Source organism: Bacillus sp. 105MF (assembly GCF_000374885.1).
GTDB lineage: Bacteria > Bacillota > Bacilli > Bacillales > Bacillaceae_G > Bacillus_A > Bacillus_A pseudomycoides.
The window spans coordinates 1-57,430 of the sequence record NZ_KB895583.1 but is presented as its reverse complement, the minus strand read 5'-3'; the positions used below and the strand labels follow the sequence as shown (position 1 = coordinate 57,430).

The following is a 57,430-nucleotide window of genomic DNA, read 5'->3' as shown; positions in this document are numbered from 1 at the left end:
GTAATTGCGACGGCAATGAAAGCTAAGCTAAAGGTAATGGATTTACCAGATTTAGAATTAGCATACGCACCGCCGTATTCTTCTGCAAAAGACCCAGTAAACATGGTGGGGTATGTTGCAAGTAATATGATTGAAGGGCTTGTAGATACAGTGCAGTGGCATGAATTTAATCATATTGCCCAAAAAGGTGGATATTTAATTGATGTTCGTGAACCAAATGAATTGAAACAAGGGATGATTAAGGGATCAGTTAATATTCCATTAGATGAATTACGTGAAAGATTGGATGAAATTCCAGTAAATGAAGAAATATATATTACATGCCAGCTAGGTATGAGAGGCTATGTTGCTGCACGTATGTTAATGGAAAAAGGATATAAGGTGAAGAATGTAGATGGTGGTTTTAAATTATATGCAACTGCTTTACCAAACTGCATTGTATATTAATATATTAGGGGCTGTGGCTAATAATATAAGGTAATATAGTAGGAATTAATTTTAAATATAAAAATATGGCTTTACAAAATACCCTGAAGGGTATATGATGAGGTTGTAAATTCAAATAAGAATTTTACTACAATCTGGTGCAGTAGACATTTTTTTTAGATAAAGCATGTCTATTAAAGTATTGAGGTGATAGCACGTTGGAATATAATCAAGATATTAAAAATAGGTTGAAGCGAATTGAAGGACAAATTCGCGGTGTACTTCGAATGATTGAAGAAGAAAAAGATTGTAAAGAGGTTATTACACAATTAACAGCATCTCGCTCTGCTATGGATCGCACAATTGGATTAATTGTAGGAACGAATTTGGAAAACTGTTTGCGAGAACAATTTGAAAAAGGCGATACATCAAATGAAGATTTAATTAAAGAGGCTGTACAACTGCTTGTGAAAAGCAGATAATCTGTCAAACGAATGTGTTGACAGATTTTAAAAAGCATTTTAACATACCCGTACAGGTATATGTATATTGAGTGATGTAGTGGTAAGCTACTACAGAAAAAGAATAAGAAAAAATTTGAGTAGGGCAGTTAACTTTTAATTTTTTTAACAAAATTTATACCATAGGGGGTAAGGTAGTGGGTGCTATAGGATTACAAGCGAAAGATATTGCTGAGAAAGTTTTATTTGGAGAATTATTTATTTTAGATGTTCGTAATGAAGTGGATTATGTGGATTGGAAAATTGAAGGGAAACAAGTTTCTTCTATTAATAAACCATACTTTGATTTGTTAGAAGGCGTAGAAAGCATCTTGGAAGAGTTGCCAAAGGAAAAAGATATTCTTGTTGTATGTGCGAAAGAAGGATCTTCCAAGTTTGTTGCTGAGCAACTTATAGAGGCTGGTTTGAAAAATGTTTATTATTTAGCTGGTGGTATGAAAGCTTGGAGTGAATATGTGAAGCCGATTAAAGTAGGGGATTTAAAAGATGGTGGCAGCGTGTATCAATTTAACCGTCTTGGAAAAGGATGTTTGTCCTATATGGTTATTTCAAATGGGGAAGCTGTAGTCATTGATTCTATACGAACAATTGAAGCATATGAGGAGTTTGCAAAAGAACAAAGTGCTATGATTACAAACGTTATGGATACACATTTACATGCCGATCATATTTCTGGTGGTCGTAAGTTAGCACAGAAGGTGAAAGGTACGTATTGGTTACCGCCAAAAGATGCTGAAGAAGTTGTTTTTTCTTATGAGCCACTTGTTGAAGGGATTGTCATTCAGGTGGGAGAAACAAAAATTGCTATTGAGACGATCTATTCACCAGGTCATACAATTGGAAGTACATCATTCATTGTAGATGATGTTTATCTTCTATCAGGTGACATTTTATTTGTAGATTCTATTGGTCGTCCGGATCTTGCGGGCAAAGCGGAAGACTGGGTAAGTGATTTGCGTAACACTTTATATAAACGTTATAAAACATTATCTCAAGATTTGATTGTTTTACCAGCGCATTATTCGAAAGTAAGCGAATTGGATGAGCAAGGGCGGGTTCGTGCAAAATTGAAAGATCTATTTAAACGAAATGCAGGATTAAATATTGAAGATGAGTTGGAGTTTCGAAAAACAGTTACAGAAAATTTACCGCCCCAGCCGAATGCATATCAAGATATTCGTCAGACGAATATGGGGAAAATCAATCCAAGTGTAGAAGAAGAGCGCGAAATGGAAATTGGCCCAAACCGCTGTGCGGTGCACGATTAATAATAAAAAAATATGTTGGAGGTATAGAATATGAATGCAAAACAAGTATTAGATGTGAAAGGCTTAGCATGCCCAATGCCAATCGTAAGAACAAAAAAAGCTATGGAAGCTTTACAATCTGGAGAAGTGCTAGAGGTTCATTTAACAGATAAAGGTGCAATAAAGGATATTCCAGCTTGGTCAAAAACAGGTGGACACGAAGTACTACAGCATATGGAAGAAAATGGTGTACTGAAGTTCTGGATTAAAAAGGCGTAAAATAAAAAGACCTGCTCTACGGATACGAATTGTATAGAGAAAGATTGGAGGAGATGGTGTATGAGTGCAAATGTAGTATTCAATATTGTTTTAACTATACTTGATGCTTGGTTTATCATTTCTCGCTTTTTACCGGTTAAGGGAGTTAAAAATATAAACGGGAAAGAACTAAAGACGGAGATGAATAAAAAAAATAAACAATTTATTGATGTTCGTACACCTGGTGAATTTAGAGGGAATCATATTCAAGGGTTTCAGAATATCCCATTAAATGAGTTAGCACAAAAAGCGAGTCATTTAGATAAAAACAAAGAAGTAATTGTAATTTGTCAAAGTGGAATGAGAAGTAAACAAGCAACAAAAATGTTAAAAAAATTAGGCTTTCAACATATTACGAATGTCTCAGGTGGTATGAATGCTTGGAATTAAGGAGGAAATGAAAAATGAAGGAAATAACAGCAAAAGAATTAGAAAATAAATTGATGAATCATGAAGTATTACACGTTATTGATGTTCGTGAAGTGGAAGAGGTGATGGAAGGGAAAATTCCGGGAGCTATTCATATTCCACTTGGTCTGTTGGAATTTCGCATGCATGAATTAGATAAAAACAAAGAATATATTATGGTGTGTCGCTCTGGTGGGAGAAGTTCACGAGCTGTTCAGTTTTTAGAAAGCTATGGTTTTGGGGTTATAAATATGACTGGTGGTATGTTAGATTGGGAAGGTAAAATAGAATAATACGGAGTACGACGCAGGGTTCTTTTATAAATAAAGGCTTTTGTATATTTCGTAAAATACCCATATAGGTATATTGAGGTGGGGAGTTAACATGGAGAAAAAGAAAAAAACAACGATTGTTTTGTTTAGTGGAGATTACGATAAGGTGATGGCAGCTTATATTATTGCCAATGGTGCAGCGGCGTATGATCAAGAGGTGACTATTTTCCATACGTTTTGGGGATTAAATGCACTTCGAAAAGATGAATATGTAAAAGTAAAGAAAAACTTCTTAGAGAAAATGTTTGGAAAGATGATGCCTCGCGGTGCAAATAAGATGGGCTTATCTAAAATGAATTTTGCCGGTATGGGCCCTCAAATGATTAAGCATGTTATGAAAAAGCACAATGCTATGCCGCTTCCAGATTTAATTGATATGGCAAAAGAGCAAGGTGTTAGGCTTGTAGCTTGTCAAATGACAGTTGATTTATTAGGACTAAAAGAAGAAGAGATTATGGAAGATGTTGAATTTGCTGGTGTGGCAGCTTATCTAGCAGATGCTTCTGATGGAAATGTGAATCTATTTATTTAAAGGTAATTCATTAAAGAACGCCTTCTTTCTAGAAGGGAGAAAAATAAAGATGAGCTTCAGTTTTATGATTGTAATCTTTCTTATTGGTTTTGTTGGTTCATTTATATCAGGAATGGTTGGTATTGGCGGTGCTATTATTAATTATCCGATGATTTTATATATTCCTGTGCTATTAGGGTTTACTGGTTATACGGCACATGAAGTAAGTGGTATTACAGCTATTCAAGTGTTTTTCGCAACATTTGCAGGTGTATGGGTTTATCGGAAAAGCGGTTATATAAATGAAACATTGGTGCTATATATGGGAACGAGTATTTTAGTGGGAAGTTTTGTCGGGAGTCTAGGTTCAAGAGTATTAGATGCAGGGCAAGTTAATATTGTATATGCTATTTTAGCTACGATAGCAGCTATTATGATGTTTATTCCGAAAAAAAATCGCAGCGAGCTTCCTTTAGAAGCATTGACGTATAATAAAGGATTAGCTAGTGTTTTAGCATTTATCGTAGGTACTTCTTCTGGTATTGTTGGAGCAGGCGGTGCATTTCTACTTGTGCCAATTATGCTTGTCATTCTTAAAATCCCTACACATATGACAATTGCAACTTCATTGGCAATTACTTTTATTTCATCTATCGGGATTACAATTGGAAAAGTAACTACAGGACAAGTGGTAGTACTGCCGTCTATAATGATCGCGATTGCAAGTTTAATTGCTTCACCGCTTGGAGCAAGTATAGGGAAGAGGTTAAATCAAAAAATATTGCAGTGGATATTAGCGATATTGATTGTTTCAACATCTATTAAAATTTGGATGGATATCGCATTGTAATATGATTTTTGGGAAGTGTATTACCAGATATTACTGGATAGATATTTTAAGAAGAAGGTTAGTATAGAAAGAATGTAAGAACGCCACTAGAGAACCAGTGGCATTCAAGTTATTAAGCCCAAATAAGTTTCATTAATCTTTCATATTCATCATTTGCAGCTTTATATAATAGTCTAGTATGCTCAAATACAAGGGCAGGGTTAAAGTATGGTTCTGTAAATACAAGGGAAGTTGAAATATCAATGGAGTCGCTGTTACTAATTGTGAATTTTGCGAATCTATATGCTGTATTTAGTTCGTTGATTAAATGTAATATTTCGCTTTTCTTGGCTGAATCAGGAACTTGAGCGACATTGAAGCAATATATATCGACAGTAGGATGCTCGTTATGAAAGGCAGCGATAAGACGAATTTTTGCACCACTCTCTGTTTCTAAGTTTACTGAAAAAAATACAGAGCCATCATTCTCATCTATGTTTTCTTCCATATGTATTTCATTGGATTGTAGATAATCTTTAAAGTCTGAAACGTTATGCTTTACTGCGGCTTTCATATGTTTGTGCCTCCTGTTAATTAGAATATAATTCTACCTTTTATTATAATTTAAAGATATTGAAATTGATAGTTAAAAAAATTAGAATTTTTGTTGTTTTCAAAATTATATTAGGGTGTATAAAAACCCAGCTCTATCTCTATAGAGCTGGGTTTTTTATTAATTTTTATTCGATGTTGTCTCTGTGTCTTCATCGTTATTGTTATTTTTTTGGTTAGTAGAATTTTGACGATTATCGTTATCGTGATTTGTATCTTTTGTTTTCTCATTCGATGATGTTTTGGTCTCTACGTTTTCATCGTTATTGTTACTTTTTTGGTTAGTAGAATTTTGACGATTATCGCTATCGTGATTTGTATCTTTTGTTTTCTCATTCGATGATGTTTTGGTCTTTACGTTTTCATCGTCATTGTTACTTTTTTGGTTAGTAGAATTTTGACGATTATCGTTATCTTGTTTCGTATCTTTTGTTTTCTCAGAGCTTGTTTTTTTCTTGTTCTCTTTATCATCAGAATCAACTTTCTTATACTCAGATAGTCCAAGATGAGTACGAAGTTGTTTTGTTAAATCGTCTAAATCTTTTTCTACTGGCACATAATAATACGTACCACCATCACTTGCACGACCGCATTCTTTATCACCAGCTGACATATAACAATCTTTACCATTAATTTGTAATTTTTCAAGTGAAGAATCTGAACCGTATTTATAGAATGATAACATATCATCGAATGTTAAGTTTGTAACGAACTGTCCATTAATGTGATCAATAATATTTCCTACTTTTGTTACAGAATCAATGTTTGTTAGTTTTTTCAGAATGGCTTCGATAACAAGTTGTTGACGTTGACCACGCATTGCATCACTATCAATATGGCGTGTTCTAGCAAGAGCAAGAGCTTCTTCACCGTTTAATTTTTGAACGCCTTTTTTCAAGTGGATTGCACCTGCATTATCGTTACTATCTTGTTCAGTAAATTCAACAGGAACGTCTACTTCAATACCACCTAAATCATCCACAATTTTTATAAATGATTTAAAGTTGAATTTTACAAAGTAATCAACAGGAACGTGGAGTAAATCTTCTACCGCATCAATACTAGCTTGCGGGCCACCAGCTTTTCCATTTTTAGCCGAACCAAATGCATGTGCATGCGTAATTTTATCCATTTTCTTTTCTATTGGGATATAAGTATATGTGTCTCGTGGAATACTTAAAAGTTTTACAGTTTTACTATCTTTATTAAAAGTTGCAAGTAACATTGCATCTGTTCTTATAGCAGCACCGTATTCTTTGCCACGGACATCGCTTTCATCAACGCCCATGATTAATACAGATACATTGTTAGAAATAGGTTTAACTGCTTTATCACGTAAATCTGATTTATCACCGCGTGCTAAATCGTGGGCGGCATTAAAAACAGCAGAGGATGCTTTATTTACTAAAAACCAAGTATAACCGCCTCCTACTATTAAAAATAATAAGAGAGCACTTAGAATGATTTTTGTTTTTTTCTTTCCTTTTTTCTTATTATTTCGTGTATTTTCTTGCAAAGATGGGTTTTGATCCATTTCATATACTCCTTCATTTGGATTGAAATACGATACTCATATCACCTAATTATAATGAATGTTAGCGAAAAAGAACATTACAAATCATTTACATTTCGCTAAAATCTGATTTATTTTACGAAAAGTCAGATTTTTCCGCCTTTCGTAAAGTGAATTTTAGGAGAATAAGCAATAGAACAATTATAATTTGTCGTATTAGAAATAGAAATACATATTATGAAAAAATAATAAAGAAGTAAGATTTGTTGAAATATGTTCAAGAGGAAGATTATATTACATTCTTCTATAGGCCTTATATAATGAAGTGAAAAAACTGTTTGTTAGGAGTGAAGGAGATAGACATAATGAATCATACATCATTTCGAGCAATTCTTATAAATGAAAAGGAAAAAAATCAATTATAAAGTGATAGAAGACATGGGATTGCCATGTCTTCTATTCGATTAAATCCATTTTGATTTGTTGGCATATAAGTCGCTGCTATGAAAACAAAAGGAGACCTGCACTCGTTTTCTCTCTTTGTTTTCACTCGTCATGGGGCTAAAAAAGACCCTGACCGCTTCTATGCAAGGACGGACGCTCTTTCTCACCAAAAAAGAAAGATTTTATATCAGTTTTTTCAATTTGTATTATAGTGTTTGTTTTAATGCAACTTTCCCTTGTTCCCCTAAAACTCCATCTGCAATATTTACAGCGTGATCACCGATACGCTCTAAATTACTTACCATATCAATAAAGATGATGCTTGCATCACCTGAGCAACTACGTTCATTCAGGCGTAGCACGTGGCGCTTACGTAATACACGTTCCATTTGGTCAATTTTACGTTCTTTCGTAATGACCGTTTGTGCAAGTTCAGTGTCGAAGTTTGTTAAAGCTCCAATTGCATCTTGTAATGTTGAAATTGTTAGTTCAAGCATTTCATTTAGTTCCGCCATTGCTTCATCTGATAGTGTGACACGGTTAGAAATTTGGGAGTCCACAAGTTCTACAACGTTTTCTACATGGTCGCCAACGCGTTCAATATCTCCGACAACAGACGCTAAGACAGAATGTTTTTCGGAATCCATTGGTGAAAGTGGTTTTTCAGAAAGTAGCACTAAATACTCCGTAATTTTTCTATCTAAGTTGTTAATAGCACCCTCTAGTTGAGTTGCCATATCAGCATGTTTCTTTTCTTTTGTATTTAAAAATTGAGTTGCTTCTTTTAGGCCGTGTAATGAGAACTCTGCCATACGAATAATCTCTTTTTGTGCCTCTGTTAAGGCGATAGCAGGAGATTGTTCAATAAAGATTGGATTTAAATGCTGCGGTTTAAAGTCAATAGCGGCATCTTCTCCGCGAATAATTTTTGTTACAATCCACGCTAACACTGCAATGAATGGAAACTGAATAATCGCATTCGTTACGTTGAATGTTCCATGCGCAACAGCAATTGTCATTTCTGGATTTAAGTTTAACGATGTTTGGAAATATTGAATTAAGTTTGTAAATGGTACTAATAAAATTGTAAAGATGATGGTACCAACTATGTTAAAGATAACGTGTACTAATGCTGCGCGCCTTGCTGCAATAGAAGTACCAATCGCTGCTAATACAGCGGTAATTGTTGTTCCGATATTATCACCAAACAGTACAGGTAGAGCAGCTTTTAAATCGATTGCACCTTGGCCGAATAATTCTTGTAAGATTCCAATTGTTGCACTTGAGCTTTGTACAATTAATGTAAAGATTGTACCTACGATAACTCCTAGGACTGGGCTGTTACTCATACTAACAGTTAATTCTTGGAATGATTCTAAAGAGCGTAGTGGCTTCATACCTGTGCTCATTAATTCTAAACCGAAGAATAACATACCAAATCCGAAGACGACTTGTCCAAGAGATTGTACTTTTTTATTTTTAAAGAAGAATAGTAAGATTGCTCCAACTGCCATAATTGGAAGAGCATATTCTCCGATTTTAATTCCGATAATAAATGCTGTAACAGTTGTACCAATGTTAGCACCCATAATAACGCCAATTGCTTGTCTGAGCGTCATAAATCCAGCACTTACAAGTCCAACTGTTAAAGCGGTTGTTCCTGAGCTAGATTGAATCAGTACGGTAACTAACATACCTGCTAGTACGCCCATAAGTGGGTTAGTTGTAAAACGATCGAGAATGTCACGTAGGCGATCACCAGCTGCTTGTTGCAGACCGTCTCCCATGTACTTAATCCCAAATAAGAAAATACCTAATCCACCAATAAACTGGAAGATCATGTCTTGAACATTAAATTCCACGCATTTCACTCCTTAAATTTCATGTACGGTGTAATTATTAACTAAAATTTGAGGTGGTGTAAATGATATCAATGTAAACTTTACATTAAATTTACAAAGGGATAAAAAGTTTACATTTATTTAAAGAAACCCCTGGATTTAATTGGTTTTAATGCGTTATATAGGGTTGTATTGTAAAGAAATAACATTTAATTTGGAAGTTCTTTGTATACTTTTTGTTTAACGTAAAAAAATATGCGAAGTAAATAGTGTCTTAGAACTATACAATTTGAATATTTATATGTAAATATTCAAATTGTTATAATATGAGAGGATAATATATATCCAAATAAAGAGGATATAATCAAATTCAGAATTAAGTATAGGCGTGGAGAAAATAATGAAATATGCATCTACTGTGTTAATGATAATATTCGTTTTATGTGGAGCTATTGTTACGTTTGATAATAATGGTGTTGGGACTTTTACATTTACAAATATAAGAAGTAATGTATTGCAAAAGGCAACCATTCAATTAGCTGGAAATAAAGTGTTGTTAACAACTAAAATAGTTGCTTCTGGAGAGTATGGATCTGAGACTTATTTTGGAGACAATGTAACAACAAATTTAAAGTATCATCGAGATAGATAAGGGTTAGAAAAAGCTGCTGGGTTATCCAGCAGCTTTTTCATTCTTTTTATCCATCTGTTTTTGTTTTCGTATATTTGTAATGTAAATAAAGAGAAACGCGATAAGTAATACAGAAGAATAACGATATACAGTTGCATAGTCTGTAAAGTGTGCGATGAATCCGAAAATAATTGCACCTGCCCCAATGCCGAGGTCAAATGCCGAGAAGAATGTTGCGGTAGCAACGCCGCGGCGATGCGGAGCTACACGGTCAATCATCCATGCTTGTAAGGCCGGCTGAATAGCGCCGAATCCACTTCCGTAACAGCTTGCTGCAATGATTAAACTTGGTATTGTTGTTGTATACGATAACAGAATAATTCCTGTAAATGTTAAGATAACACCGGGAATAATAACAAATGCATGGCCTTTTACATCGTATAGTCTTCCTGAGAAGGGACGTGTTACAGCGATGGCAAGGGCGTTAAATAAGAAGAAAAGGCTAATATCAGCGATACCGACTTGCGTAGCAAATAACGTGATAAAGCTCCCAATTCCTCCGTACATTAATGTAATACACAATATTAATAATGAAGGAAGTAAAGCTTTCTTTTCGATAAACCCATCTAAAAATGATTCATGTGCTTGGTGAATTGGTTTTTCAGTTGCTTGAATTTTGAGTAGCTTTGTTAATATTAATGAAACGACTGTGCAAGATAGTGCACATAAAAAAAGAATCGTAAAGCTATAAGTCTGCATGAGCCAGAGGCCGATAAGAGGACCAAGTGCCATAGCGATCGTTCCAGAGAGGCCGAAATATCCCATACCTTCACCACGACGTGCTGCAGGAATTAAGTAAGAGACTACAGTCCCATATGTGGTCGTTGTAATACCAAAACCAGCTCCGTGTAAAATGCGAACAGCAAGAAGAAGAAAGACAGTGGAGGCAAATAGGTAGCTGCCCATCGCTAGTAGGCAAATTGCAGTACCAGTCATTAAAATCAGTTTTTCACTAAATTTTTGCAGTGCATTTCCAGTGAGAGGCCGAATAATTAAAGCTGCCACAGTAAACATTCCAACAACAAATCCGATGTTTGAACTTGTGCCACCAATTTCTTTCACGTAAACAGGTAATGTTGGAATTAACATTTGAAAGCCTAAAAACATACATAAGTTTGCTAAAATGAGCGCAATAAATTCTTTTGTCCATAATGGTTCTCGTTTTACGAGTGCTGCTTCTCCCATATATTCATCCCCTAAATATTTTTCTCTGTTCTTTCGAGTATATGTAGTGGTCAATGTACCAGTCAAGAAAGGTGAACTGAAATGATGTAACAATTTTTTGGGGCGAAAAAATTTGCGAATTTGTGTAAATGCTACACAAATGCTCTTAAAAAAGGTAAAGTATAGATGTATAGTCTGCTAGTTGTTAAGATTGATAGAGATGTTTTTTTGAAAAGAAAGCGGATTCAAACGGATAGTAAAGTAGAAGGGGATTTCTACTACTTTACTATATATATTTGAAAGGGTTTACAAAATGATGATGAAGAAAGAGGCGTATATGCATGAGACGATTAGGTATTTCTATTTATCCAGAACATTCTACAGTAGAGAAAGATAAGGAATATTTAACATTAGCACATCAATATGGTTTTACACGTGTATTCACATGTTTATTATCAGTGGATGGAGAAAAAGAGAACATTGTTAAAGAATTTAAGGAAACGATTTCGCATGCGAATGAATTAGGTTTCCAAGTACTTGTTGATATTAGTCCAGCTGTTTTTGAACAGCTTGGTATTTCTTATAACGATCTCTCATTCTTCCACGAATTAGGTGCATATGGTATTCGTCTAGATGTTGGTTTTTCAGGATTAGAAGAATCCATTATGACATATAACCCATATGGATTAAAAATTGAGATTAATATGAGTAACGGTACGAAATATGTTGATAATATTATGAGTCATCGTCCGAACTGTGAAAATTTAATTGGTTGTCATAACTTCTATCCACATCGTTATTCTGGTCTTTCTTATGATCATTTTATGAAATGATCATAACAATTTAAAGATTATGGCATGAGAACTGCTGCCTTTATTACATCATTTGATGCGACATATGGTCCATGGCCAGTAACCGAAGGGTTATGTACAATCGAACAACATCGTGAATTGCCAATGACAACGCAGGCGAAACATTTATTTGCAACAGGATTGATTGATGATGTAATCATTGCGAATGCATATGCATCAGAAGAAGAATTAAAGGCGCTCGGAGAAGTAAATAAAGAAAAGCAAACGTTTGATGTAGAGATTTATGAAACAACAACAGAATTAGAAAGAAAGATTGTAGTAGAAGAACCGCATTTTTATCGCGGGGATGTGTCTGAATATATGATTCGTTCAACACAAAGCCGTGTGAAATATAAAAAAGAAGAGTTTAAACCTCATAATACAAGACCGATTAAACGTGGCGATATTCTCATTGATAATGAACAGTATGGCCAGTATAAAGGAGAATTACAGATTGCTTTAAAAGATATGGTTAACACAGGAAAAACAAACGTAGTTGGCCGTGTTGTAGAAGAAGAGATTTTCTTATTGGACTATTTACAGGCTTGGGACAAGTTTGGATTTGTGCTAAAGAAATAATATGTTTATATAAGAAGCCATCATGAATATGGTGGCTTTTTTGTCGAGAAAAATCTAGGGGACTATAAATGTATAGATGATACAATAAAAGGAACTTTTAGTAGGAAATGGGTGAAGAAATGCAAATAGAATATACGTTAACAAAACAAGATTTTATTGCATTTAATCTACATTATGCAAGGCATTCTAAAACAGTAAAGCGCTCTTTAGTTCTTCAGCATTATATTGTAGCTATTATTCTGTTTGCTGTTCCACTTAGTGTTTTTTTATTTGGACCACCAGATTATAAATCGATGGATTTACCTTTTATTTTTTTACTAGCAGGGGTTATATGGATCGTGTTTTATCCTAAGTGTTTCTATAAACTTATTGAGAGAAATATTAAGAAAATGCTTCGGGAAGGAAGCTATGACAATTTAATAGGTAAGCACAATGTACAAATAACGGATGAGGGAATTATTGAAACAAATAATGGTGGAGAGACAAAGCTAAATTGGACAGGAATCAAGAAGGTAGAAGAAAATGAGGCATATATTTTTATTTATGTAAGCTCGATGAGTGCAAATATTTTTCCTAAACATGCTTTTGCCCACGAGAATAGTAAGAATAAGTTTATGAGAAGCTTGCAAGCTGGTATGGAATCTTCAAGAATATAAAAAAGGTTGCCTTATGATAGGCAACCTTTCGTTTATTCATATCGTAAGCACTCAATCGGATCAAGCTTCGCAGCTTTATTAGCGGGTAGTAAACCGAATAGGATACCGATTAGCATAGAAAGTGCGACAGAAATCAGACCTAGTTTTATTGAAACAACAAGTGGCCATCCTGCAAATATTGCGACAATCCAAGCGAAGAAAATACCGAGCATAAATCCGATGAATCCGCCTAATGCTGTTAAAATACAAGATTCAATAAGGAACTGTACCAATACTTTTCCGCGCGTTGCACCAAGTGCTTTACGAATACCAATTTCACGCGTACGTTCTGTTACAGAAACGAGCATGATATTCATAACGCCAATACCACCAACTAAAAGTGAAATTGCGGCAATGCCACCGAATACGCTTTTTAATATACCTGTAAAGCTATCAATCTCTTTTAATGCTTCCTGTGGATCTGGTACTTTAAATTTTCCTGTGTGCTCTGGTTTTTTCGCATCATTTAATGATTTTACAACTGCATCTTGCACAGCTTTCTTATCTTGACCTGGAGCGATTTTTACTGTTAAGCCGTCATAATTATTTTTCCCAAATAGAACAGGCCAGTTGTCAGCAGAGATAGCACCTTCTTTAAACTCCATGCCACCCATCATTGCTTTGATAGAATATACACCCACTACTTTATAAGGAGTACCTTTTATATCAACATATAAACCTTCCTCCCAAGAAGGGAACAATTTATCAAATGCATCTTTGTGTAATACGATTGTATGTTCAGGTTTATCTAAATCAGCGGCAGTGAACAACCTGCCGTGCTCAAGTTTGAAGCGAGATGTATCTTCAAAGTAATCGCCTTTTACACCAGTTATATCAATATCTAATTCTTTTTTTCCGGCATATACTTTCTCTTTTCCTCTAACATCAGGATATACATCTTGAACACCAGAAATTTTTGAGACATTGTCATACATGCTTGCAGATATTTTTCCATCCATATCAGAATAATCTTCTGTTGTATAGTTTACTGAAAATTGATCCTTTTTTTCTTTGCCAATTTGTTCACGGAACTTTGCGTTTGTTCCATCTCCGATTGAGATGATTGTAATAATCGCACTAACCCCGATAATAATCCCCAACATCGTTAAAATAGAACGCATTTTATGCGCAAATATAGAGGAAAGGGCCATGCGTATATTTTCGTTTGTGTTCAAAATTAACCTCTCCAATCTTGGACGATATTTCCGTCACGAATTACAATTTGGCGTGCTGCCGCTTCCCCAATTTCACGATCATGGGTAATCATAATGATTGTTGAGCCTTGTTTGTTTAATTCGTAAAAGAGATCCATAATTTGTTTACTTGTCTTTGTATCAAGCGCGCCAGTTGGTTCATCAGCTAAAATGAACTTTGGATTATTTACAATTGCACGAGCAACGGCAACACGCTGTTTTTGTCCACCAGATAATTCATTTGGCAAATGCGTGGCACGATCTGCTAGACCTACTTTTGTTAGTGCAGCTAATGCACGTTCACGTCGTTCTTTTTTATCTACTCCAGCGTAGATAAGAGGTAATTCTACGTTTTGTAGTGCATTGAGACGTGGGAGAAGCATGAAGTTTTGGAATACAAATCCGATTTCTTTATTACGAATATGAGCTAACTCCGTTTCAGACATGTTTGAAATGTTCTGTCCAGCTAACGAATAAGTTCCACTTGTCGGCTTATCTAAGCAGCCGATAATATTCATTAATGTTGATTTACCAGAACCAGACGGCCCCATGATAGAAGTAAATTCGCCTTGATTAAGTGTTACATCAATACCATGTAAGATTTGAACTGTTTCTTCACCGTTTTGAAAGGCTTTCGTGATGCCTCTTAAATCAATCATTGGGCGTTAACCTCCATACCATCTTTTAAGTCTTTTTCTGGTTTAGAGATGATTTGGTCACCTTTTTTTACGCCAGAAACTTTCGCTTCGCCATCTGTTTCAAATTCAACAGTAACAGCTTGTTCCTTTGCCTTACCGTCTTTCACGATAAATACAACATTTTTATCACCTTTTTTCACAATGCTGCTTTTTGGAACAACTGTACCAGTTGCTTCACCAGACTTGCTTGTTACGTATACGTGGAATCCAGTTTGTAGCTCTTCATTATTATCTAATGTAACGATAAATTGATAGTTAGATACTGTCTTGTTTTCATCCATGCTCTTTACTGGTGTTGTACCGATTTCAGTGACTTTTCCAGTCCATTTTTTTCCTGGTACCGTTTTGGATGTAACAGTTACTTCTTGCCCAACTTTTACTTGGGCTAATTCATATTCTGATAGCTGACCTTTTACTTTAAGAGGACCGGCAGTGCGAAGGGTAATGCCGCTCATACCTGTTTTTTCATTCGCATTTTTTGCAATTTCTTCAATTACGCCATCAGCTGGGCTTGTTACAGAAAGTGTAGTGAGTTTTTCTTTGTTTGTTTGAATCATTTGATCAGCTTTTTCAACTTCAAATTTTTTCATTTCAAGTTGTGATTCAAGTTGTGTGATTTCAGTTTCTGTTGCTTTTAGCATCTCCCCAGGTGAACCGGCATTTTTATCTTTTTGTAATTTTTGTTTTGCTGCATTTAGTTGTTTGTTTAATAATTCTACTTCTTTATTAGCAAGTTTTTTTTGCATTTCGGCTTCTGTTACACCTAACTTCATGGAAGGATCATTATATTTAAAAAGTAGCTGTCCTTTTTTTACTTCATCGCCTTTTTTAACAGATAGCTCATATGTCCCTTTTGATGGATCAAATGCGATTGTTTCAATACCATTTGGAATGACTTCGCCACCAAATTTTTGTGCATTTTCAATTTGCTTTTCTGATACTTTATAGCTGCTGTAAGCTTTCGCTACATCGCCACCGCCAGCAAAAGCAAAATATGAACCTGCTGCGATTCCAATTGTTATTAAACCAGTAATGATTACTTTATTTTTCTTTTTCATTTATTTATCACCTTTTCGCTCGTTTTTGTATCTGTTTTCAGTATAGAAGAGAGAGAAAATATGACAAATCGTTTTAGCTTACAATAACATTACAGTTTTGTAAGGTTAGCGTATGGAGAGAAATAAGGTTGAGAATTTGTATATCTGGAGCCTTTTCATTTAGGGGGAGAGCAGATTGGTTGACGAGCCTTTTCTTTCTTACAATAATATTTATGAAGGAAAGGAGTGAGGAATATGGAAACGTACTTTGGAGCATTTCCGGTAGAGCCATTTGTTCCGTATTCAAAACAACATGTCATTATACTACTTCTTATCGGTATAGGAGTGTATTTTCTATATCATTTTCAGGATATACTTCGTCAAGAACAATGGAATATGATGGTTCGATATGCGATTGCTTTTTTATTTGTTGGAAGTGAAATCGGACTTGATGTGTGGCAAGTGAAAGCTGGAATTTTTCAGTTGAGTACATCATTACCATTTGAGTTATGTACCATTAGTTTAGTATTAGCAACAATAATGGTTATTACAAAAAGTTATAAAATATACGAGATTGTCTTTTTTACTGGGATAATCGGGGCATCACAAGCAATCTTAACCCCAAACTTACAGTATGCATTTCCGCATTTTCGCTTCATAGAATATTTCATCGCACATGTATTACTCATTTTAGCACCGCTCTTTATGACATGGGTAGAAGGGTATAGGCCGACTTTTCAATCAATCAAGCGTACGATGATTTTTTTAAACATATTGATTCCAATTGTTTCGTTTGTGAATTATAAAACCGGTGGTAATTATATGTTTTTGGCGTATAAACCAGAAACGGCTTCATTACTTGATATGTTAGGTCCGCATCCATACTATATTATTTCATTAGAAATCGCTGCGTTTATAGGGTGCTTATTATTGTATATGCCATTTGTTAGAAATGAAAAACGCGTGCATAAAGAATCACTAGGATCATAATCTAGTGATTCTTTTTTGCAGAAAATATTTACAATTCTGAAAATTGTTTATAAAATAAAGTGAAACTCTAATCACTGGGGGGCATCCCACACCTAACTTCTTTGCTTTTGCTGAATTTTGAGGTGGGGGTTTTACTGCCCGTTAATGCGGGGTAAAGCGGAGTATCAATAGAATGGAAATTTGTATAGAGAGAAGGGGGAAAATGACAAGAAAGGTGATTTCAAATGGAATAGAGATTACAGTGCAATTTATTCTTTCTGTTATTGGTATTATTTGTTTAGGTGCTCTTCCAAAACTATTCGAAGGCTTACATATTAATTTTTCACAGTATGTACAGGCTTTAAAGATGTCAGTTATGAAACTGATAGATGTTCCAAACTTAACGTATGGGATGAATCGGCCGTTATTTCCACAGCTATTTATTCATTATAAAGAAACGATGATTCTTTTTTTAGCTTCATTTTTTATTTCATTATGTATAGCTTTCTGCATTGTATATATGATGATGAGAAGTCGTTCGCATATACAGCGGCGCATTAAAACATTTCTGCTTTTTCTTGAGTCCATCCCAGACATTCTTCTTATTATCGGATCGCAAATTCTTGTTGTATGGTTTTTTCAAAAGACAGGTTTTTTACCTATTAAAATTGCTGCGCTGAGAGGAGAGTCCATTCGGGGTTTACCTATTATTTGTTTAAGTATTCCCACTACGATTATGTTTGTAAAGTTATTACTCCTTCGTTTTGAAACAGAATTAGAAAAAGATTATGTATTATTTGCACGGGCGAAAGGGTTTGATCGTTTCTATATTTTAAATCGTCATGTATTGCGGAATGTGTTGCTTAGTACATTGTTTTTTGCGAAAACAAATATTTGGTTTATGTTATCAAATTTGTATATTATAGAATGGCTTTTTAACACACATGGTATTTTTGTATTCATTAAAAATTATCAACCGATTGAAGTTTTTACAATGAGCATCTTACTTATTTATATCCCGATCTTTGTTCTATTTAAGTCATTTCATTATTTCGTTCCAGATGCGATGAAAGAGAGGGCGTAAGAGATGTGGAAATATATAAAGCGCGATAAAAAGTTTTGGTTTAGTATTTTATTTCTTGTCGTGTTAGTTGGACTTAGCATTGGGAATACATTGTGGAATGGAGGGCATATTCGCCAAGTTTCGCTGCAATATGACGCGCAAGGAAATGTAGAAGCTCCACCATTTTCGCCTTCATCAAAATTTTTATTAGGAACAGATCGAAAAGGTTATGATCTTTTACATTTAGTCATTGAAGGGGCGAAGTGGACTATTGGTATATCCGCTTTTATTGCGATGATGCGGGTGGTTTTAGGTCTCTTTTTTGGTGTTATATTAGGAACCTATGTAAAAAGAGGGTTTTCAAAAATTGAAGCGTTTTTTGATAGCTTTACAGTTATTCCAACTGTTATGATTGCATATTTCTTTCTTCAGTTTGCAACTAGTTTTGTGAATGGAGCAGAGACGACTAGTTTCTTTGAGAGAGCATCATTTCAAGTCATATTGTTTATTGTGCTTGCACTTCCTACAATTTCTCTCTATATTGCGAATGAAGTGCAGAAATTACAAAAGGAAGAGTTTATAGATGCTGCTCGTATATTAGGCGGAAGTAGAAGGCGTATTGTTGTGAAACATGTGTTTCCGCACTTATATATGACGTTTGTACTTGTATTGATGCAGCAGTTTATTCAAACGTTGATTCTTTTTCTTCATTTAGGATTACTTGAAGTGTTTTTTGGAGGGACGGTCCAGTTTGGAGGAATGGTCAAAGAGCTAGATTCTTACACACATGAATGGTCTGGTTTAATAGGTGTATACTTTCGCTCTCTATCAGTGCATCCATGGATTCCGCTCGTACCAATTACTTTTTTTGGACTCACTATCTTCTCAGGGAATATGATTGTAAGAAGTATAGAGGATGCGATAGCAAAAGTAAGGTTAGGAGAAATGAACAAAGACGAGGAAGTAGAAGAAGTAAAGTCTATTTCACTTCCTAAAGAAGAGTTATTTACATTTAAACATACGATGTAAAAGAAAAGAAGCAGGCATTTTTTAGAATGCTTGCTTCTTTCTTTATTTAGTAGAAACTTCACCTTCCGTTTGTGTCTGCGGGATAAAGTATCCGACAATACCTCCAATAATTGCTGGGACAATCCAGCCAATCCCTAATTTGTAAAAAGGAATTGTGCTCGCAATAGATGTAATAGCAGCTGGCATCATTCCCACATTATCAAGCGCGTGAATGCAGCTAATAATGAACGCAGCAATCATTGCACCGATGTATACAGATGGTTTACGCTTCGTATATTTATCAATAAATGATACGAAAATTAAAATGATTGTAATTGGATAAAGAATAATTAACACAGGTAATGTAATTTTGATTAATAAGCTGAGTCCTAGATTGGAAACAATAAAGCTAAAAATACAAACATATAATACAAGATTTTTATAAGAAACATTTGTTAATACGGTTGTGAAATAGTTGGCAAATGCACTGACTACACCAATAGCTGTCGTTAAGCAAGCAAATATAATTGCGATGCTTAGCAAAATATTACCGCTTGTCCCAAATAATTGGTACATAACAGTTGCTAATAGCTGGCCGCCATTTTCAAATTGTCCTAGGTTTCCATTTGATGCACCGATGTATCCAAGTAAGAAATAAACGACTGTTAAAAGGAAAGCAGCAATGCTTCCGCAAATAATTGTGTACTTTGCAATGGAGGCTTTTTCCCTTACACCGTTTTGACGAATAGCATTTACGACAATTGTCGATAAAACGAGAGCGCCAATCGCATCTAATGTTAAAAATCCTTCTAAAAACCCTTTGAAAAATGGAATCTCTTTATAGTCGCCAACAGGAGGAACAAACGAACCTGTTGGTGAAAGAATCACTTTTGTTGCCATAACCGCAATAATACCAAGTAAGATTGGTGTTAATATCTTCCCAATATGATCAACTAATTTGGATGGGTTTAATGATAAGAAGTAAACAACAGTAAAGAAAATAAAGCTAAATAGTAACATGGAATACCATTGGTCCTGAAAAAGCGGTGCGATTCCAATTTCATAAGAAACAGAGCCAGTTCGTGGAATAACAAATAGTGGGCCGATTGAAAGGTAGATAATAATAGCTAATACTGCTGCAAACTTTGGATGAACACGGCTCGCTAAACTTTTAAAACTACCACCTGCAAGAGCAACGGCGACGATTGCTAATAATGATAAACCTACATCTGTAATAATAAATCCTGAAATAGAAACCCACATGTTTTCTCCTGAAGAAAGCCCAAGAAGTGGCGGGAAAATCATATTACCAGCGCCGAAAAAAACTGCAAATAGCAATAAGCTAATGGAGAGAATTTGCGATGGCTTTAAAGTTGTACGCATGTATAGAAAATCCTCCTAAATATCTTTTTGTCGAAAATTCAAATAATTTGTCGAGTAACTGTTATAATTTTAATCGTCTGATGACTAGAAAGCAACAGGAAACTTTAAAAAATTTTAAAAATAATGCGTTAAATTGAATAATTATGCCTTTTTGGAAAAACATCGGTATGGAAGTTAGGGAAAGATAGATGGACAATAAAAAATACACATATCAATAGGATATGTGTAGCTGAAAAAATTAAAAATAAATTTTTCGATCGCGTTCTTCTTTTAAAATTTCAACAGCTTCGCGGAAACGCTGGGAATGAACGATTTCGCGCTCACGTAAAAAGCGGAGGCTATCATTTATATCAGGATCATCTGATAAATCAATGAGCCACTGATAAGTTGCTCTTGCTTTTTCTTCTGCAGCAATGTCTTCATATAAGTCTGCAATTGGATCACCTTTTGCTTGTATGTATGTGGCTGTAAACGGAACGCCGCCTGCATTGTGATAAAATAGTGCACTATCATGATTAGCGTACTGAGCATCTAGTCCAGCTGCTTTCATCTGCTCAGGGGTCGCGTCTTTTGTTAATTTATAAATCATTGTTGCAATCATTTCAAGATGAGCAAATTCTTCCGTACCGATATCTGTTAATAAACCTATTACTTGATCAGGAATCGTGTAGCGCTGGTTTAAATAACGGAGAGCAGCTGCCAATTCCCCATCTGCACCACCGTACTGCTCAACTAATAATTTTGCAAGTGCTGGATTACAAGTACTTACTTTTACAGGGTATTGCAATTTTTTCTCATATATCCACATATTTTCTCTCCTTTATATTTGCCATGGCCAAGGACCTTTACTCCATTCCCACGGAGCATTAGAGTAGCTATTACCAAACTGTTGGAGTGGGCCATACTTTTCTTCAATTTTTTGCTTTTGCAATCTTCTTTTATAGGAAAAATCATTAAATTGATTTATCGCTGTAACATCATCTGGATGAGTATCTAGATAAAGCGTAAGTTCAACTAATACAAAATCGAGTTCTTGCAACTCTTTTATCCATTCATAATATTCATCTGGCAGTGTTTGAGTCACGATTCTTGTCACCTTCCTTTCTTATGGGGGCTTTCATAATAATCATAAAGAGCAGGCCATAAAGTGCCTTTTTGTAAGGCGTCTCTTGGAGGGAATTGTGGTAAATTAGTTGGTTGGAATCCCATATATAAATGAGGAGGGGTTGAATAAAATCTCTTTCCAATCGGCGGACAAGGATCTTTTGGACTATGGTAAGGTGTGTAAGATTTCATAAATTTGTCCATAATGCAAACCTCCTTTATAAGTGAAACATTCATCACTATGTATTGTATTCAGACATAATTGTTATTTATGACTCATATAGAAAAACTAGTAGGGTCAAGGAGGAAATGTACGTGGAGACTATTACAAATTGTATTGTATTAGAAGTAAGAAATTTAAAGGAAACATTATATTTTTATGAAGGTATCCTGGGATTTCAGCCAAGTAGGCACCGGCCACAATTACATGTGCCTGGCGTTTGGTATGATATTGGTGCAACGAGAATTTGCTTCGTTTTAAATAGGGAAAAAGGCGGGGATTTCGGTGAGGAAGTGCCTTCTTATATAAATTTTAGTTTGCCATTTTGTGATATGGAAAAAGTACGAAAAAAATTAGAGTTCTATTGTGTGTCATTTCAAGAATTAGAGAGCTGTAAAACGGAGAAAAGAGGTATTATTGTGCATGATCCTGACCAGTATAGAATTCTAATTGCGCCGAAAGAGTAGATAAGGGGGGAGTTAACCGGATGAATAGTACGTATGAAGAAATCGCGTTGTTTGAACATAAATTCTGGTTGAAGGTTCTTGGCGATCATGCGCAGTTTCTTTTAGATGCTTTAGCTCAAAATGAAAGTGAAGATATTCAAAAAGCGATGTATTTTGTCCAAACATTTGATAGATTCCTCAGTAATATTCATACGGTAAATTTGATTGCATTTGCGAAAGATGCACATAAAGTAGCAGAGGAAATTAGAAAATTTAAGTTAAATATTATACAAAAGCAACTGGAAGGAAAAATTGTCATTCATTTTACACCAACTTTTATTAACCATATGGTGAACGAAGTGGAAGAGTACATAACGGTATTAGAATATTTAATAAAAGGAGAAGTGCCACCTGTTTTTCATGAATTGCATTATCATCTTGCTTGGCTAACGGATGCAGCGGGTCATGCAGGTGCCATTTCAGGTGGATTAGATCTGGTCGAGAAACGACTGAAAGAGAAGAGTGAAGAATATGAAAAGCATTTTGAACAGTTTTATTTAAAAGCTGTGGAAATGACAGGTTACTTACGGGCGGAACTGCATTCTTTTCCAGCTCTAAAAAAATTTACAAAAGATGTTTCATTAGAATTAACACTATTCTCCCGTTTTCTTCACGAATTAGAAGAATTAGAGTTATCTAATCAAGTATTAAGCTTAATATCTGGAAGAATGGCAGACCATATGGCAAGGGAAGAATGTTATTATTTACTGAAACTAGCACAAGCTTCTGGGTTAGAGCTGCCAAAGTGTAATCCGCTTTAATTTATACCATATAAAGTGAAACTTTAATTGGTGTGGGGCTTTGCCTCACATCAATTATTAGTTGAACCAATCGGGCTTTTACGGGCAGTTGATTCCCCACCTAATTTCTTTGCTTTCGCTGAATTTTGAGGAGGGGTCTTACTGCCCGTTAATGCGGGATAAAAATTCGCAATGATGTGGATTTTTATATGGTATTTTTGTTTTTTTAGGAGATGCTAGAAAGGAATTATAGAAAGGGGGAATAGAAATGCAATTAGCAACGCATGAATTACGTGACTTAAGTGAACTGATAGCGGGAGACTATAACACAATTAATACGATGTCTACATATATACAGCAAGCACAGGATGATGAGTTGAAACAAATGTTACAGAATCATCTTCCTCTTCATGTGCAAGATTATAATTTGAAGGTGGAATTTATACAAGGTGAGACAACTCCAAATATATCAAAGTTTCAGCCGTCTAAATTAAAACCAGTATTAGCTTCTTATACAGAGGCACCTTCACAAAAGTATTCCCCCGTTACACCAAGCGTCATTGCACAACCACCTAATGATCGAGCAATTGCGACTGGATATTTATTGAACCAAAAGTCTTCTGCGTTTAATTGTGCAGGTTCTTTATTAGAGTGTGCGAATCCAGAGTTAAGAACGCTTTTAGAAAATACCTTTTTAAATAGTAGTCACCATGCTTATGACATTTGGCAGTATATGGTGAAGAAAGGGTATTATCAGCTATCACCAGCACCAAGTTCTGAAATGCAAGCCATAGCGAGTATGTATCAGCCTATTAATGAAGGATAACCAAAAAAGATTGACAAGTTCTATCAAATATTTTAAGGTGATTTTATAAGATTGCGTATATAAAGGGGAGTAACTTGTCACAATAAAGCCGTCATTACAGGGAGAAACCCTCGGCTTTATTGGCAACGATTTGTTGTTAGTGAGACCTTTACCAGCAATGGTAAAGGCCCCTTATTGTTTTTTTTAGGACCTTTACTATATTTGGTAAAGGTCCTTTTTGTATGCAGAAAAAAGAGAGGTGAAAAATGAAAAAGTTTATAAACCGATTTCGATTTATGCTTCATTTTCGTCAATTTGGTCCATTTTTATATGACTTTTTTACATCAAAAGAAGTCGCTATGCAGAAGAAAATACTATCCATTGTTTTTTTAATTGGGTATGTCGTATTTCCGTTTGATCTCATCCCTGATTTTCTACTGTTTTTTGGGGGATTAGATGATATTGCTGTTGTCTTATTTATTTTACAGCGAATTGTGAAAATGGCACCGAAGCACTTACAAGAAAAATATAATTTAAATAAAGGATAGGAGTTCATAAATGGAGCAGTTTATTTTAGATGTAATTGAGTATTTAAAGCAGTTTTCTTATTTCGGTGTAATTCTAGCATTAACATTTGAGTTTATTCCAGCAGAAATTGTGTTGCCGCTTGTTGGATATTGGGTATACGAAGGAGATATGAATTTTTGGCTCGCAGTATTAGCTGGAACGATCGGAGGAACGACGGGGCCGCTAACACTATATGCGCTCGGGTATTATGGTGGTCGACCGTTATTACTGAAATATGGAAAATACTTTTTTATAAAGGAAGAACAGATTCAAAAAGCAGATCATTTCTTTGAAAAATATGGACCAGCTGTGGCGTTTCTTGGCCGATTTATTCCAGGGGTTCGTACACTTATTTCAGTTCCATGTGGAATCGCCAAAATGAACATTTGGCAATTTAGCATATACACATTTATAGCGATGTTGCCACTCACAACGCTATATGTATATGTAGGATTGAAATTAGGACCTCATTGGAAAAAAGCAGGTGCGATTGTTGAACAATATACATTACCGATACTAGGGATTGTTTGTTTCATTGTGATAGGAATGTTCATTTTCAAGTTTGTGAAAAAGAAAAATAAAGCGGAGTCTATGTGAAAGATGATGAGACTTTTGTTTGATTAAAAGTATTTTAGACGATAGAAAAAGTATTGGACTTAAAAGGTGCTTTCATATACAGAAAGCACCTTTTGTAACATAGATTATCTTTTTATATTGTGATTTATGTGATTAAAATCTACTTTTATCCTCCAAACATCTTTTGGTTATCACATAATACTGTTTCTAGATTGTAAATTTAAATCCTTTTATATATTCCAGTAGGGCTAATCGACATCATATCTACTATTTAGCCTAATAGAGATTTAAATGGAACAACTATATATGAGTGATATATAGTTGTTCCATTTCGATTTGCCAACATATAAGTTGCGGCTATGAAGAACAAAAGGTGACCTGCACTCGTTTTTTTCTTTTTGTTTTAACTTGGCATGGGGCAGGAAGAGGATCTGACCGCTTCTATGCACGGCCGGATGCTCTCTCCCACCTAAAAATAAAGGTTTTATGTCGTTTTTTGTATTTATATAGCTGTTGTGGCACTTTACAGGAAACTGACTTTATATTTACAAAGATGTAATATTTTTCATTATTCGTTTAAACGAGGTTAATATGTGTTAGATACAATAATCCTTGTACTGAATCAAACATATGAGGAGGATTTACGTGAGTAGGAACATGTTTCAGAAGGTAAAAGGTCTTATTGGATTATTAGCAGTTTTCATTTTAGCGTTTGTATCGTTTCCATGGAACACTTCCGCACAAACGGAAGAGAAGAAACAAGAGGAAAAACCGCAGGAGAAAAAACTTGTCTTTCCGGTTGTAAGTGACGTACATATTAAAAATAGCGGAACAGATGATACGTTCCGTTGGAAAAGAGCGATTGAACAGTTTAATACACTTGCGCCAAAACAAGACGCATTTGTTATCGTTGGTGATTTTACAGATTCAGGGTCTAATCAGCAATATGATCGTTTTATGCAAGTATATAATCAATATGCCAATAAAGATGCAGTGAGAATGAATTCACTTGGAAACCATGATTATTGGAATGGTTTATCGGCAGAGGATGCACAAAAACGTTTCTTAGAAAAGACAGGAATGGAATCTATTTATTATCATAAAGTCGTGAAGGGATATCACTTCCTTGTTATGTCACCAGAAGATGGAACGACACATGGATATTATTCTGATAAACAAATTAATTGGTTGAAAGAAGAAATTGCGAAAGCAAAAGCTGATGATCCAGAAAAACCAATTTTCGTGTTCTTGCACCAGCATATTAAAGAAACTGTGTATGGTAGTCATGAATGGGGAACGAAGGACAGTGCAAAAATTAATGAAGTATTAAAGGATTATCCGCAAGCAATTACATTCTCTGGTCATTCGCACTATCCATTAGATGATCCAAGATCCATTCATCAAAAAGACTTTACATCTGTTGGAACATCTTCAGTAAGTTATATGGAAGTAGAGGGCGGGAAAGTTCAAGGTAATATTCCGCCAGGTGCAAGCGATTTAAGCCAAGGTTTATTAGTAGAGGTAGACGATAAAGAAGTAACAATTAATCGTCGTGATTTCCATACGAATTCTTGGACAGGTGAACCATGGAAGGTTCAACTACCAGCTAAAAAAGAATCTTTTAAACATGTGGAAAGCCGCGATAAAGAAAAACCATCTTTCGAGAAAAATGCAAAGTTAAAAGTTTCAAATGTAACTGAGAGTTCAGTAACAGCGACTTTCCCGCAAGCAGTGGATAATCTACTTGTTCATTCTTATCGTTTACAAGCAAGAGATAAAGAAACAGGAGAAATTAAAAATAAGTTATTAGCATTCTCAGAGTTTTATCGTGATCCAGTGCCGAAAGAACTTACGTTTACATTAGGTGGGCTAGATAGTGGAAAAACATACACGCTAGAAGCAGTTGCGATCGATTCATTCGAAAATGAAAGTGAACAGCCATTACAAGCAGAAGTAACAACGAAAAAAGAAATTATTGATCCGAATGTGAAAGTGCCAAAGGCGGATGTATTTGATGTTAACTTTTTAGATGGTATATTTAAAGATAACTCATCATTTGGAAGTAAAGGCGATGTAAAAGGGAATGTATCAATTGAATATGATAAATCATTGAAAAAGCATGTAATGAAATTAAATGGAAAAGCAAACACATTTGGCTATATCCCGTTTTCAGCAGCGCAAAAAGAGAAAGTGGCGAATACATTTACATTAGAAACGGTATTTTCTATGAATGAAATTCGTGGTCAAGCTATTATGGAAAATACAGAGAGCGGCGGAATTGGGTTCGAATCTACTGGAACTGGATATGTAGAATTATGGGCTCATATTGGTGGTAGCTATAAACGTATAGGTACACAATTAGAGGCAAATAAAACATATCATTTAACAGGAACGTATAATGGAAATGAATTAGCAATCTATGTAGATGGAAAAAAAGTAAATAGTCAGCCAGTGACAGGTAAAGTATATCATCCGAATGTACCATTCGCGATTGGTGCAGATCCAACAAGTGATGGTAACGGTGGGGTTCCATTACATGGACAAGTTGCGCTTGCAAAATTATATAGTAAAGCACTTACTTCATCTGAAATAGTAGCGGCATACAATGAGTTTACAAATCGCACAAAACTAGAAGAATTAAATGCTTTATATGAAGAGATTGGTAAAGCAAAAGAAACATTAGCAGGTTCTTATGAATTCGGTGAAAAGCCGGGCCAATATTCACAAGCTGCCTTTACAGAATTACAAACAAGTTATAATGGAGCAAAAGCAGTATTTGAAAATATGGCGACGACAGGTGAGCAAGCAGTTGGGGCATATCACAGTTTAAAAACAGCACATCAAACATTTATACAATCAAAAGTAGTTGACCAAAAACCAGAAACGCCAAAAGAGAAATTACAAAAAACAATTGATGCAGCAAAAGTTTTATTAGAAAAAGTTCAAGTAGGACAAGAACCAGGACAATATCAAGAAGGCCCAGTGAAAGCATTAGAAGGAAAAATCAAAGTAGCGGAATCTGTAGTAAAAGATACAAAAGTAAAAGATCAGTATGTAGAAACAACGAATCGTACATTAGAATATGCGATGCAGCTTGTTGAAAAGAGTGTAAATAAGTAAGAGAATGGGAAGCTTGCCTTGGGCGAGCTTCTTTTATTAGTAGGAATTTATGTCGTATCGCCGATATATGTAGTGATTCCGCCGATATATTATTTCATGTTACAATAAAGAGAGATGAAACAAACGTAAAGGGGCGAAAGATTTGGAAGAGCAAAAGCTAAAAAGAATTCTTGAATATGTATGGATTGCAGTTGTGCTCCTTGTTGGATATTATTTTTTGAAAGATAAAAGCAAATGGGTTCTGTTTTTAATGACTTTTCTATTAGCAGGATTAGGAGCATTGTTTATTAACTTTTTCTTTGATAGTGTAACTGCATGGAAAAAGAAAAAGAAGGAAACAAAATAATAAAGTGAAACTTTAATCAGTGGGGGATTTCTTCATCCCCCACTGATTGCTAGCCCACACTAATCGGGCTTTTGTGGGCAGTTCATGCGGGATAAAAGAGAATGGATATGCGAAACTGGAAGCTTGTGTACCAATTGGTTGTAATGATGATTGTAATTACGATTGGTATTGTAAATTACTCGTCATCAATAGGGAATTGGGCCTGGTTTACAGCTTGCATCGACATATTTTTCATTCTACAAACGTTAACAAAAAAACAAACTCGAACGTAAAGCAGCTCGCTAATATAGCGAGCTGTTTTTCATGCTTTTTTTTGTTCACCATTATTTTCTTTGGTCAGTAAATGGCTATTACGTCTAGAGTAGAAGAAATATACACATAGTCCAATGACAAGCCAAACAGCAAATCCTTTCCAAGTTGTTGCAGAAAGGTTAATCATTAAATAGAGACAACAACAAATTGCAACAATTGGTAATATAGGTACGAATGGTGCACGGAAACCTCTTTTTAAATCTGGGTGTGTTTTGCGTAAAATAAGTACAGCAAAGCAAACGAATGTAAAGGCAGTTAGTGTACCGATGTTCACTAAATTTGCAAGTAGATGTAAATCTAGTAATCCTGCTAATAAAGCTGCTGCAATGCCAGTAATCCACGTATTTAATAGAGGTATTTTAACTCTTTGATTCACGCGAGCTAATGCTTTTGGAAGTAGCCCGTCACGGCTCATTGCATAGGAAACGCGAACTTGCCCATACATAACGACTAAAATAACGGTTGTCATTCCTGTCATTGCACCGACAGCTAATAATCCAGCAATGGTGTCTTCACCAACGAAATGAAGCGCAAAAGCAACTGGATCTGAAACATCTAATTGTGTATAAGGAACCATCCCTGTTAAAACAAAGGATACAATCATATAGAGTACCGTACAAATGAGAAGGGAACCGATAATTCCAATTGGTAAATCTCGCTGTGGTTTTTTCGTTTCTTCAGCAGCTGTTGCAATGGCATCAAATCCTAGAAAGGCAAAAAATACTGTTGCTGCACCTGTAATAATCCCATCATATCCAAATGGTAAAAACGGTGTCCAATTTTCCGGTTTGACGTATTTTGTACCTGCTACGATAAAGGCAATAATCACTGCTAATTTAACTAATACCATAATATTATTAATGCGAGCACTTTCGCGTACACCGAAGCTAAGAAGCAGTGTAATAAAAAGTAAAATACATACAGCTGGTAAATCGATTATTCCGCCTTTTCCCATTCCAGGGGCCGAGGCGATAATGGCGGGTAGATGAATATTAAATCCGGAAAGTAACGATTGTAAATATCCTGACCATCCGGCCGCAACCGCCGCAACTGCCAGTAAATATTCTAGCATTAAACACCAGCCAACAATGAAGGCAACGACTTCTCCAACTGTCATATACGCATATGTGTAAACGCTTCCTGAAATAGGGATAGAAGAAGCAAATTCTGCATAGCAGAAGGCCACACATGCACAGGTAAATGCAGCAATAAGAAAAGATAGCATAATACCAGGACCAGAATGTTTGGCCGCAACAATTCCTGTTAAGACGAAAATACCTGTCCCAATTACAGCTCCAATTCCTAAAAAGGTTAAATCTAACGCAGTTAACGTTCTTTCTAATTGCCGTGGTGATTCAGTAGTAAGTGGTTTTTTTCGTAATAATGATTTCACTTGGACTCTCCCCTCATTCTTCGATTTTCACAACTGCGAATATAATACGAGTCCACTGCAAAATAGTCCATAAGCGAATAGAGGTACAGTTGTGTGCTTTGATAAAAAATCTAGAATTGCTGTAGTAATTTTATTATAATTCAGAATATTTTGTCAAATAAAAATGTAACAAATAAAATCTTAGATGTAAGGAAAAACTAACACCAAAAATAGATGTATTTTATAAAGTAGGAGAAGATATTATGCTGTTTTATTTTGAAATTGTCGTTATTTTACTTTGTACGAAATTAGCTGGTGATATTAGTGTTAGACTTGGTCAACCATCGGTACTAGGAAAATTAATTGTTGGAATTATTATTGGTCCCGCTGTTTTTGGAATTATTAATAGTTCTGAACTTATTGATGAACTTAGTGAAATTGGTGTTCTGTTACTCATGTTTATGGCAGGATTAGAAACTGATTTGGAGGAATTAAATCGCAATTTGAAATCTTCATTCGCAGTAGCGATGGGAGGTATCATTTTTCCTTTCCTCGGCGGATATTTGGCGGGACTCGCATTTGGGATGTTACAATCACATGCCATTTTCCTAGGATTACTGCTCTGTGCAACATCAGTGAGTATTTCTGTTCAAACATTGCGAGACTTAGGGAAAATGAATACAAGGGAAAGTACAACGATTTTAGGGGCTGCCGTATTTGATGACGTTATCGTTGTTATTTTATTAGCCTTTGTTATGAGTTTTTTAGGCACACAAGATGTGAGTATTACACTTGTTATCGCTAAGAAAATCATTTTTTTCGTAAGTATTGTTTTCATTGGATGGAAAGTGGTTCCGTGGATTATGAAAATGTTGGTGCCGCTCCGTGTGTCAGAGGCGTTAATTAGTGCAGCACTTATTATTTGTTTTTCATTTGCTTACTATAGTGAGCAAATGGGGATTGCTGGTATCATTGGTGCATTTGCTGCGGGGATTGCCATTTCACAAACAACATATAAACACGAAGTAGAACATAAAATAGAACCGATTGCCTATGCGATTTTTGTACCAATCTTTTTTGTTAGCATCGGGATGGAGATTACATTTCAAGGTATCGGAAACCAAATTTGGTTTATTGTCATCATGACGATTGTTGCCATTATCACAAAGCTAGTGGGGTCAGGCTTAGGAGCGAGGTTAACAGGTTTTAATTTAAAGTCTTCGATTAGCATTGGGGCTGGGATGGTATCGCGTGGAGAGGTAGCACTTATTATTGCCGCAAATGGACTTGCAGCAAATTTGTTAGCGAAAGAAAATTTCACTGCAATTGTAATTGTTGTTATCCTTACGACGATTATTACACCGCCGTTATTGAAGAAGTATTTTATCTAAGGTAAGAAAGCTTATCTCATGTGGATAAGCTTTTTTTATGAGTATAAAAAATAGTAATAGTGTAGAGTGGCGAAGTAATAATTGTGTTAAAATTTATGTGTGCTTTAGTACTAGAAGGAGAAAAATGAATGAAGATTGCATGGAAAAAAGTTATATGTGTAGTTGTAATTCTTTTAATGTGTTTACCATTTACATTAGGAAAAGAATCAAAAGTTAAAGATTTTCCTGTTTCTGTTTTCTCTTCTTATATTGCAGGAGATGATTCGAAAGGATATAGATACACTTCCTTTTTACCTGATGCTGCAATTTGGATAAATGGATGGGAAAAGAAGTGGTCTGAAGGAGAAAGGACGGTCTATCAAAAAGGAGATCGAATTGTAAATGTGTTTCATCCTCCTGGTGAAGATGTCTTTTATCTTTATGATTCGCAAGATATGGAATTGGGATATGAAAAATAAAAGCAACCGTAAGGAATGGGGGATGAATGGTGAAGGCGTCAACGCTACTATTTAAAATAGAAAATCATATGAATCAATTTTCACCAGCTGAAAAAAAGGTTGCTCAGTATATTATGGAGAATGCAGAAATTGTTCCTAATTTAACGACAAAAGAAGTTTCTAATAATGCAGGATCCAGTGAAGCAAGTGTCGTACGCTTTTGTAAAACGATTGGTATAGGAAGTTTTAAAGCTTTTAAGTTAGCGCTTGTTAGAGAATTAACAATTGTCGATTATAATATTAATGATTTTTCAGTGATGAACACAGAGGATAGTCCGTTTGATTTATTCAATAAAGTTACATATGTCAATAAGGCTGCGATTGAAGCGGGTATTACTGCTATTGATAAAAAAGAGTTAGAAAAAGCAGCAGATGCCATTTTAGGAGCAAAGAAAATATTATTTTATGGAGTGGGTGGATCAGCTACGCCAGCAATGGATGGAGCGTATAAGTTTACTCGTCTAGGGTTTACGGCTATGATGCTATCTGATTTTCATATGATGCTCCCGCTTGTTACTAACTTAAAACAGGGAGATATATTTGTCGCTCTTTCAACATCTGGCCGGACGAAGGATGTACTAGAAATGGCGCAATATGCTAGTAGACAAGGTGCTACTGTTATCGCTATTACAAAGCTAGATCAATCGTCTCCATTATATAAAGAATCACATATCCGTCTTTGTATGCCAGATGTAGAACAAGATCATCGTATTGCAAGTATTGCTTCAAGAATGACGCAACTTAATATAATTGATGCTTTGTATGTGATTACATTTAATAGGATAGGTAATCAAGTATTGGATAAATTTACAGAAACAAGAGAAGAAGCAGTACGATTACGGAAATTGAAGTAAAGGAAAAGATGAGATGAAACTCATCTTTTTATTTTGGTTAAATAGACACAATTTTGTTATAAAAAGAAATTTCGTTTCGTAAAATGTAATATAAATATTGATTTTAAGTTTCGTGAAGTTATAATAAAAGTGTGAAATTAAATTTCAAAGAAGGTGAGAATATGTTAGAGAATTTATCAACAGAACACCGAAATGAAAATACGATGAATTTAGACGAGATGAGCATAAGAGAAATTTTACAAACAATGAATCGAGAAGATTGTAAAGTCGCTGTAGCGGTTGAAAATGAAATCGAACAAATTGAAAAAATTGTTCAAAGTGTTGTTTCATCTTTTCAAAATGGTGGACGATTAATTTATATTGGTGCTGGTACAAGCGGACGACTAGGAATTTTAGATGCTGTCGAGTGTCCACCGACATTTGGAACAGATGAGAAACAGGTTCAAGGCTTTATAGCAGGAGGGTTGAAAGCGCTTACTAAAGCGATGGAAGGGACCGAAGATCGAGAAGATCTTGCAGTAGATGATTTAAAGGGGATTCAGTTAAGTAATAAGGACACTGTTATTGGAATCGCTGCAAGTGGTAGAACACCTTATGTAATTGGTGGATTAAAATATGCAAATTCTACGGGAGCAAGTACAGCTAGCATTTCCTGTAATAAGGGAGCAGAGATAAGTAAATTTGCAAAAATTAGCGTGGAAGTAGAGACAGGTGCAGAAGTGTTAACAGGATCTACACGCCTAAAGGCTGGAACAGCACAAAAGTTAGTACTGAATATGATTTCAACTGCTTCTATGATTGGCATAGGGAAAGTCTATAAAAATCTAATGGTTGATGTTCAGTCGACAAATGAAAAGTTAGTCGAGCGTTCCAAACGAATTATTATGGAAGCGACGGGAGTAGATTACAAAGAAGCGGAAGCATATTACGAAAAAGCAAAGCGTAATGTGAAAACAGCAATCGTCATGATATTACTACAGTGCGAATATGGGGAAGCACTTGAAAAATTAACAGATGCGAAAGGATTTGTGAAAAAGGCATTATAAAAAGTGGGGAGGGGGATTTTACAATGAAGAAAGAACAGCGGATGGCAAAAGAGATTACAGAGCAACTTGGGGGAACGAAAAATATTCGTGGTATTGCACATTGTATGACGAGGTTACGTCTAACACTTCATGATGAAAGTAAAGTCAATATGGAGCTTTTGAAAAAAGTAGACGGTGTCATGGGTGTGATTGAAGATGAAACATTGCAGGTCGTAGTTGGGCCCGGAACTGTGAATAAAGTAGCAGCCGAAATGGAGACTTTGACAGGGTTACGAATTGGTGATGTTGCTGATTACCACCTTGAAGATCTTGGCCAAGAAATGAAATCAGCAATCAAGAAGAAAAATAATACGCCTGTTAAAAATTTATTGGGAAAAATCGGTAATATTTTCATTCCATTAATTCCAGGTCTTGTTGCATCAGGAATTATAAATGGGGTTGCCAACTTTGCTAAAAATGCGGGGGCAGATCCAAATGCAACATGGCTGCAAATGTTACTTTTAATTGGCGGTGGTATTTTTACATTCTTAGGTATTCTAGTTGGCTGGAATACGGCAAAAGAATTTGGCGGAACTCCAGTTCTCGGAGCGATTGCAGGTATTTTAATTTTCAACCCAGCTATGGCAAATGTGAAACTATTTGGTGAAGCAATGGTACCGGGGCACGGTGGTTTATTCGCTGTCATCTTTGCAGCATGGCTTATGGTTGTAGTGGAAAGACAAGTACGAAAGGCAGTACCAAATGCAGTTGATATTATTGTGACACCGCTTATTACGGTATTAGCAGTGAGCTTAGTAACGATGTTAGCAATTCAGCCAGTGGCTGGTTTCCTATCTGATGGAATTACAAGTGGCATTAATGCAATTTTAGATGTTGGCGGAGCATTTGCAGGCGCTGTACTCGCAGGAACATTTTTACCGCTCGTTATGGTGGGACTACATCATGGTCTAACACCTATCCACATGGAATTTATTAATCAAACTCATGTAACACCGTTACTACCGGTTTTAGCGATGGCAGGAGCGGGGCAAGTTGGGGCAGCGATTGCGATTTATGTAAAAACGAAAAATAAGCGTCTTCGTAATGTAATTAAAGGAGCACTACCGGTTGGTTTCTTAGGAATTGGAGAACCTTTATTATATGGGGTCACATTACCACTTGGTAAACCGTTTATTACGGCTTGTTTAGGTGCAGCTGTTGGCGGTGCATTCCAGGCAGTTATGAAAACGGCTTCACTCGGAATTGGTGTATCAGGATTATCGTTAATTCCGTTAATCGCTGATAATAAATATTTATTATATTTTCTTGGTCTTGTCATTGCTTATGTATTTGGTTTTATCTTTACGTATTTCTTCGGGTTTAAAGAGGAAATGGCAGAGAACATATAGAGAAAGGGATTCCTTTCTCTTTTTTTCATGATAAGTAGAAGGAGAGATTACTATGATAGGAGTTTCAATATATCTTTCAAAGGACCGGATAGAAGAGCAAGAAAAATGGTTGAAAACGGTAAGCGAATACGGCTTTACGTCTATTTTTACTTCTCTTCATATTCCAGAAGACGATCCTACAACTTATAAAGAGTTAATACAAATACTTGGGAAGCAAGCGGAAAAATATGAGATGGAACTAATGGTGGATGTTTCTCCAAAGTCTTTGCAGTATTTAGGGATTACATATGAAAATGTGAAACAGTTATTAGCGTGGGGGATTACGGGCTTACGCATAGACTACGGTATAGAGGCAAAGCAAATTGCACGTATATCACACAAAATGAAGATCGCTTTAAATGCGAGTACCATTACGGAATCCTTTTGGAAGGAATTACTTCAGGAAAATGTAAAAGTAGATTGTGTAGAAGCATGGCATAATTTTTATCCACGTCCTGAAACAGGGCTTGCTAAATCATTTTTACAAAAGCAAAATCAATTTTTGCGTGAATGCGGTATAAAAACAATGGCATTTATTCCAGGTGGTGGTGAAAAAAGAGGACCTTTATATGAAGGGCTTCCTACATTAGAAAAACACCGATATATGCGCCCGCTTGAGACATATTTGGAACTTGTGGAAGATTGCTTCGTTGATAAAGTATTAATTGGAGATATAAGTGGGAGTTTACAAAGTGTACAAGAAATTACAAGTGCAAATAAAGGGATTATTCCAATACGTTATAAACCGCTGATTAGTGAAAGAGAAGTATTAGAAACAGTAGAGCGAGTACATACGAATAGGCTTGATCCAGCGCATGATGTCATTCGTTCTGTAGAATCAAGAGAAGGACATACTGTTATTTTACCAGCGATGAATACAGTTCAAAGAAAGATAGGGAGTATTACAATTGATAATGAACTGTACGGTAGATATGCAGGTGAAATACAAATCGTTATAAATGATCTATCAGAAAATGAAAAGGTGAATGTAATTGGAACGGTTTTCGAGGAAGATCTATCATTATTGTCTTACGTAAATGCAGGAAAGAAATTTGAACTTATCTCGAAAGAATAGAAAATTATTGATGTTTTTTCGAATGTATTTCCACATGTCGAGCCTTGTAGGAGTGCTATTTTTTGTTAAACATTATCCGTAAAATGGATAATGTTTTTTTATTTCTATTAAAAAAAGTATTTGACGAATAAAAAGAAACAATGTATTGTTTTGTCTTGTGAATAAAAGGTTTGTATAACAAAACGAAAAGGAGAGTTTAGAATGAATCAATATATTGGTAATTTAATTATTCGTATTGTGTTAGGAGTTACGTTCTTTGCACATGGCTTAGCAAAGTTTCAATCAGGTATTGATAATGTAGCAGGTTGGTTTACAAGCATTGGCTTACCAGGTGGTCTCGCATATGGGGTTGCAACATTTGAATTAGTTGGTGGTCTATTATTAATCATTGGCTTAGGTGTTAGATATGTGGGATTATTATTTGCTCTTATCTTGGTTGGTGCAATTGTAAAGGTAAACGGAGCAGCTGGTTTATTAGGAGACGGAAAGAATCCTGGATATGAATTAGATCTTGCATTATTAGCAATGGGTGCGTATTTATTTGTTGTAAAAGCAGAAGGGTATGTAGATCGTTTCTTAAAAGAAAAAGTACTCAAAGCAAAATAAATTATTATATAAAGCACTGTTCTTTTCTGAAGAAGATTTATGAAAAGAACAGTGTTTTTGTATATATCTATTTTGCTGGGGAATTTTTTGGATATTAAAGTATTGACTTGGTGCTTCGTTGTAACTATAATTATTACAACGAAGCGATTAGCAATGAAGTGTGAGTTGTAAATAGATAGCATATTTTTTCGGTCTACTTGTAACTATTTTGGTTACAACATAGAGTGATTATAACAAGTAAGGAAATATAAAATAATAAAAGTGGAAATGTATATAGAAAAACGGAGGAAACAACATGTCAAAATTACATGTAGAAGTCTTTACAGGATCTGAACAAGCCTTTCAAGTTACATCAACGATTATTTATGGAGAGAAAGATGCAATTGAACATACTCGTAAATACTTAGTGACATTTGATGAAGTACTTTCGAAGAATCCTTCAAGTGAAGAAATTCAAACTGCAATGAAGGAACGGTTTCCAAATGTAAAAGCACTAGAAATCGGACTTGTTTTAGCAGCAAATGCGTTTGGAGGGGAAAAATAATGGGACAAAAAACAAATTTAGAGATTATTCGAAGCACATATGAAGGACCATCTTCTTCAAATGCAAAATATTTAGTAGAAACCCTTTCTGAAAAAGTAGAATGGACCGAGGCAGCTGGTTTTCCATATGGTGGAACATATATTGGTGTAGAAGCAGTAATGGAAAATGTATTTAGTCGTTTAGGATCGGAATGGAATGATTATAAAGCAAGCGTAAATACGTATCATGAGGTAAAAGGAAAAGACGTTATTATTGCTGAAGGTGTGTATTCAGGAGTCTATAAAGAAACTGGAAAAGCATTTGAAGCAGAGTTCGTTCATGTATGGCAACTTGAGAATGGAAAAATCGTAAAGTTCAAGCAATATGTGGATAGTCACGTTGTTAGAGAAGCGATGAAAGCTTAAAAATGATAAACAAATGAAATCGGCTATTTGTAGGCGATTCCATTTGTTTTAGTAACAATTAGAGGAGATATCAAAATACATAATATGAAAAAATGGATAATAGGGACGATTACGACTATCGCAATTGTAATGGGTGTTATATTTGGCGCTTATAAATTTCTTGAGTATGTCGAAGCAGAGGATAAACGTTTAAAGGAGCAGAAAGTAATTGCTCAAAAGGAAAAGAAGGTAACGGAAGAAACGCCGCAAGTTAGTGAAGATGAAATCATATCTACTATGCATAAGATGGTACATCAAAAAGTAAAATCCTCTGAGAAATGGGGATTTATCGAAATGACGAAAAAGGAAATTCATAATACGAAGAGGGCTGTAGAGAGTAGTAAAAATTTTAATAATAAAACAAGGCTACTTGCTATTTTAGACCGCTGGGACAGAGGGGATTTTTCGCAAACAGTTGAGGAACATAACTTTCTGTGGAAAATTCAAGGTGGTGATACTGGAAAGGCAACAGAACGTTTATCGCCAGCAGAAGAACAGCAGTATTTAAAAGAAATGAGAAGTGAAAAGTGAAGAATGTAAAAACATCGCCATTATGTTAAAGATAATGGCGATGTTGATCTATTAAGAGTGCTGCCGTACTAAAGTTTGGCTAGGTTGATGAGCAACTGTTTTAAAGTGAGAAAATAAATAACAGCCAGTAATAACGGTGATAGTCCCAAAGATTTGGATCAAAGTTAGTTCTTCTCCTAAGAAAAGAAACGCTAAAATGGCAGTGAAAATTGGATTGAAATTTAGAAAAATTCCTGATGTAGTTGCTCCTAATTTTTGAACACCAATATTCCAAAATACCATACAGACTACAGTTGAAATTAAGCCTGTATATAGTAGTGAAGTGATAAATGAAGCATTAATATTGGAAACAGTAAAGCTTGGTATATTAAATGGAAGCAATATGATAACGCCAAAAACTCCTGAATACAAAGTTGCCATCATTGGCGTAGTTGTTTTTGTTGCCCATTTACTACAAACAGAATAGATACCCCAAATACAAACCGCAGCCATCATCCACAAATCTCCGCTATTCAAATGTAATGAAAATAACAGTGCGATATTTCCTTTTGAAAGGACGAGAATTACACCAAAAAAAGAAAGAATCATAGAAAGAATTTGAAGTATATTGATTTTTTCCTTTAAGAATAAAGATGAAAAGAGTGCAATTGAAATCGCATTTAGTGTAGAAATAAGCCCTACATTTGTTGCTGAAGTCTGTTCTAACGCTAAGAATTGAAAAATGTTAAAGAGAACAACGCCAGTGACCCCCATAAGTAGTAAGGGAAGAATTGCAGCGCGTGGCGGAAGAAGTTTCTTTTCTTTAAACCAAACAATCGGTAAGAGACAAACAATCGCAATCAGCCATCTTAAACTTGTAAGCGTCATTGGAGAAGCATGATCGACGAGTGATTTTCCAACGACAAAATTTCCACCCCATAGTAAGCTTGTTAGCAATAATAAAAAGACATAAAAATAAGGCATAGTTTGGAACTCCTTTTATTAGTGTATAAATTGAAAAACTGATAAAAAACCTTTCTTTTTTGGGGGAAGAGAGGATCCGTCCATGGATAGAAGCGGTCAGGTCCTTTTTTAGCCCCATGCCGAGTAAAAACAAAAAGAGAAAATGAGTGTATGTCCTTTTTTGTTTTCATAGCAGTGACTTATGTGTTGAAAACACAAAATGGATTTATATCGTATGGATTGTAAATAATTTTAGCATTTTTCTTTGTTATCTAATATATTCTTTTGTATAATGGTGAAAATTCAATAAAATGTTTTGTTAAGGGTTATAATTAAGAAATTTTATTCAATTTCATTCAGTGTATTATATGTTTTTCCGAAGAATCGTCGGTAAAGAAAAGGAGGGTTTTTATGGAGTCATCAGTTATTAAAGTGTTAGATGATTTAGACGTACAAATTTTAGATATTTTACAAAAAGAGTCACAAGTAAGTAATGCAGAACTTGCGCGTCGTGTTAATTTGTCACCAGCTGCTATGCATGCACGAATAAAAAGGCTAGAAAGTGAAGGTTTCATTGATAAACAAGTCGCAATCTTAAATCAAGAAAAACTTGGATTTGATTTGTTATGTTTTATTTTTATGAGTACAAATATTCATCAATCTGAAAAGCTTGAAGTATTGGAAAGAGAACTAGAATCTATGCCTGAAGTGCTGGAGTGTCATTGTTTAACAGGGGAGTATGATTACTTATTAAAGGTCGCAAACAGAGATCGTAAAGAGTTGGAGCGTTTTATTAGAAAGTTAAATAAGCTTGGGATTACGCGAATACAAACGAGCTTAGCACTAAGGGAGATTAAATCTTCTACAGTATTACCAATACGGGATTTGGAAGCAAGTATTGAATAAAAACTATTTTTTTTTAGGTAGAAGAGAGGATCCGGCCGTGCATAGAAGCGATCAGGGCCTTTTTTAGCCCCATGCAAGTTAAAAATAAAGGGAGAAAAAGAGAGTAGGTCTTCTTTTGTTTTCATAGCCGTGATGTATATGCTATATTATTTGCAATAAATATGATGTTAAATAATGTAAATAGGGGGTGGGGAAATGTATTGGGAGACTCTTCCTAATTGGTTTTGGGCAATATATTATTTATTTTTATTAATAACATTAGCGACTGCAATATTTTGTGTTATACGAAAGAAAATGAAAAAGTTGTCCATTTTAGCCATTGTTTTTGCTATAACAGTTCCAATAATTAGTTTGATAAATAGCATTGGAAGAGCGGAAGGAATTAATGAATTTGAACATTTAATAAATCAATTACAACAAGGGGCTATTTGGTCTATATTCATGACCATAGGTTATTTGTTTTTATTCGTATGGTGGATTTTCTTTCTACTCAAAAGTAAAAATCAAGTTATCGTTTCAAAGTGACCTCTAGTTGAGGTCTTTTATTATGCATTTCTAACCGTATTATAATTAGATTTTTGACACGTTGAAATCATCATATATGTCTTTCTACATCTCAAACTTGGCTTTAACCCGCATTAGATCAATATTTTAGTAGTATGTTCAGAAAATAGCCCCAAATTGACTTGGCTATATAGAAGAAATCGGTATGTATTTTTATATGAAAAATTCAGAATAATAATTGACGTATTTATAAGATGAATGTATTATTATATAAATTTATGAATTAATATTCATATTAAAGTATGAATATTTCATGTAAGGAGATACATTATGCAAATTTCAAACGCAATTACAAGTGATGTGAAAGAAATATATAACTTAATAGAAATATATTCGAAAGAGGGAGTTGTTCTGCCGCGCTCACTTTTGTCCCTTTATCAGTATTTACAGTGTTTGTATGTTGTGAAAGAGGAAGGAGAAATTTTGGGAGTTGCTGGTTTACATGTTTTAGGTGAAGATCTTGCCGAAATACGATCATTAGTCGTATCGGATACATATGCAGGTAAAGGGTTAGGCCGTATGTTGGTGAATCATGTCATGAATGAGGCTACTAAAATAAAAGTGAAAAGAGTTATTTCTTTAACATATCAAACTACATTTTTTAAGAAGTGTGGATTTGATTTTGTTGATAAGGAATCGCTACCTGAAAAAGTATGGGTTGATTGTCGGCATTGTCCGAAATTTGATTGTTGTGATGAAGTTGCTATGATACGGTATGTTATTTGAGGTTTAGTATGAAATAGATAATTGAGATAAACAGAAGGAGGAGGGGATAGCCTCCTCGTTAATTAAATTAATGTATGTCCACCTTCAACATGAAGAGTAGTTCCAGTGACAAATTGATTTTGCATTAAATATAGTACACCATCAGCTACATCTTTTGCCTGTCCAACTCGTTTGACAGGGAGTTTATTTGCTATCTCCTTATAGAATTTGTCCCGCGCTTTCAGCGGCATTTTGCTACGTGACGGTGTATCAATAATGCCAGGAGAGACGATATTTACGCGAATAGGAGCGAGTTCTAATGCTAATGTTTCTCCAAGATTAGAGACTGCTGCATTTACTGCACCAAGCGTAGCTGAACCAGCCATTGTTTTATAGGCAACTACGCCTGAAAATAATGTGATTGATCCGTCTTTCGTAATCTTAGGTGCACCATATTTTGCAGCATAGAATTGTCCCCAAAATTTATTTTCGAACAACTGGCGCGTTTTGCTTACTTCTGTATCAAGGAAAGCTCCTCCGAATGTTTCAGCTGCTGTAATAACTAAATGATGGATTGTATTTATTTCTTCAAAGAATGACTGTACTTGTTGCTCGTTTGTTATATCAAGTGTATAAGTTGTTACATTTCCCGCTAATACCTTTTTTGCCCCTTTTAATTTGTCTTCGGATCGACTGGCGATAATAACATCTGCACCTTGCGCTAATACCAATCTTGCTGTTTCTAAACCAATACCTGAACTCCCGCCAATAATAGCTACTTTTTTTCCTTTTAGCATCTTTATGCCTCCTAATTATTTCGTTTTTACTTTGTTGCCATCATTGTAGTTTGAAGAATTCCATATTTGAAGTAGTGATATTTATTTCATATAGTTACATTTCGGAAAGTTTTTTATTATATAAGGGGAATCGGAGCGGAAAAAATTTAAAGTACTTTAACTAACAAAAAAGGACTCACGGGTCCTTTTTTGTTAGTTTTCTAGAGTTAGTCCAAAGCGCTTTAATTCGATAAAAATACCTTCTAATTGTTTCCCTTTATCCGTGAGGGTATATTCCACTCGAGGAGGAACTTCAGGATAAACCTTTCTTGTTACAATACCTTGACCTTCTAATTCCTTAAGGCGAAGTGAGAGTGTTTTTGGGCTGATACCATCCATTGATTTTAGTAGATCACTAAAGCGCAGTGTTCCTTCAATAAGAAGGTCCCGAATAATTAAAAATGTCCATTTTGTTCCAATTACGTCGAGTGTTTTTGCAATAGGACAAGGTATACCAGGTGAACCTTTCGTTAATACAATCGGATCTATATTGCTCATGGAAATAGCCTCCATAAAATTTTTTTGAATTGATTTTCTTTATAGTATCACAAAACTATCCTTTTAGTAACTATATGAAAAAAATATCACTACTTCCAAAAGGGAAATTACTGCATATAAAATAGTGTTAGGAACCACAAATGATTTCTAAACTAAGGAGGTGACTATGATGAAAATAAAAAATCAAACAAAAAAGTTATGGTGGTCATTTAGTTTTCTCGTGCTTTGCATTGGCGTAATCGGTACCGTGCTTACTGCGTGCAGCAATACAAAAATGTCTGCTTCTAAAAGTGAAATTCAATTGTTGAAAGGCAAGCCAGAGCCTAAAACAATGACAATCGATCCTTCATTAAATCAAAAAGAAGCTACAGCAATGATTCATGCAGCCCAACGTTTTTATGCATTTTGGGATACTGGCAATGAGGAGCTTATTCCACAAACCGTTACAGAGAAATTCTTTGATAATACGTTGCCAAAAGGGCGCCCACAAGGTCCCGAAGGCTTAGCATTTGCTGCAAAAAACTTTCGTAAAGTCGTTCCGGATATACATTGCGAGATTGAGGATTTATTAGTGGTTGGTGATAAGGTCACAGCTCGTCTATCCTTTACAGGAACACATGATGGAAAGCCTATTAGCTTTTTTGCAATCGACATTTTGCGTATTAAGGATGGGAAAATCACTGAAGACTGGCATTTAGAAGACAATCTTACTCTTATGCAACAACTTGGAGTAGTAGCTGAGAACTAAATGATAGCGGTACGAAAAAGTGTGGATTTAGATAGATGCAATTCAATCAATAAAAAATAAAGGGGAAGAAAATGATGAAAAATATATTAATCATAAATGGTCATCAAAAATATAGTGCCGACGGAGGGAAATTAAATCAAACATTGGTTGATCGCATGGTCAGTCTACTAAGTGAAAAGAGTCATGTGAAAACAACGATTATTCAAGACGGATACAATATTAAAGAAGAACAACAAAAGTTTTTATGGGCGGATGTTATTATCTATCAAACACCGATTTATTGGTTTAGTGTACCAGGATTATTTAAAACGTATATGGATGAAGTATATGAGTACGGCCTCTTTTTTAAAGGAGGAGATCAATATGGAGCAGGAGGGTTATTAACAGAGAAAAAATATATGTTTTCCACTACATGGAATGCACCTAAAACAGCGTTTGAAGATTCCTCACAATTTTTTGAAGGTGAGAGTTTAGAAGAAGCAATTGGTCATTTACACCGAGTACAGAAATTTATTGGTATGAGTCCTTTAAAGAGTTTTGCGTGCTATGATGTAGTCAAAAATCCTAATATTGATATGTTTTTAGCAGAACTTGAAATGCATGTAAAAGAAGTGGTGAATCTTTCCTAAATTTTAAAAATAAATAGCTAGTAAAACCTCAATCTGAAGATTGAGGTTTTACGGTTATGCAAGTTATCCATATTATATAAATGCGGATTGAAAGACCGACGTAAAACCATTTCTTTTAGGCGGGAGAGAGGATCCGATCATGCGTAGGGGCAGTCAGTGTCTTTTTTAGCCCTACGCCATGTGAAAACAGAAGGAGAAAATGAGTGAAGAACTTCTTTTGTTTTCATAACCGCGACTTATATACTGGAATTTTAAAATGAGTATATATAAATAGTTAAGTAAATTGATTTCAATACTCTTTAGCTGATTCCATATGGTGAATCCATAACTTTGAAAAATCCGTCCAGCCAAAAGAATCAATTGTTACGTTCTTTAAAGAAGAGGGATATGTTTGCTTTTTTAAAACATGATAATTAAATAGGATAATGTATTCCGTTCGAAGGAATTCTTCAATTTCGAATATAAGTTTATGACGATGTTCCTTATTTTCTTCGGCTAAGAATGTATTTAGTAAACAATCAATCTGTTTTTGATAGTGAGGATGCATAAAACGGTTGATAAAACAGCTTTTACTTTTAAATACATTGAGAAAAGCTATTTCTATATCCGAATTAAAAACCTCCCCCATTAAAATAATATCGGCGTTTTGATCAATAGAACGATTCGAGTAGTCTGAGACTGGAAAAGGGTGTAATTCCATTTGTATGCCTAAGTTTTGGCAATGCTCTTTTAGCCAAATTGCATCATGAGCACTATCTTTAAAAGAGAAAAAGTAAATATGTATAGTTTCACCTTGATATGTACTTTTTTTCAGGTATTCCTTTGCTTTGCATAAAGAATAAGATTGTTTCGTTGCTGCTCGGCTTTGACTTGGAAAGAAGCTTGATGCGGGGATAGTCCGCATACCTTTTAAATCACGAATAATCGATTCAACGTCATATATTTCTCTCCAAGCTTTTCGAAAATAAATATCATGATGTGGACCAGGCCTTGTAAAGTTAAATGCGGCATATATACACCCGGTTTCTTCTATTTGTACTTCGTGTTCTTTTGTATATTCAGTATTTGGTAGTTCATAGTGTGTATGTATTTGTGCATGTTCCGGAATCCGCCAAAACTCAATACGATCAAGCAACGCCCGTTCTTTAAAATAATCCGTAAACGCTTCTAATATAACTTGATCTTCATCATAACAATGTAATTTAAAAGCTCCCGTCCCGATATAATGGTGATTTTGTATTGTTACATCATGAGGTAAAATGGCTAATTGCATCGAACTTACATAACGTAGGAAAAACAAGTTCGGCTTTCGAAGGTGAAAGCTTATTTGTAGTGGTGATGGTGTTTCAATCTGCACAATCTCTTCAGTTAACCAGGCATAAGGAGAGTGTACACGTTGTAATCTTTCAAATGAAAATTGAACATCTTTAGAAGATAAGATTCTTCCATGATGAAAATGGATGCCTTTTCGTAAATAAAAAGTCCAGGTAAGTTGATTGTCACTAACCTCCCATGTATGTGCGAGGTGTGTTTCAATTTCTTCTGTGACGTAGTTGTAAGTAACTAATGAGATGACTCTCTGTTGTTACAGCTGCAAATGCTGGATCAAGTGGCAATATTTTTCTTGAGCAAGGTATCTTTAACACGTCATACATATCGTTTAAAGGTTGGTATCCAAAATGCTGTTGTAATTTTTCTTCTAAGCCTTTTCGAAGGGAAGTCGGAAATGGTTGTTTTAAAAGAAGAAATAACTCTTTTAATTTATCTTGTTGTAAGAGGGATTCAGCATAGGGCATAACTACTTCTGAAATGGTATGGAGAAAGAGAATTTCACTTTTATTTCCTCGTCCTCGTCCTGGTGTCCACGTAATTAATTTTTCTTCAGTCATTTTTCTCAGTAAAATTTTCACGTTTTTTGTACTGCAATATAAAATATCGGCTAATTCTTGCAAGCTATTTTGCATGTATTGTTTTTCTGGATCATGCAATCGTAGTTGAGTATAGTAATCCATCACTTTCATGTTTAAACGACTCCTTCTTTCTAAAAGGGGAAATTCTTTAGAATATTCTAACCTTTTTCTTCCTTTTTTTCAAAGTAAAATGAATACACATAAGGAGGAGGGGGAAAATGGGATTTTGGAGCATGCATCGCAATATAAAAATTAGAATTATAACATCATTTTTAACACGCACTGTATCAACAATGATTTTCCCGTTTATGGCTATCTATTTTTCTATAAAACTGGGTAGTGTTCTCGCAGGCGTTCTACTATTAGTAAATGTCATGGCGGCATTAATAATTGGTCTTTATGGAGGGTATATTGGAGATCGATTAGGACGAAAAAAGGTTATGATTATAGGGCAAGTGATACAAGTTGTTTCGATTGCTTGTATGGGAATTGCGAATTCAGATTATGTAGATTCACCTTGGCTCACTTTCATTTTTATGTTAACGAATAGTCTTGGTTCAGGACTCATGAATCCCGCAACAGAGGCGATGCTAATTGATGTGAGTACACCGGAGAATAGAAAAGTAATGTACAGTATTAATTATTGGGCAATCAATTTATCGATTGCTATTGGGGCTATATTCGGAGGGTTATTATTCGAACATTATCGTTTGCAACTCTTTATATTATTGACTGCAGTAGCATTGCTAACGTTGTATTTAATTTCAGTATATATGGAAGAAGTATATGTAACTCAGAAAACGATGAAAAAGAAGCATGTGTTAAAAGAAATGGTTGAAAGTTATAAAGTTGTTATGACAGACCGGGCATTTTTGATATTTTGTTTAGCAAGTATATGTACGTTATCGTTAGAATTTCAGCTTAATAATTATTTAGGTGTACGCTTGCAAGAGGAATTTGAAACAATTCAATTTGCATTTGGAAATGATATTCGTTTTGATTTAACAGGTATTCGGATGCTAAGTTGGATTTCTGCGGAGAATACGATTTTGATTGTTTTATTTTCAGCACTTGTTATTAAAATGATGAAACGTTTTAATGACTTGAAAATCCTATATGTTGGCTTATTTATCTATACAATTGGATTCACAATAATTGGATCAAGTAATAGCTTATGGATCTTATTAATAGCAGGGCTTTTCCAAACAATCGGCGAGATGATGTATGTGCCAGTTCGGCAATCCATTATGGCCGATATGGTCCCAGATGATGCTCGAAGTTCTTATATGGCAATCAATGGTATGGTCTTTCAGGTGGCAAAAATGAATGGAGCACTAGGGATTATGCTAGGTTCTTTTATAGCATCATGGGGAATGAGCATTGTATATTTTTTAGTTGGTATAAGTAGTATTTTGTTATTTATGAAAGCAATTAATAGGACAGAATACAGTGAAGAAAATATACATCATATAGGATAAGGGAATATGTAAAAAGCGAATCATTTTTATCATGATTCGCTTTTTATATACCATTTTTTCTAAAAAGCGTCTGCTTCAGCTAATGTATTGCTAGTGCTTGGGTTCATTAAAAGGTTCTTCAGTTCACCTACTTCAGAGAGTGTGACAATGATGTAACCGCTAATTAATACAATGAGTCCAATGACCCTTAATGTTTGCAAACTAATATTTCTTTGGTTTTCCTCAGAGTTACTTGGGGGCGTTAAAGTTTGAGTGTTGTTCATCGTAGGGCTCCCATCTTTTTATTTATATATGTGCTAAACAATTGTATGACTTATGGATGATAAATAAAAAGAATCAAAATCATAGTCATTTTCACTATATGAGAAATGCCTAAAAAAGTGATTAAAAATAGGGGTGTTCAGTTCATACTTATACGCCTCTCTAAAAATCCTATCAGGTTGATAATGCTTCCATTTGAACAATTTTTCCTTTTTCATACCGATCACACACCTTTTTTAGAGTAATAGTATCAGTATGTCCAAGATTTAGAGGTTACTTGCATGTATCTTGAAGTTTTTGCAACGGAACCAGTTGTACTGTAGGTACCATCTTACTGTTTGCAAAATAATATCATGATGATAATGCTTCCACTTGAATAAATTTTGCTTTTCCATACTGATCACGCACCTTTTTTAGAGTAATAGTATCAGTATGTCCAAGATTTAGAGGTTACTTGCAATTATTGTTGCTTTGAAATAAATTCGTACCGTTTTGAATAAAGTTTAACCGTTTTGCATCATCAGGTAAAGCTGCCACGGTAAAACTTCTGAAGTTTTAATCAAACTTTATTCCAAACCAAAAATTAGAACAATATCCATTCTAAAACAAAAAAATAGGATAATTCTATATAAATTGTGATTAAATAATATATGGAATGTTGAAAGTATTATTTGTTATAGGAAGCAGGTGTACTGAGAGTGAAGAAAGTAATAGCAACTATTTTTATAGTAGGGTTTAGTGTGCTACTACTATATTTATTTACTGATGTTTTTACAAAAATAAAACTCCAACAACCGGTAGGAGATTATTTATCAGAGCATTATGGGATAAAAGATGGAGAGTTTAAAATTCTTTCTGCACATGATAATTGGATTGAAGGAGGGGATATTCAAACTTATGTAGAAATAAAAAAACCGTATTATACTACTACTTATTTAACCGTAGACCGAAATTCTTATGAGATAGATGAAGAGGATAGTAAGTATGTCTTCTTAGATATATTTAAAGGGGCTTATATTCAACAACATAGTGATGTTTTAAAACAATCAAATAAAATTATTAAAAAATATAACTTATTAAGTGAATCTACTGACGCATTTGAAATGGAGAAACAAAATTTCTATTACTATTTAAACTTTACTATTGATGAACAGCAGGAAAAAGAATTACTTACAAAGTTCAAACAAAGCCAAGAATTAAACACAAAAAAATTAATTAAAACTTTAAAAATTAGTGAATCTAGAATTAATGCTTATTATAAGGGGGTTGTGAATTTTAATTATTATTATAACGCCGAAAAAAATAAGGGGAATATACCGGATATCCTAAGTGTTATGGATGACTTTAAAAAGAGTAATGTTTTAACAGAAGGTGTTTATAATATAGTACTTCAGCCCAGAAGTTCTTCAGGTGGACAACATGATGGTAAGGAGAGTTATGCTATGTTTAGTGTAGATAAATCAGGTGAATTTAAGGTAATAAAAAAAGATGAATATAGGGGATGATTCATACATACAAGGTTAAAAAAGTACGCGTATCAAATAAACCCTGACTTCATAAACGGGCGCAATTGTATAGAAACACGGGCAGAAAATGATCAAACTTTTTTATAAAAACTGTACACACAATCCCAAAGAAAGAGTCGATCTTGATCAATCTTTTTTCAAAATCGATTCTTTTTGTGTACCATAGAATGTGAGTTTGTAAGAGGTTTTTGATCAAACTTTATACCAAAGCAACAGTTGTACGAAACCAACATCTCTAGCAAGATCTCGTAAGATATTTGGAGATAAAAAGCTTTGAATCTCTTGAGCAAATAGTTGTAATTCATCAGATACAGAAATAGACATACAAAAACGCCATCCTTTCCTATGATTCTACAGAAAGAATAGCGTGTTTTTTCATTTTAGGGGGTATTTTGTTTTATTGGCTTGATAGCGATGTGGTGCTACCACATGCCCATCAAGCTAAAATTTTGAATTACCCCCAAAATGAAAATTTTCTTTCTCTACAGTTAGTTACTTTGAGAAGTCAGCTGTTTTTTTCGTTTGGGGGGTGATCTATTTTCTTAACTTGACATTCTTTTCTTTATTCTCTATAAGCTATTCATTTTTTCTTTCGAAAATAATATTATAGGTTTTATTCACTAACTCTAAGGTGTTTCTTATAAAACCTTGATAAGGCGTTTGAGGTAGCGAATCTATTTTACTAGCTGCTCTCTGCGCATAGATAAGTGCTTCCTCTATTCTTCCTAGTTGTAAAAGACATTTTGCTCTATATGCATCTGCAGTGTAGAGAATACATAATTCAAGTGGGTAAATAGTCGTATTTGGCATCTTAAATTGCTCAAAAGTTTCAAGTGCTTCTTTTACATGTCCTTTTCCTAATAATACTTTACCTTTTTCAAGATAATAATAGTCACTTCCGAGATTCCCCTTTACTAGGGTAGCAAACCTATCTAAGTAATAAAGGGCCTGTTCATAATCCTCTGATGTTTGATTATGATAATGTGCTTGAAGTAACAGTGTAAAAGCTAGAGATTCATCATTTTCACTAAAAACAGCAAACTGTTCTGACTTCTTGATAAAATAAGCATAATCATTTTCATTGTTATGAAGAAGGGCTTGAAACGCTGCAATTCGGAAAATATTATCCATCTTGTAAAAGACCATTTTCCTCTTAGATAGTTCAATTAATTGATTAAGCTTACTCTTTCCTGATTTATAGTCACCTATCCCGAAGAGTAAGACCATTTCAACGTAATTCGCTTCTATTTCAACGACCATATCAATCACTGTTGCTTTTTCATGATACTCTTTTCTTATATTTCGTAACATTATCAGAGCATCATGGTAATTATCCTCTTTTGCACGGTATTCTACCATATGTACTTTAGCAGCCACGCAGTGGCTGTAAAGGGATAACCGCTCATAGATTGCTACCGCTCGTTCTATCAACATTTCTCCACGTTTTTGCTCGGACTTCATAACTACCCTTCCAGAAATCTCTAATATCCTAGCAGATTCAAATGAAATGGGAAACTGTTGGCCCAACATGTCTTGTGTCAAATTAATTATCTGTTCATCATTATTTTTTTCAAACGCTTCCTCTACTTTATTAAATAAGTGCTTTAGCTCATCGGATGTAGAGCTCCCTAATAAATATTGAGGATCGCAGCCCAACTGGTGCGCGATAAATTTCAAACTATCCATCGAAGGGTTCGAATGTCCATTTTCAATCATGCTTAACATCCCTTTTGACATTTTATTACCAGCTAACTCTACAAGTGTCATACCTTTTTCTACTCTTAATTTATTTATTCGTTTTCCTAGCTCATCCATTTTCAACATCCTTTGTAATTCAGTCTACTAGTTCAATTATATTAAACTTTAGATTGAAAAGGAAATCAGTCCATGTTACGATAAGTTCAATTAAATTGAACTTATTTAATTAGAATTTTCAAATGGATAATAAAAAGGGCAGTTTTATAAATAGAAATGATCTTTCCTTTTTATATCAAAATGAAAAATGGAGGATTGGATATGAGTGAATTTAATGGGGATGAAATAGGACAAAAATTAGATATAGGTGGTATTGAATTATACTATGAATTGTTAGGGGGGAATAATGAAGGGCCAACCCTAGTTTTTGATTCTGGATATGGAGCCACTTTAGAAAGCTGGAATCCAATTAGAGATGACATTTCAAAGTTCTCAAAAATGTTTATTTATGATAGAGCTGGTATTGGCAAAAGTGAAATGAATGAAAGACCTCGTCATAGTCAGCAAAGTGTCGAAAATCTACGTATATTACTTAATAAAGCAGGTATAAAACCTCCATATGTATTAGTCGGACACTCATTTGGAGGATTAAATACAAGATTATTTGCAAGCACATATCCAGAGGAAGTAGTAGGAGTCGTTCTCTTAGACTCAACTCACGAAAATCAAAACAGAATATTGCCCTCTTTATTTACAAAAGAAGTTCAGGAGGCTTATTATAATCAATTTATTTTGGAAGGTTCTCTTAATGAAGTGGAAGAAAGCTTAGAACAAGTTCGTACTTCTAAATCACTTGGAAACATTCCACTCATTGTTGTAACAGGGGGGCTGCAGCCTTTTCATACAGTGGAGTCTATGGCTACTTGGATGAAATTCCAGGGAGAGATTGCTAACTTGTCGACTAATAAAAAACATATTGTTGTTGAAGATGCTGGACACGCAATACATATTGATCAACCTCAAGTTGTTGTTGATATAATAAGGGATATATTAGATATGGTAAAAAATAAAAATAAACACTCTACTCTGTAATAATTTGTTATAACTCAAAATTGGGGTATCGCCCATCACCATCAAGCTAAGATTTTGAAGTACCCCCAAAACGAAAATTTTGTGCCTTTTATAGCAACAAAGTTCATTTTTTTCGTTTTGGGGTTAACCTGCTCCGTTAGGTTGTTTTACATGTGGTGCTTACCCCATGTAAAACAAACCCCTCCCTTTAGAAACGGGCTTACATCACTGCTTATGTACAACACAGTGTAGCATCGCTAAAGGCATCTTCGGGAATATATACTTTGCCATCTTTTATTTCATACGGAATGTTATTTCTTTTTAGTTTGGCTGTATCGACTGTGTCAACAGTGCTACCCCATTGTTCTAACTTACCGTTGTACTTTTGACAAGCAGATAACACTAAAAGAGCTGTAAAGCAGAAAAATAGATTTCTAAAACGATGTTTCTTCATAATACCCCTCCTCTTCCTTGATTGTACCATTCGGAAGAAACGGTTTGTCATAAAAATTGGATGTATATTCCATACATGTAAGGTTTACATAAAACCACTTATCAGCAGTCAATCTATCTATAATTCTATATAAAAACCCCTTCAAAATTAAAATGAAGGGGTTTTTATGCACAATTAAATATCTATTTTAAAGGAGTTAATATTTCTTCTTGATTTGTTACTTCAATAGGAATAGGAGGAAGTTTCTTATCTCCAATTAAAACATTAAGATTCCATGTCCCACTTTTAGGAAATTTCATATTTATCGCTTGATGTGAAATAAGCTTTATACTGTTTTTGCTAACAGAATTATTTAACGGTAATATGTTAGTTTTTTCATAAAAAGAGTGGATAGATTGATCAAACTGGTTTATATATTTTATGTCTGCAATTTGAATTTCTTGTTTTGTATTTGGATGAATAGCGGTAATCTTAAGCGATTGATCAGATCTTAATTTCTCAGTTCCCCACAAAAACCAATCATATGTTTTACTCTGATTTACAACTATAGGTTGCTTAATAAAACCTATCTGATTTTCAATACCATATAAATCATAAATCCAATGTATACCTTGATCATGCTCTTTAACTTCAAAAGATGATGCATTTTTATTAACTTGTATAGCTTCTGTTTTTCCATTCCATCCAATGATACCTGTAACCAAGATTCCTATGCTAACACAGCTTATAGCAATATAAAACTTGTATTTAACCAGTACAACCACCCCTTTCTAATTGTAACTATATTTTACAAAAAAAGCATGTACTTGCTGTGAATTTAAAATGAAATATTTACATAATTTCCGTTAGAGGAAGTAAAAGCACACCTCTCCTCATTTTGGAGATGATACTGTATTTTATTGTTTTGCTAATCTACAATTTCGTATAATGCTATAAGTCCCTATGGCCAAGAACATGATACTCAGTCCGATAAACGTAGTACCCATCCTCATGTTGCCCTGTGAGAAGTTCTCGATTGCATATAACACCATGGTCAACATACTGATAAACAGAGTAACAATAGTAAAAGGATGTATCTTTACCATCTTTACCATCTCCATTTCATAATCTTATGTATACATATTATACCAATGAAGTTGTAGGTTAGATACAGATTTCCCCTGTATACCCTATACATGTTCAGTTAACATAACGTCCTATTATCGGTAGCGAGGAAAAGGAGGATCCCTACTCTTACAAGGGAACCTCCTTTTTTGTTCTATGGATCTATGCATTTTTTTATACATTCCTATCCTGGCGTGGTTTTAGGGTTCTCGTTCGTTACTGGATTAGCCGAAAAACTGTATAAAATCTTGCATGTTCTTAGCGTGGTTTTTTCCAAAATGCTGGCGGTACCCCATCGCTATCAAGTTAATATTTTATAATGCTCCCCAAATGAAATTTTGTATCTCTATAGTCAATTACAACCCTAGTGTTTTAGATATTCAGTAGTGTATTCATTTCCTAAAGATATTTTATAATTAATGATTTAATCGACGGTTCGTAATGCTGGAATTTTAAAGTAAATATATAAGGTAAATGCTATTAAAGATAAGGCACCAACCATAATAATAAATTTTATATTTATCTCAAGTGAAAGACTTAATGAAGTCAATCCATAGGAAATGGGTGTTAATCCCATGGAAGAGACTGTTTGAATACTCATTACTCTCCCAATCATTTCTGGTTCAGCTTCATTTTGCACAACAGAAACAGCACATATATTAGAAATTGTCATTGATATCCCCAAAAAAACAACAATAACAACACTTTGCCATAGTTCATTACTAAAACTTAATATCAAGAAACAAAGTCCTACAAACATTTGTGATGTTAGGCTAAGAATTCCTCTCTTTCTTTTGAGATTTATAATACCAAGGATAATAGAACCCAGTACCATCCCGATAGCTAAAAACGACATTATAAAACTATAGTCTATTGTTTCTCCTTTCAATATATTTTTAACAAAAATCGGTAATCCTATAGCTAATGGACCTACGAAAAAAAGATTCAAAAATAATGTTTTTAAAATGAAAGCCATTAATATTGGGGCCTTCTTAACATAGTTAATTCCCTCTTTTAAACTTATAAGCAAATGATGCTTATTTTCTTGAGTATTAACAACTTGTTTATTAACTTTAATAAACAATATAAAGCAACTACCTAAAATTAGCAGGATTGTAATCAAACTAAAAATCCCTGTATAATCAAATCCAACAATTATAAACCCACTTATCATTGGACCCAAAATTGAAGTAGATTGACTTGTAGTCTGAATAATTGAATTCGCTCTTGTTAGAAATTCTTTCGGAACAATAACGGGAGTAATAGAACTAGATGCAGGCCAGAAAAACGCATCCAAAACACCAAAAAATAACGCAAAAATAATTAATGTCCAGAGATGTATCTCACCTGTAAATAATAACAATAAAACTAATCCTCCAATTAATATGGCTTTTGTTAAGTCTGAAAAAAACATTATTTTCGATTGACTTAGTCTATCAGCTAACACGCCGCCTAACAACATAAATAAAATCCGAGGAATTGCTCCGATAATATAAATAATCCCTAAGGAAGCTTCTAAATTTAACTCTTGAACAACGTACCATGCTTCAGCAAAATAAAACATACTGAAACTCAACCCAGAGAAGATGGTACTAATCCAAAGTAATATAAAAGATTTTTGTTTGAATAAAGATTTTACTTTTGTCGTGACTGCAGTTTTTTGTAAAACAGGTTCACTCATCTTTCTCCCCTTCCTTAAAATAAGGCTCATCTACTTGGAATCCAACTGTGGCTAAATAAAACCATTCCGCGTCACTATTCTCAATTTCATCAATATCATGGAGTTCTTTTAAAAGATCATGATACTTAGCAACCCATTCTTCAAATCGCTTTTTTGTTGTGCGAATTTCTATTTGACTTGATATTCTAGCCCATTCTTCTGGCTTTTCAGATTGTGTTAAAAAAGCATTTTCAGGAGCTGCTAAAGCACGACTCTTTGCTCTCTCTAAGGTTGCAATAGTTAATAACCTACGACTTTCTCCATATTCCGAATGAAAAGGTAATAAGTTATTAGAGGGGATAAAACTTTTAGCAACCGCTTGGTATAGTTTTTGAGTCATATTTCTTTTCTTATTTTCCTCTACTATTTGGACTAAACCATTATTTTCCAGATCACGCAAGTGATAGTGAATTTTCGAACGAGACAAACCAATAATTTGTGACAACTGTTGCCCTGAACGAGGTTTTTCAATCAAAAAAGAAAGGATTTGAACTCTTAAAGGATCACTTAATGATTTTAATTGTTCATACCCATTTAGAATTAATATATCTTTTTGTGTCATTTAACATGTTCCTTTCATCTGACTAGTCAGTTTTTGTTGACATAAATATAACTGTTTTTTCTGACTATTGTCAATAAAGAAATAAAATATTTTCTAAAAAATAAAAAAACGTTATCCTGTTTCTAGAATTATAGGAAAGGATGGCGTTTTTTTATGTCTATTTCTGTATCTGATGAATTACAACTATTTGCTCAAGAAATTCAAAGCTTTTTATCACCTAATATTTTACGAAATCTTGCTAGAGATGTTGGCTTTGTGCAACGAACAAGTAAGTACCAAGCCAAAGATTTAGTCGCTTTATGTGTATGGATGAGTCAAAATGTCGCTACGACTTCTTTAGCTCAGCTATCTAGCTGTTTAGAAGCATCAACAGAAGTGCTCATCAGTCCTGAGGGACTGAATCAACGATTTAATAAAGCGGCCGCCCAATTTTTACAAAATATATTAGCGGAACTACTAAACCAAAAATTGGCCTCATCTATACCGATTTCTTCTCCATATACTTCTGTTTTCAAGCGTATTCGTATTTTAGATTCAACTGCATTTCAACTCCCAGATCCCTTTTCATTCGTTTATCCAGGCGCAGGAGGATGCAGCCATACAGCGGGGGTGAAAATTCAGCTTGAATATGATCTATTAAGTGGACAGTTCCTACATATTCATACCGGTCCAGGTAAACAACATGATCGAACCTACGGTTCTCTGTGTGTCCCAACTGTGACAGCGAATGATTTATGTATCCGAGATTTAGGGTATTTTCATTTAAAAGATCTTCAACATATACACGATAAAAAGGCTTACTATATCTCTCGTATCAAGTCGAATACACGTATTTATCAAAAAAATCCTAATCCTGATTATTTTCAAGATGGAAGAATCAAGAAAGGTACAGAGTATATACAGATAGATATGGAGGTTTTAATGGACTCTCTACAGGCAGGACAAACATGTGAAATACCCGACGCTTATGTAGGAATGACTGATAAAGTACCAACTCGTGTGATTGTTCATCGACTAACAAAAGAACAACAAGAAAAGCGATTACAAGATCAAAATGTAAGAGAAAAAAAGAAAGGAATGAAGTATTCTCCTCGTAGTAAACGACTCAGTGGTATCAATGTATATATGACAAACACTCCTACAGATGTTGTCCCGATGGGACAAGTACATGATTGGTATTCTTTACGTTGGCAAATCGGCGTGTCCAGATAAGGACACATTATCTAGTTGGTGAAAGTCCAATCGGGAGAATAGACTCCACTCCCGTAGCCTGAGAGGCGCCATGAAGTGAAAGCGACATGGCGAAGCCTTCTGACATCACATGCAAAAGGCATGTGGGCAAATCTCCAGGTTGTAACGTACAGTGAACGTAGACGTAGCCTCGTTACACGCAATTCCGGTGGCTG

The 57,430-nt window shown here is 34.7% G+C and carries 61 protein-coding genes and 4 pseudogenes (1 of these 65 cut by a window edge); 41 read left to right on the top strand and 24 right to left on the bottom strand.

Annotated features, from left to right (window positions below):
* From cdr to C564_RS0122205, 8 genes are all read left to right on the top strand, one after another.
* Nucleotides 1–447: the end of a CoA-disulfide reductase gene (gene cdr, locus C564_RS0122240; RefSeq protein WP_018766893.1), read on the top strand. Its footprint begins 1,218 nt before the window's first position; the window shows 447 of its 1,665 coding nt (coding positions 1,219–1,665); the start codon falls outside the window, past its left edge; it ends in the stop codon at nt 445–447.
* Nucleotides 448–644: 197 nt separating this feature from the next.
* Nucleotides 645–908: a metal-sensitive transcriptional regulator gene (locus C564_RS0122235; protein ID WP_003195373.1), complete on the top strand. Its 264-nt coding sequence runs from the start codon at nt 645–647 to the stop codon at nt 906–908.
* A 176-nt stretch (nt 909–1,084) separates the two neighbouring features.
* Entirely contained in the window at nt 1,085–2,215 is a 1,131-nt protein-coding gene (locus C564_RS0122230) for an MBL fold metallo-hydrolase (protein ID WP_018766892.1), read from the top strand.
* Between the two features lie 30 nt (nt 2,216–2,245).
* Complete coding sequence (locus tag C564_RS0122225; protein ID WP_018766891.1) at nt 2,246–2,473, top strand: sulfurtransferase TusA family protein; 228 nt, start codon at nt 2,246–2,248, stop codon at nt 2,471–2,473.
* Between the two features lie 60 nt (nt 2,474–2,533).
* Nucleotides 2,534–2,902, top strand: coding sequence for a rhodanese-like domain-containing protein (locus tag C564_RS0122220; protein ID WP_018766890.1), 369 nt, complete (start codon nt 2,534–2,536; stop codon nt 2,900–2,902).
* A 14-nt stretch (nt 2,903–2,916) separates the two neighbouring features.
* Nucleotides 2,917–3,213, top strand: a complete 297-nt coding sequence (locus C564_RS0122215) for a rhodanese-like domain-containing protein (RefSeq protein WP_003195383.1) — start codon at nt 2,917–2,919, stop codon at nt 3,211–3,213.
* Nucleotides 3,214–3,304: 91 nt separating this feature from the next.
* Nucleotides 3,305–3,784 (top strand): DsrE/DsrF/DrsH-like family protein, encoded by a 480-nt coding sequence (locus tag C564_RS0122210; protein ID WP_003205932.1) that lies wholly within the window; start codon nt 3,305–3,307, stop codon nt 3,782–3,784.
* 49 nt (nt 3,785–3,833) lie between these two features.
* The gene (locus tag C564_RS0122205; RefSeq protein ID WP_018766889.1) at nt 3,834–4,613 is read left to right on the top strand and encodes a sulfite exporter TauE/SafE family protein; all 780 of its coding nucleotides are present in this window, start codon (nt 3,834–3,836) and stop codon (nt 4,611–4,613) included.
* Between the two features lie 112 nt (nt 4,614–4,725).
* On the opposite strand, the gene C564_RS0122200 is transcribed toward C564_RS0122205, so the two are convergent.
* From C564_RS0122200 to C564_RS0122190, 3 genes are all read right to left on the bottom strand, one after another.
* Nucleotides 4,726–5,166, bottom strand: a complete 441-nt coding sequence (locus C564_RS0122200; RefSeq protein WP_018766888.1) for a YbjN domain-containing protein — start codon at nt 5,164–5,166, stop codon at nt 4,726–4,728.
* Between the two features lie 159 nt (nt 5,167–5,325).
* Nucleotides 5,326–6,738 (bottom strand): LCP family protein, encoded by a 1,413-nt coding sequence (locus tag C564_RS0122195; protein ID WP_003195393.1) that lies wholly within the window; start codon nt 6,736–6,738, stop codon nt 5,326–5,328.
* A gap of 629 nt (nt 6,739–7,367) precedes the next feature.
* A complete protein-coding gene (locus C564_RS0122190; protein WP_018766887.1) occupies nt 7,368–9,023 on the bottom strand; it encodes a Na/Pi cotransporter family protein in 1,656 nt (551 codons plus the stop codon).
* Between the two features lie 379 nt (nt 9,024–9,402).
* On the opposite strand from C564_RS0122190, the gene C564_RS0122185 reads away from it, so the two are divergent.
* A complete protein-coding gene (locus C564_RS0122185) occupies nt 9,403–9,654 on the top strand; it encodes a hypothetical protein (protein WP_018766886.1) in 252 nt (83 codons plus the stop codon).
* A gap of 21 nt (nt 9,655–9,675) precedes the next feature.
* On the opposite strand, the gene C564_RS0122180 is transcribed toward C564_RS0122185, so the two are convergent.
* Nucleotides 9,676–10,878, bottom strand: coding sequence for an MFS transporter (locus tag C564_RS0122180; protein ID WP_018766885.1), 1,203 nt, complete (start codon nt 10,876–10,878; stop codon nt 9,676–9,678).
* A 320-nt stretch (nt 10,879–11,198) separates the two neighbouring features.
* On the opposite strand from C564_RS0122180, the pseudogene C564_RS33715 reads away from it, so the two are divergent.
* Nucleotides 11,199–12,287: pseudogene (locus C564_RS33715) on the top strand (DUF871 domain-containing protein).
* A gap of 119 nt (nt 12,288–12,406) precedes the next feature.
* Nucleotides 12,407–12,943: a YcxB family protein gene (locus C564_RS0122170; RefSeq protein ID WP_155896289.1), complete on the top strand. Its 537-nt coding sequence runs from the start codon at nt 12,407–12,409 to the stop codon at nt 12,941–12,943.
* 32 nt (nt 12,944–12,975) lie between these two features.
* Here the strand turns inward: C564_RS0122170 and C564_RS0122165 are convergent, their stop codons facing one another.
* Genes C564_RS0122165 through C564_RS0122155 form a run of 3 tightly spaced genes read right to left on the bottom strand, consistent with a single transcriptional unit; the run spans nt 12,976 to nt 15,931 of the window.
* Complete coding sequence (locus tag C564_RS0122165) at nt 12,976–14,133, bottom strand: ABC transporter permease (RefSeq protein ID WP_442852605.1); 1,158 nt, start codon at nt 14,131–14,133, stop codon at nt 12,976–12,978.
* Nucleotides 14,134–14,159: 26 nt separating this feature from the next.
* Nucleotides 14,160–14,834 (bottom strand): ABC transporter ATP-binding protein, encoded by a 675-nt coding sequence (locus tag C564_RS0122160; protein WP_018766880.1) that lies wholly within the window; start codon nt 14,832–14,834, stop codon nt 14,160–14,162.
* The gene (locus C564_RS0122155) at nt 14,831–15,931 is read right to left on the bottom strand and encodes an efflux RND transporter periplasmic adaptor subunit (protein WP_018766879.1); all 1,101 of its coding nucleotides are present in this window, start codon (nt 15,929–15,931) and stop codon (nt 14,831–14,833) included. Before C564_RS0122155 ends, C564_RS0122160 begins: the two co-directional genes overlap by 4 nt.
* 234 nt (nt 15,932–16,165) lie before the next feature.
* Between C564_RS0122155 and C564_RS0122150 the strand changes: the two genes are divergently transcribed.
* The 3 genes from C564_RS0122150 to C564_RS0122140 all read left to right on the top strand — a co-directional run bounded on the left by C564_RS0122150 (nt 16,166) and on the right by C564_RS0122140 (nt 18,971).
* Nucleotides 16,166–16,900 (top strand): YwaF family protein, encoded by a 735-nt coding sequence (locus C564_RS0122150; RefSeq protein WP_018766878.1) that lies wholly within the window; start codon nt 16,166–16,168, stop codon nt 16,898–16,900.
* Between the two features lie 202 nt (nt 16,901–17,102).
* Nucleotides 17,103–17,963: an ABC transporter permease subunit gene (locus C564_RS0122145; RefSeq protein ID WP_018766877.1), complete on the top strand. Its 861-nt coding sequence runs from the start codon at nt 17,103–17,105 to the stop codon at nt 17,961–17,963.
* A gap of 3 nt (nt 17,964–17,966) precedes the next feature.
* On the top strand, nt 17,967–18,971 hold the full coding sequence (locus C564_RS0122140; protein WP_018766876.1) for an ABC transporter permease: 1,005 nt from the start codon (nt 17,967–17,969) through the stop codon (nt 18,969–18,971).
* A gap of 42 nt (nt 18,972–19,013) precedes the next feature.
* On the opposite strand, the gene brnQ2 is transcribed toward C564_RS0122140, so the two are convergent.
* The 4 genes from brnQ2 to C564_RS0122120 form a co-directional block, all read right to left on the bottom strand.
* Entirely contained in the window at nt 19,014–20,333 is a 1,320-nt protein-coding gene (gene brnQ2 / locus C564_RS0122135; RefSeq protein ID WP_018766875.1) for a branched-chain amino acid transport system II carrier protein BrnQ2, read from the bottom strand.
* A gap of 238 nt (nt 20,334–20,571) precedes the next feature.
* Nucleotides 20,572–21,141, bottom strand: coding sequence for a spore coat protein CotJC (gene cotJC, locus C564_RS0122130; RefSeq protein WP_003195416.1), 570 nt, complete (start codon nt 21,139–21,141; stop codon nt 20,572–20,574).
* A gap of 12 nt (nt 21,142–21,153) precedes the next feature.
* Nucleotides 21,154–21,417, bottom strand: coding sequence for a spore coat protein CotJB (locus tag C564_RS0122125; protein ID WP_003195420.1), 264 nt, complete (start codon nt 21,415–21,417; stop codon nt 21,154–21,156).
* 8 nt (nt 21,418–21,425) lie between these two features.
* On the bottom strand, nt 21,426–21,641 hold the full coding sequence (locus C564_RS0122120) for a spore coat associated protein CotJA (protein WP_016113226.1): 216 nt from the start codon (nt 21,639–21,641) through the stop codon (nt 21,426–21,428).
* Between the two features lie 111 nt (nt 21,642–21,752).
* Between C564_RS0122120 and C564_RS0122115 the strand changes: the two genes are divergently transcribed.
* The 8 genes from C564_RS0122115 (at nt 21,753) to C564_RS36890 (ending at nt 28,589) form a co-directional block, all read left to right on the top strand.
* On the top strand, nt 21,753–22,124 hold the full coding sequence (locus C564_RS0122115; RefSeq protein WP_003195422.1) for a VOC family protein: 372 nt from the start codon (nt 21,753–21,755) through the stop codon (nt 22,122–22,124).
* Between the two features lie 20 nt (nt 22,125–22,144).
* Nucleotides 22,145–22,924 (top strand): DUF2935 domain-containing protein, encoded by a 780-nt coding sequence (locus C564_RS0122110; RefSeq protein ID WP_018766874.1) that lies wholly within the window; start codon nt 22,145–22,147, stop codon nt 22,922–22,924.
* A gap of 247 nt (nt 22,925–23,171) precedes the next feature.
* Nucleotides 23,172–23,729: a spore coat protein gene (locus tag C564_RS0122105; protein ID WP_018766873.1), complete on the top strand. Its 558-nt coding sequence runs from the start codon at nt 23,172–23,174 to the stop codon at nt 23,727–23,729.
* A gap of 245 nt (nt 23,730–23,974) precedes the next feature.
* Complete coding sequence (locus C564_RS0122100; protein ID WP_018766872.1) at nt 23,975–24,256, top strand: YkvA family protein; 282 nt, start codon at nt 23,975–23,977, stop codon at nt 24,254–24,256.
* Between the two features lie 10 nt (nt 24,257–24,266).
* Complete coding sequence (locus tag C564_RS0122095) at nt 24,267–24,872, top strand: DedA family protein (protein WP_018766871.1); 606 nt, start codon at nt 24,267–24,269, stop codon at nt 24,870–24,872.
* Nucleotides 24,873–25,481: 609 nt separating this feature from the next.
* The gene (locus C564_RS0122090; RefSeq protein WP_051107077.1) at nt 25,482–27,971 is read left to right on the top strand and encodes a LamG-like jellyroll fold domain-containing protein; all 2,490 of its coding nucleotides are present in this window, start codon (nt 25,482–25,484) and stop codon (nt 27,969–27,971) included.
* A 142-nt stretch (nt 27,972–28,113) separates the two neighbouring features.
* Nucleotides 28,114–28,317: a hypothetical protein gene (locus tag C564_RS0122085; RefSeq protein WP_003195434.1), complete on the top strand. Its 204-nt coding sequence runs from the start codon at nt 28,114–28,116 to the stop codon at nt 28,315–28,317.
* 107 nt (nt 28,318–28,424) lie between these two features.
* A complete protein-coding gene (locus C564_RS36890; protein ID WP_026008663.1) occupies nt 28,425–28,589 on the top strand; it encodes a hypothetical protein in 165 nt (54 codons plus the stop codon).
* Between the two features lie 29 nt (nt 28,590–28,618).
* Here C564_RS36890 and C564_RS0122075 read toward each other — a convergent pair whose 3' ends face one another.
* Entirely contained in the window at nt 28,619–30,022 is a 1,404-nt protein-coding gene (locus tag C564_RS0122075; protein WP_018766869.1) for an amino acid permease, read from the bottom strand.
* A 242-nt stretch (nt 30,023–30,264) separates the two neighbouring features.
* Between C564_RS0122075 and C564_RS0122070 the strand changes: the two genes are divergently transcribed.
* The 10 genes from C564_RS0122070 (at nt 30,265) to C564_RS0122025 (ending at nt 38,415) form a co-directional block, all read left to right on the top strand.
* On the top strand, nt 30,265–31,392 hold the full coding sequence (locus C564_RS0122070; RefSeq protein WP_018766868.1) for a cation:proton antiporter: 1,128 nt from the start codon (nt 30,265–30,267) through the stop codon (nt 31,390–31,392).
* 128 nt (nt 31,393–31,520) lie between these two features.
* A complete protein-coding gene (locus C564_RS0122065; RefSeq protein ID WP_003195440.1) occupies nt 31,521–31,850 on the top strand; it encodes a hypothetical protein in 330 nt (109 codons plus the stop codon).
* A 29-nt stretch (nt 31,851–31,879) separates the two neighbouring features.
* A complete protein-coding gene (locus tag C564_RS0122060) occupies nt 31,880–32,743 on the top strand; it encodes a MurR/RpiR family transcriptional regulator (RefSeq protein WP_026008661.1) in 864 nt (287 codons plus the stop codon).
* Nucleotides 32,744–32,904: 161 nt separating this feature from the next.
* Nucleotides 32,905–33,789, top strand: a complete 885-nt coding sequence (gene murQ, locus C564_RS0122055) for an N-acetylmuramic acid 6-phosphate etherase (RefSeq protein ID WP_018766866.1) — start codon at nt 32,905–32,907, stop codon at nt 33,787–33,789.
* 23 nt (nt 33,790–33,812) lie between these two features.
* Nucleotides 33,813–35,177, top strand: a complete 1,365-nt coding sequence (locus C564_RS0122050) for a PTS transporter subunit EIIC (RefSeq protein WP_018766865.1) — start codon at nt 33,813–33,815, stop codon at nt 35,175–35,177.
* Nucleotides 35,178–35,229: 52 nt separating this feature from the next.
* Nucleotides 35,230–36,291, top strand: coding sequence for a DUF871 domain-containing protein (locus tag C564_RS0122045; RefSeq protein WP_018766864.1), 1,062 nt, complete (start codon nt 35,230–35,232; stop codon nt 36,289–36,291).
* 201 nt (nt 36,292–36,492) lie between these two features.
* Nucleotides 36,493–36,897, top strand: coding sequence for a DoxX family protein (locus C564_RS0122040; RefSeq protein ID WP_003195449.1), 405 nt, complete (start codon nt 36,493–36,495; stop codon nt 36,895–36,897).
* 295 nt (nt 36,898–37,192) lie between these two features.
* The gene (locus tag C564_RS0122035; RefSeq protein WP_018766863.1) at nt 37,193–37,441 is read left to right on the top strand and encodes a hypothetical protein; all 249 of its coding nucleotides are present in this window, start codon (nt 37,193–37,195) and stop codon (nt 37,439–37,441) included.
* Nucleotides 37,441–37,845 (top strand): nuclear transport factor 2 family protein, encoded by a 405-nt coding sequence (locus tag C564_RS0122030; RefSeq protein ID WP_018766862.1) that lies wholly within the window; start codon nt 37,441–37,443, stop codon nt 37,843–37,845. Before C564_RS0122035 ends, C564_RS0122030 begins: the two co-directional genes overlap by 1 nt.
* Nucleotides 37,846–37,929: 84 nt before the next feature.
* On the top strand, nt 37,930–38,415 hold the full coding sequence (locus tag C564_RS0122025; RefSeq protein WP_003195457.1) for a DUF6241 domain-containing protein: 486 nt from the start codon (nt 37,930–37,932) through the stop codon (nt 38,413–38,415).
* A 51-nt stretch (nt 38,416–38,466) separates the two neighbouring features.
* Here the strand turns inward: C564_RS0122025 and C564_RS0122020 are convergent, their stop codons facing one another.
* The gene (locus C564_RS0122020) at nt 38,467–39,378 is read right to left on the bottom strand and encodes a DMT family transporter (protein WP_018766861.1); all 912 of its coding nucleotides are present in this window, start codon (nt 39,376–39,378) and stop codon (nt 38,467–38,469) included.
* A 390-nt stretch (nt 39,379–39,768) separates the two neighbouring features.
* On the opposite strand from C564_RS0122020, the gene C564_RS0122015 reads away from it, so the two are divergent.
* The 3 genes from C564_RS0122015 (at nt 39,769) to C564_RS0122005 (ending at nt 41,553) form a co-directional block, all read left to right on the top strand.
* On the top strand, nt 39,769–40,263 hold the full coding sequence (locus tag C564_RS0122015) for an Lrp/AsnC family transcriptional regulator (protein ID WP_018766860.1): 495 nt from the start codon (nt 39,769–39,771) through the stop codon (nt 40,261–40,263).
* 195 nt (nt 40,264–40,458) lie between these two features.
* Nucleotides 40,459–40,788 carry a hypothetical protein gene (locus tag C564_RS0122010; protein WP_018766859.1) on the top strand — a complete coding sequence of 110 codons (330 nt, stop codon included), beginning with the start codon at nt 40,459–40,461 and terminating at the stop codon, nt 40,786–40,788.
* 309 nt (nt 40,789–41,097) lie between these two features.
* Nucleotides 41,098–41,553 carry an N-acetyltransferase gene (locus C564_RS0122005; RefSeq protein ID WP_018766858.1) on the top strand — a complete coding sequence of 152 codons (456 nt, stop codon included), beginning with the start codon at nt 41,098–41,100 and terminating at the stop codon, nt 41,551–41,553.
* Nucleotides 41,554–41,615: 62 nt separating this feature from the next.
* Here C564_RS0122005 and C564_RS0122000 read toward each other — a convergent pair whose 3' ends face one another.
* Complete coding sequence (locus C564_RS0122000) at nt 41,616–42,329, bottom strand: SDR family oxidoreductase (protein WP_018766857.1); 714 nt, start codon at nt 42,327–42,329, stop codon at nt 41,616–41,618.
* 192 nt (nt 42,330–42,521) lie between these two features.
* Nucleotides 42,522–42,866, bottom strand: a complete 345-nt coding sequence (locus C564_RS0121995) for a winged helix-turn-helix transcriptional regulator (protein ID WP_018766856.1) — start codon at nt 42,864–42,866, stop codon at nt 42,522–42,524.
* A gap of 166 nt (nt 42,867–43,032) precedes the next feature.
* Here C564_RS0121995 and C564_RS0121990 point away from each other — a divergent pair, with 166 nt between their 5' ends.
* Nucleotides 43,033–43,614, top strand: coding sequence for an ester cyclase (locus C564_RS0121990; protein WP_026008660.1), 582 nt, complete (start codon nt 43,033–43,035; stop codon nt 43,612–43,614).
* A 74-nt stretch (nt 43,615–43,688) separates the two neighbouring features.
* The gene (locus C564_RS0121985) at nt 43,689–44,243 is read left to right on the top strand and encodes an NAD(P)H-dependent oxidoreductase (RefSeq protein WP_018766854.1); all 555 of its coding nucleotides are present in this window, start codon (nt 43,689–43,691) and stop codon (nt 44,241–44,243) included.
* Nucleotides 44,244–44,532: 289 nt separating this feature from the next.
* Here the strand turns inward: C564_RS0121985 and C564_RS33710 are convergent.
* A pseudogene (locus tag C564_RS33710) lies at nt 44,533–46,264 on the bottom strand (ABC transporter substrate-binding protein).
* A 107-nt stretch (nt 46,265–46,371) separates the two neighbouring features.
* Here C564_RS33710 and C564_RS0121975 point away from each other — a divergent pair.
* Nucleotides 46,372–47,631, top strand: coding sequence for an MDR family MFS transporter (locus C564_RS0121975; RefSeq protein ID WP_018766853.1), 1,260 nt, complete (start codon nt 46,372–46,374; stop codon nt 47,629–47,631).
* 59 nt (nt 47,632–47,690) lie between these two features.
* On the opposite strand, the gene C564_RS0121970 is transcribed toward C564_RS0121975, so the two are convergent.
* The gene (locus C564_RS0121970; RefSeq protein ID WP_018766852.1) at nt 47,691–47,894 is read right to left on the bottom strand and encodes a hypothetical protein; all 204 of its coding nucleotides are present in this window, start codon (nt 47,892–47,894) and stop codon (nt 47,691–47,693) included.
* Between the two features lie 309 nt (nt 47,895–48,203).
* Nucleotides 48,204–48,287 (bottom strand): annotated as a pseudogene (locus tag C564_RS36320) (IS6 family transposase); the annotation flags it as partial.
* Nucleotides 48,288–48,590: 303 nt separating this feature from the next.
* On the opposite strand from C564_RS36320, the gene C564_RS0121965 reads away from it, so the two are divergent.
* Nucleotides 48,591–49,397, top strand: coding sequence for a hypothetical protein (locus C564_RS0121965; RefSeq protein ID WP_018766851.1), 807 nt, complete (start codon nt 48,591–48,593; stop codon nt 49,395–49,397).
* Between the two features lie 213 nt (nt 49,398–49,610).
* On the opposite strand, the gene C564_RS38075 is transcribed toward C564_RS0121965, so the two are convergent.
* On the bottom strand, nt 49,611–49,742 hold the full coding sequence (locus C564_RS38075; RefSeq protein ID WP_003203194.1) for a hypothetical protein: 132 nt from the start codon (nt 49,740–49,742) through the stop codon (nt 49,611–49,613).
* Between the two features lie 252 nt (nt 49,743–49,994).
* Nucleotides 49,995–51,233: a helix-turn-helix domain-containing protein gene (locus C564_RS0121950; RefSeq protein WP_018766849.1), complete on the bottom strand. Its 1,239-nt coding sequence runs from the start codon at nt 51,231–51,233 to the stop codon at nt 49,995–49,997.
* Between the two features lie 201 nt (nt 51,234–51,434).
* On the opposite strand from C564_RS0121950, the gene C564_RS0121945 reads away from it, so the two are divergent.
* Entirely contained in the window at nt 51,435–52,205 is a 771-nt protein-coding gene (locus C564_RS0121945; RefSeq protein WP_018766848.1) for an alpha/beta fold hydrolase, read from the top strand.
* Nucleotides 52,206–52,416: 211 nt separating this feature from the next.
* On the opposite strand, the gene C564_RS0121940 is transcribed toward C564_RS0121945, so the two are convergent.
* The 4 genes from C564_RS0121940 to C564_RS0121920 form a co-directional block, all read right to left on the bottom strand.
* Nucleotides 52,417–52,638, bottom strand: a complete 222-nt coding sequence (locus tag C564_RS0121940) for a hypothetical protein (protein ID WP_016115623.1) — start codon at nt 52,636–52,638, stop codon at nt 52,417–52,419.
* A gap of 182 nt (nt 52,639–52,820) precedes the next feature.
* Entirely contained in the window at nt 52,821–53,342 is a 522-nt protein-coding gene (locus C564_RS0121935) for a hypothetical protein (protein WP_018766847.1), read from the bottom strand.
* Nucleotides 53,343–54,166: 824 nt separating this feature from the next.
* The gene (locus C564_RS0121925) at nt 54,167–55,423 is read right to left on the bottom strand and encodes an MFS transporter (protein ID WP_018766845.1); all 1,257 of its coding nucleotides are present in this window, start codon (nt 55,421–55,423) and stop codon (nt 54,167–54,169) included.
* The gene (locus C564_RS0121920; RefSeq protein WP_018766844.1) at nt 55,416–56,024 is read right to left on the bottom strand and encodes an ArsR/SmtB family transcription factor; all 609 of its coding nucleotides are present in this window, start codon (nt 56,022–56,024) and stop codon (nt 55,416–55,418) included. The genes C564_RS0121925 and C564_RS0121920 overlap by 8 nt, the downstream gene beginning before the upstream one ends.
* Before the next feature lie 153 nt (nt 56,025–56,177).
* On the opposite strand from C564_RS0121920, the pseudogene C564_RS32460 reads away from it, so the two are divergent.
* Nucleotides 56,178–57,227: pseudogene (locus C564_RS32460) on the top strand (IS4 family transposase); the annotation flags it as partial.
* Nucleotides 57,228–57,430 lie beyond the last annotated feature (203 nt).

What these genes read in the sequence shown, in the direction of transcription:
- C564_RS0121925 (WP_018766845.1), bottom strand. Translation starts at nt 55,423, where the DNA reads ATGAGTGAACCTGTTTTACAAAAAACTGCAGTCACGACAAAAGTAAAA.
- C564_RS0122120 (WP_016113226.1), bottom strand. Translation starts at nt 21,641, where the DNA reads ATGGACAAATTTATGAAATCTTACACACCTTACCATAGTCCAAAAGAT.
- C564_RS0122140 (WP_018766876.1), top strand. Translation starts at nt 17,967, where the DNA reads ATGTGGAAATATATAAAGCGCGATAAAAAGTTTTGGTTTAGTATTTTA.
- C564_RS0122210 (WP_003205932.1), top strand. Translation starts at nt 3,305, where the DNA reads ATGGAGAAAAAGAAAAAAACAACGATTGTTTTGTTTAGTGGAGATTAC.
- C564_RS0122010 (WP_018766859.1), top strand. Translation starts at nt 40,459, where the DNA reads ATGTATTGGGAGACTCTTCCTAATTGGTTTTGGGCAATATATTATTTA.
- C564_RS0121970 (WP_018766852.1), bottom strand. Translation starts at nt 47,894, where the DNA reads ATGAACAACACTCAAACTTTAACGCCCCCAAGTAACTCTGAGGAAAAC.
- C564_RS0121985 (WP_018766854.1), top strand. Translation starts at nt 43,689, where the DNA reads ATGAAAAATATATTAATCATAAATGGTCATCAAAAATATAGTGCCGAC.
- C564_RS0122180 (WP_018766885.1), bottom strand. Translation starts at nt 10,878, where the DNA reads ATGGGAGAAGCAGCACTCGTAAAACGAGAACCATTATGGACAAAAGAA.
- C564_RS0122070 (WP_018766868.1), top strand. Translation starts at nt 30,265, where the DNA reads ATGCTGTTTTATTTTGAAATTGTCGTTATTTTACTTTGTACGAAATTA.
- C564_RS0122185 (WP_018766886.1), top strand. Translation starts at nt 9,403, where the DNA reads ATGAAATATGCATCTACTGTGTTAATGATAATATTCGTTTTATGTGGA.
- C564_RS0121920 (WP_018766844.1), bottom strand. Translation starts at nt 56,024, where the DNA reads ATGACACAAAAAGATATATTAATTCTAAATGGGTATGAACAATTAAAA.
- C564_RS0122090 (WP_051107077.1), top strand. Translation starts at nt 25,482, where the DNA reads ATGAGGAGGATTTACGTGAGTAGGAACATGTTTCAGAAGGTAAAAGGT.
- C564_RS0122195 (WP_003195393.1), bottom strand. Translation starts at nt 6,738, where the DNA reads ATGGATCAAAACCCATCTTTGCAAGAAAATACACGAAATAATAAGAAA.
- C564_RS0122005 (WP_018766858.1), top strand. Translation starts at nt 41,098, where the DNA reads ATGCAAATTTCAAACGCAATTACAAGTGATGTGAAAGAAATATATAAC.
- C564_RS0122165 (WP_442852605.1), bottom strand. Translation starts at nt 14,133, where the DNA reads ATGGCCCTTTCCTCTATATTTGCGCATAAAATGCGTTCTATTTTAACG.
- C564_RS0122205 (WP_018766889.1), top strand. Translation starts at nt 3,834, where the DNA reads ATGAGCTTCAGTTTTATGATTGTAATCTTTCTTATTGGTTTTGTTGGT.
- C564_RS0121945 (WP_018766848.1), top strand. Translation starts at nt 51,435, where the DNA reads ATGAGTGAATTTAATGGGGATGAAATAGGACAAAAATTAGATATAGGT.
- cotJC (WP_003195416.1), bottom strand. Translation starts at nt 21,141, where the DNA reads ATGTGGATATATGAGAAAAAATTGCAATACCCTGTAAAAGTAAGTACT.
- C564_RS0122155 (WP_018766879.1), bottom strand. Translation starts at nt 15,931, where the DNA reads ATGAAAAAGAAAAATAAAGTAATCATTACTGGTTTAATAACAATTGGA.
- C564_RS0122170 (WP_155896289.1), top strand. Translation starts at nt 12,407, where the DNA reads ATGCAAATAGAATATACGTTAACAAAACAAGATTTTATTGCATTTAAT.
- C564_RS0122160 (WP_018766880.1), bottom strand. Translation starts at nt 14,834, where the DNA reads ATGATTGATTTAAGAGGCATCACGAAAGCCTTTCAAAACGGTGAAGAA.
- C564_RS38075 (WP_003203194.1), bottom strand. Translation starts at nt 49,742, where the DNA reads ATGTCTATTTCTGTATCTGATGAATTACAACTATTTGCTCAAGAGATT.
- C564_RS36890 (WP_026008663.1), top strand. Translation starts at nt 28,425, where the DNA reads ATGCGAAACTGGAAGCTTGTGTACCAATTGGTTGTAATGATGATTGTA.
- C564_RS0121995 (WP_018766856.1), bottom strand. Translation starts at nt 42,866, where the DNA reads ATGAGCAATATAGATCCGATTGTATTAACGAAAGGTTCACCTGGTATA.
- C564_RS0122000 (WP_018766857.1), bottom strand. Translation starts at nt 42,329, where the DNA reads ATGCTAAAAGGAAAAAAAGTAGCTATTATTGGCGGGAGTTCAGGTATT.
- C564_RS0122065 (WP_003195440.1), top strand. Translation starts at nt 31,521, where the DNA reads ATGAAGATTGCATGGAAAAAAGTTATATGTGTAGTTGTAATTCTTTTA.
- C564_RS0122200 (WP_018766888.1), bottom strand. Translation starts at nt 5,166, where the DNA reads ATGAAAGCCGCAGTAAAGCATAACGTTTCAGACTTTAAAGATTATCTA.
- C564_RS0122105 (WP_018766873.1), top strand. Translation starts at nt 23,172, where the DNA reads ATGCAATTAGCAACGCATGAATTACGTGACTTAAGTGAACTGATAGCG.
- brnQ2 (WP_018766875.1), bottom strand. Translation starts at nt 20,333, where the DNA reads ATGCGTACAACTTTAAAGCCATCGCAAATTCTCTCCATTAGCTTATTG.
- C564_RS0122035 (WP_018766863.1), top strand. Translation starts at nt 37,193, where the DNA reads ATGTCAAAATTACATGTAGAAGTCTTTACAGGATCTGAACAAGCCTTT.
- C564_RS0122225 (WP_018766891.1), top strand. Translation starts at nt 2,246, where the DNA reads ATGAATGCAAAACAAGTATTAGATGTGAAAGGCTTAGCATGCCCAATG.
- C564_RS0122050 (WP_018766865.1), top strand. Translation starts at nt 33,813, where the DNA reads ATGAAGAAAGAACAGCGGATGGCAAAAGAGATTACAGAGCAACTTGGG.
- C564_RS0122040 (WP_003195449.1), top strand. Translation starts at nt 36,493, where the DNA reads ATGAATCAATATATTGGTAATTTAATTATTCGTATTGTGTTAGGAGTT.
- C564_RS0122045 (WP_018766864.1), top strand. Translation starts at nt 35,230, where the DNA reads ATGATAGGAGTTTCAATATATCTTTCAAAGGACCGGATAGAAGAGCAA.
- C564_RS0121975 (WP_018766853.1), top strand. Translation starts at nt 46,372, where the DNA reads ATGGGATTTTGGAGCATGCATCGCAATATAAAAATTAGAATTATAACA.
- C564_RS0121940 (WP_016115623.1), bottom strand. Translation starts at nt 52,638, where the DNA reads ATGAAGAAACATCGTTTTAGAAATCTATTTTTCTGCTTTACAGCTCTT.
- C564_RS0122215 (WP_003195383.1), top strand. Translation starts at nt 2,917, where the DNA reads ATGAAGGAAATAACAGCAAAAGAATTAGAAAATAAATTGATGAATCAT.
- C564_RS0122020 (WP_018766861.1), bottom strand. Translation starts at nt 39,378, where the DNA reads ATGCCTTATTTTTATGTCTTTTTATTATTGCTAACAAGCTTACTATGG.
- C564_RS0122095 (WP_018766871.1), top strand. Translation starts at nt 24,267, where the DNA reads ATGGAGCAGTTTATTTTAGATGTAATTGAGTATTTAAAGCAGTTTTCT.
- C564_RS0122150 (WP_018766878.1), top strand. Translation starts at nt 16,166, where the DNA reads ATGGAAACGTACTTTGGAGCATTTCCGGTAGAGCCATTTGTTCCGTAT.
- C564_RS0122145 (WP_018766877.1), top strand. Translation starts at nt 17,103, where the DNA reads ATGACAAGAAAGGTGATTTCAAATGGAATAGAGATTACAGTGCAATTT.
- C564_RS0122030 (WP_018766862.1), top strand. Translation starts at nt 37,441, where the DNA reads ATGGGACAAAAAACAAATTTAGAGATTATTCGAAGCACATATGAAGGA.
- C564_RS0122015 (WP_018766860.1), top strand. Translation starts at nt 39,769, where the DNA reads ATGGAGTCATCAGTTATTAAAGTGTTAGATGATTTAGACGTACAAATT.
- C564_RS0122220 (WP_018766890.1), top strand. Translation starts at nt 2,534, where the DNA reads ATGAGTGCAAATGTAGTATTCAATATTGTTTTAACTATACTTGATGCT.
- C564_RS0122025 (WP_003195457.1), top strand. Translation starts at nt 37,930, where the DNA reads ATGAAAAAATGGATAATAGGGACGATTACGACTATCGCAATTGTAATG.
- C564_RS0121950 (WP_018766849.1), bottom strand. Translation starts at nt 51,233, where the DNA reads ATGGATGAGCTAGGAAAACGAATAAATAAATTAAGAGTAGAAAAAGGT.
- C564_RS0122100 (WP_018766872.1), top strand. Translation starts at nt 23,975, where the DNA reads ATGAAAAAGTTTATAAACCGATTTCGATTTATGCTTCATTTTCGTCAA.
- murQ (WP_018766866.1), top strand. Translation starts at nt 32,905, where the DNA reads ATGTTAGAGAATTTATCAACAGAACACCGAAATGAAAATACGATGAAT.
- C564_RS0121990 (WP_026008660.1), top strand. Translation starts at nt 43,033, where the DNA reads ATGATGAAAATAAAAAATCAAACAAAAAAGTTATGGTGGTCATTTAGT.
- C564_RS0122110 (WP_018766874.1), top strand. Translation starts at nt 22,145, where the DNA reads ATGAATAGTACGTATGAAGAAATCGCGTTGTTTGAACATAAATTCTGG.